The sequence below is a fragment of the Nocardiopsis potens DSM 45234 genome (genome assembly GCF_000341105.1).
GTDB lineage: Bacteria > Actinomycetota > Actinomycetes > Streptosporangiales > Streptosporangiaceae > Nocardiopsis_A > Nocardiopsis_A potens.
Genome location: NZ_ANBB01000033.1, coordinates 171,501 through 227,888 on the forward strand (window position 1 = coordinate 171,501; position 56,388 = coordinate 227,888).

General features: G+C 73.8%; 54 protein-coding genes (2 of these 54 running past the window's edge). 46 read left to right on the forward strand and 8 right to left on the reverse strand.

Annotated features, from left to right (window positions below; translation table 11 throughout):
• From rplN to truA, 21 genes are all read left to right on the forward strand, one after another.
• On the forward strand, positions 1-37 hold the 3' portion of the coding sequence (rplN, locus tag D459_RS0112555) for a 50S ribosomal protein L14 (RefSeq protein WP_017593360.1). It extends 332 nt beyond the left edge of the window; 37 of the gene's 369 nt are visible here — the last part of the coding sequence; its start codon lies beyond the left edge, outside the window; the stop codon is at positions 35-37.
• A gap of 3 nt (positions 38-40) precedes the next feature.
• On the forward strand, positions 41-346 hold the full coding sequence (gene rplX, locus D459_RS0112560; RefSeq protein WP_017593361.1) for a 50S ribosomal protein L24: 306 nt from the start codon (positions 41-43) through the stop codon (positions 344-346).
• Complete coding sequence (rplE, locus tag D459_RS0112565; protein ID WP_017593362.1) at positions 346-921, forward strand: 50S ribosomal protein L5; 576 nt, start codon at positions 346-348, stop codon at positions 919-921. Before rplX ends, rplE begins: the two co-directional genes overlap by 1 nt.
• Before the next feature lie 10 nt (positions 922-931).
• Positions 932-1,117, forward strand: a complete 186-nt coding sequence (locus D459_RS0112570; RefSeq protein ID WP_026120329.1) for a type Z 30S ribosomal protein S14 — start codon at positions 932-934, stop codon at positions 1,115-1,117.
• 253 nt (positions 1,118-1,370) lie between these two features.
• A complete protein-coding gene (gene rpsH, locus D459_RS0112575) occupies positions 1,371-1,769 on the forward strand; it encodes a 30S ribosomal protein S8 (protein WP_017593364.1) in 399 nt (132 codons plus the stop codon).
• Positions 1,770-1,785: 16 nt separating this feature from the next.
• On the forward strand, positions 1,786-2,325 hold the full coding sequence (gene rplF, locus D459_RS0112580) for a 50S ribosomal protein L6 (protein WP_017593365.1): 540 nt from the start codon (positions 1,786-1,788) through the stop codon (positions 2,323-2,325).
• Positions 2,326-2,327: 2 nt separating this feature from the next.
• The gene (gene rplR / locus D459_RS0112585; protein ID WP_017593366.1) at positions 2,328-2,714 is read left to right on the forward strand and encodes a 50S ribosomal protein L18; all 387 of its coding nucleotides are present in this window, start codon (positions 2,328-2,330) and stop codon (positions 2,712-2,714) included.
• A gap of 51 nt (positions 2,715-2,765) precedes the next feature.
• Positions 2,766-3,368 (forward strand): 30S ribosomal protein S5, encoded by a 603-nt coding sequence (gene rpsE, locus D459_RS0112590; protein WP_017593367.1) that lies wholly within the window; start codon positions 2,766-2,768, stop codon positions 3,366-3,368.
• Position 3,369: 1 nt separating this feature from the next.
• Entirely contained in the window at positions 3,370-3,555 is a 186-nt protein-coding gene (rpmD, locus tag D459_RS0112595; RefSeq protein WP_017593368.1) for a 50S ribosomal protein L30, read from the forward strand.
• Positions 3,552-4,016: a 50S ribosomal protein L15 gene (gene rplO, locus D459_RS0112600; RefSeq protein WP_017593369.1), complete on the forward strand. Its 465-nt coding sequence runs from the start codon at positions 3,552-3,554 to the stop codon at positions 4,014-4,016. The genes rpmD and rplO overlap by 4 nt, the downstream gene beginning before the upstream one ends.
• Positions 4,017-4,268: 252 nt before the next feature.
• Positions 4,269-5,582 carry a preprotein translocase subunit SecY gene (gene secY, locus D459_RS0112605; protein WP_017593370.1) on the forward strand — a complete coding sequence of 438 codons (1,314 nt, stop codon included), beginning with the start codon at positions 4,269-4,271 and terminating at the stop codon, positions 5,580-5,582.
• Positions 5,582-6,232, forward strand: coding sequence for an adenylate kinase (locus tag D459_RS0112610; RefSeq protein WP_026120330.1), 651 nt, complete (start codon positions 5,582-5,584; stop codon positions 6,230-6,232). Before secY ends, D459_RS0112610 begins: the two co-directional genes overlap by 1 nt.
• Positions 6,232-7,074, forward strand: a complete 843-nt coding sequence (map, locus tag D459_RS0112615; RefSeq protein WP_017593372.1) for a type I methionyl aminopeptidase — start codon at positions 6,232-6,234, stop codon at positions 7,072-7,074. The genes D459_RS0112610 and map overlap by 1 nt, the downstream gene beginning before the upstream one ends.
• A 96-nt stretch (positions 7,075-7,170) precedes the next feature.
• Positions 7,171-7,641, forward strand: coding sequence for a DUF1707 SHOCT-like domain-containing protein (locus D459_RS0112620; RefSeq protein WP_017593373.1), 471 nt, complete (start codon positions 7,171-7,173; stop codon positions 7,639-7,641).
• Positions 7,642-7,887: 246 nt separating this feature from the next.
• On the forward strand, positions 7,888-8,109 hold the full coding sequence (infA, locus tag D459_RS0112625; protein ID WP_017593374.1) for a translation initiation factor IF-1: 222 nt from the start codon (positions 7,888-7,890) through the stop codon (positions 8,107-8,109).
• 70 nt (positions 8,110-8,179) lie between these two features.
• A complete protein-coding gene (gene rpmJ, locus D459_RS0112630) occupies positions 8,180-8,293 on the forward strand; it encodes a 50S ribosomal protein L36 (RefSeq protein WP_017537997.1) in 114 nt (37 codons plus the stop codon).
• Positions 8,294-8,462: 169 nt separating this feature from the next.
• A complete protein-coding gene (gene rpsM / locus D459_RS0112635) occupies positions 8,463-8,843 on the forward strand; it encodes a 30S ribosomal protein S13 (protein ID WP_017593375.1) in 381 nt (126 codons plus the stop codon).
• A 61-nt stretch (positions 8,844-8,904) separates the two neighbouring features.
• Positions 8,905-9,312, forward strand: a complete 408-nt coding sequence (gene rpsK / locus D459_RS0112640) for a 30S ribosomal protein S11 (RefSeq protein ID WP_017593376.1) — start codon at positions 8,905-8,907, stop codon at positions 9,310-9,312.
• 146 nt (positions 9,313-9,458) lie between these two features.
• The gene (locus D459_RS0112645) at positions 9,459-10,469 is read left to right on the forward strand and encodes a DNA-directed RNA polymerase subunit alpha (protein ID WP_017593377.1); all 1,011 of its coding nucleotides are present in this window, start codon (positions 9,459-9,461) and stop codon (positions 10,467-10,469) included.
• Between the two features lie 69 nt (positions 10,470-10,538).
• On the forward strand, positions 10,539-11,039 hold the full coding sequence (rplQ, locus tag D459_RS0112650; RefSeq protein WP_026120331.1) for a 50S ribosomal protein L17: 501 nt from the start codon (positions 10,539-10,541) through the stop codon (positions 11,037-11,039).
• Between the two features lie 97 nt (positions 11,040-11,136).
• On the forward strand, positions 11,137-12,042 hold the full coding sequence (truA, locus tag D459_RS0112655) for a tRNA pseudouridine(38-40) synthase TruA (RefSeq protein ID WP_017593379.1): 906 nt from the start codon (positions 11,137-11,139) through the stop codon (positions 12,040-12,042).
• Between the two features lie 1,634 nt (positions 12,043-13,676).
• Here the strand turns inward: truA and D459_RS36920 are convergent.
• Entirely contained in the window at positions 13,677-14,600 is a 924-nt protein-coding gene (locus D459_RS36920) for a hypothetical protein (protein ID WP_017593380.1), read from the reverse strand.
• Between the two features lie 1,731 nt (positions 14,601-16,331).
• Between D459_RS36920 and rplM the strand changes: the two genes are divergently transcribed.
• The 3 genes from rplM (at position 16,332) to glmM (ending at position 18,839) form a co-directional block, all read left to right on the forward strand.
• Positions 16,332-16,781 (forward strand): 50S ribosomal protein L13, encoded by a 450-nt coding sequence (gene rplM / locus D459_RS0112665; RefSeq protein ID WP_026120332.1) that lies wholly within the window; start codon positions 16,332-16,334, stop codon positions 16,779-16,781.
• 37 nt (positions 16,782-16,818) lie between these two features.
• Entirely contained in the window at positions 16,819-17,325 is a 507-nt protein-coding gene (rpsI, locus tag D459_RS0112670) for a 30S ribosomal protein S9 (protein WP_017593382.1), read from the forward strand.
• A gap of 170 nt (positions 17,326-17,495) precedes the next feature.
• Positions 17,496-18,839 carry a phosphoglucosamine mutase gene (glmM, locus tag D459_RS0112675; RefSeq protein ID WP_026120333.1) on the forward strand — a complete coding sequence of 448 codons (1,344 nt, stop codon included), beginning with the start codon at positions 17,496-17,498 and terminating at the stop codon, positions 18,837-18,839.
• 227 nt (positions 18,840-19,066) lie between these two features.
• Here the strand turns inward: glmM and D459_RS0112680 are convergent, their stop codons facing one another.
• Together D459_RS0112680 and glmS are read right to left on the reverse strand one after the other, a co-directional pair.
• On the reverse strand, positions 19,067-20,572 hold the full coding sequence (locus tag D459_RS0112680) for a M1 family metallopeptidase (protein WP_017593384.1): 1,506 nt from the start codon (positions 20,570-20,572) through the stop codon (positions 19,067-19,069).
• Positions 20,573-20,789: 217 nt separating this feature from the next.
• On the reverse strand, positions 20,790-22,643 hold the full coding sequence (gene glmS, locus D459_RS0112685; RefSeq protein WP_081620548.1) for a glutamine--fructose-6-phosphate transaminase (isomerizing): 1,854 nt from the start codon (positions 22,641-22,643) through the stop codon (positions 20,790-20,792).
• Between the two features lie 268 nt (positions 22,644-22,911).
• Here glmS and coaA point away from each other — a divergent pair, with 268 nt between their 5' ends.
• The 3 genes from coaA to D459_RS0112700 all read left to right on the forward strand — a co-directional run bounded on the left by coaA (position 22,912) and on the right by D459_RS0112700 (position 25,574).
• Positions 22,912-23,856, forward strand: a complete 945-nt coding sequence (coaA, locus tag D459_RS0112690; protein ID WP_017593386.1) for a type I pantothenate kinase — start codon at positions 22,912-22,914, stop codon at positions 23,854-23,856.
• Between the two features lie 154 nt (positions 23,857-24,010).
• The gene (locus D459_RS0112695) at positions 24,011-24,397 is read left to right on the forward strand and encodes a hypothetical protein (protein ID WP_017593387.1); all 387 of its coding nucleotides are present in this window, start codon (positions 24,011-24,013) and stop codon (positions 24,395-24,397) included.
• 10 nt (positions 24,398-24,407) lie between these two features.
• Positions 24,408-25,574: a glutathionylspermidine synthase family protein gene (locus D459_RS0112700; RefSeq protein ID WP_017593388.1), complete on the forward strand. Its 1,167-nt coding sequence runs from the start codon at positions 24,408-24,410 to the stop codon at positions 25,572-25,574.
• 72 nt (positions 25,575-25,646) lie between these two features.
• On the opposite strand, the gene D459_RS0112705 is transcribed toward D459_RS0112700, so the two are convergent.
• A complete protein-coding gene (locus tag D459_RS0112705) occupies positions 25,647-26,177 on the reverse strand; it encodes a DUF4913 domain-containing protein (RefSeq protein WP_017593389.1) in 531 nt (176 codons plus the stop codon).
• A gap of 218 nt (positions 26,178-26,395) precedes the next feature.
• Here D459_RS0112705 and D459_RS0112710 point away from each other — a divergent pair, with 218 nt between their 5' ends.
• On the forward strand, positions 26,396-27,025 hold the full coding sequence (locus tag D459_RS0112710) for a Uma2 family endonuclease (RefSeq protein WP_017593390.1): 630 nt from the start codon (positions 26,396-26,398) through the stop codon (positions 27,023-27,025).
• 4 nt (positions 27,026-27,029) lie between these two features.
• Complete coding sequence (locus D459_RS0112715; protein WP_017593391.1) at positions 27,030-28,529, forward strand: bifunctional ADP-dependent NAD(P)H-hydrate dehydratase/NAD(P)H-hydrate epimerase; 1,500 nt, start codon at positions 27,030-27,032, stop codon at positions 28,527-28,529.
• Here the strand turns inward: D459_RS0112715 and D459_RS0112720 are convergent.
• Positions 28,468-28,965, reverse strand: a complete 498-nt coding sequence (locus D459_RS0112720; protein WP_017593392.1) for an NUDIX hydrolase — start codon at positions 28,963-28,965, stop codon at positions 28,468-28,470. The two genes, D459_RS0112715 and D459_RS0112720, sit on opposite strands and share 62 nt — an antisense overlap.
• 250 nt (positions 28,966-29,215) lie before the next feature.
• Here D459_RS0112720 and D459_RS0112725 point away from each other — a divergent pair, with 250 nt between their 5' ends.
• The 7 genes from D459_RS0112725 to tsaD all read left to right on the forward strand — a co-directional run bounded on the left by D459_RS0112725 (position 29,216) and on the right by tsaD (position 36,745).
• Positions 29,216-30,199 carry an endonuclease/exonuclease/phosphatase family protein gene (locus tag D459_RS0112725; protein WP_020380148.1) on the forward strand — a complete coding sequence of 328 codons (984 nt, stop codon included), beginning with the start codon at positions 29,216-29,218 and terminating at the stop codon, positions 30,197-30,199.
• Between the two features lie 128 nt (positions 30,200-30,327).
• On the forward strand, positions 30,328-32,541 hold the full coding sequence (locus D459_RS0112730) for a protease PrsW (protein WP_017593394.1): 2,214 nt from the start codon (positions 30,328-30,330) through the stop codon (positions 32,539-32,541).
• A gap of 51 nt (positions 32,542-32,592) precedes the next feature.
• Positions 32,593-33,720, forward strand: coding sequence for an alanine racemase (gene alr / locus D459_RS0112735; protein ID WP_017593395.1), 1,128 nt, complete (start codon positions 32,593-32,595; stop codon positions 33,718-33,720).
• Between the two features lie 149 nt (positions 33,721-33,869).
• Positions 33,870-34,343, forward strand: a complete 474-nt coding sequence (tsaE, locus tag D459_RS0112740; protein WP_017593396.1) for a tRNA (adenosine(37)-N6)-threonylcarbamoyltransferase complex ATPase subunit type 1 TsaE — start codon at positions 33,870-33,872, stop codon at positions 34,341-34,343.
• A gap of 11 nt (positions 34,344-34,354) precedes the next feature.
• The gene (tsaB, locus tag D459_RS0112745; protein ID WP_017593397.1) at positions 34,355-35,041 is read left to right on the forward strand and encodes a tRNA (adenosine(37)-N6)-threonylcarbamoyltransferase complex dimerization subunit type 1 TsaB; all 687 of its coding nucleotides are present in this window, start codon (positions 34,355-34,357) and stop codon (positions 35,039-35,041) included.
• A 20-nt stretch (positions 35,042-35,061) separates the two neighbouring features.
• Positions 35,062-35,523 (forward strand): ribosomal protein S18-alanine N-acetyltransferase, encoded by a 462-nt coding sequence (rimI, locus tag D459_RS0112750; RefSeq protein ID WP_020380149.1) that lies wholly within the window; start codon positions 35,062-35,064, stop codon positions 35,521-35,523.
• Between the two features lie 181 nt (positions 35,524-35,704).
• Positions 35,705-36,745 carry a tRNA (adenosine(37)-N6)-threonylcarbamoyltransferase complex transferase subunit TsaD gene (tsaD, locus tag D459_RS0112760; RefSeq protein WP_017593400.1) on the forward strand — a complete coding sequence of 347 codons (1,041 nt, stop codon included), beginning with the start codon at positions 35,705-35,707 and terminating at the stop codon, positions 36,743-36,745.
• A gap of 212 nt (positions 36,746-36,957) precedes the next feature.
• Here the strand turns inward: tsaD and D459_RS0112765 are convergent, their stop codons facing one another.
• Together D459_RS0112765 and D459_RS0112770 are read right to left on the reverse strand one after the other, a co-directional pair.
• Positions 36,958-39,345, reverse strand: a complete 2,388-nt coding sequence (locus D459_RS0112765) for a coiled-coil domain-containing protein (protein WP_020380150.1) — start codon at positions 39,343-39,345, stop codon at positions 36,958-36,960.
• Positions 39,346-39,741: 396 nt separating this feature from the next.
• Positions 39,742-41,010: a THUMP-like domain-containing protein gene (locus tag D459_RS0112770; protein WP_017593401.1), complete on the reverse strand. Its 1,269-nt coding sequence runs from the start codon at positions 41,008-41,010 to the stop codon at positions 39,742-39,744.
• Positions 41,011-41,201: 191 nt separating this feature from the next.
• Between D459_RS0112770 and groES the strand changes: the two genes are divergently transcribed.
• From groES to D459_RS0112810, 8 genes are all read left to right on the forward strand, one after another.
• Entirely contained in the window at positions 41,202-41,513 is a 312-nt protein-coding gene (groES, locus tag D459_RS0112775) for a co-chaperone GroES (RefSeq protein ID WP_017593402.1), read from the forward strand.
• Between the two features lie 122 nt (positions 41,514-41,635).
• Positions 41,636-43,252 carry a chaperonin GroEL gene (gene groL / locus D459_RS0112780; RefSeq protein ID WP_017593403.1) on the forward strand — a complete coding sequence of 539 codons (1,617 nt, stop codon included), beginning with the start codon at positions 41,636-41,638 and terminating at the stop codon, positions 43,250-43,252.
• Positions 43,253-43,406: 154 nt separating this feature from the next.
• Entirely contained in the window at positions 43,407-44,027 is a 621-nt protein-coding gene (locus tag D459_RS0112785) for a sigma-70 family RNA polymerase sigma factor (protein ID WP_020380151.1), read from the forward strand.
• 212 nt (positions 44,028-44,239) lie between these two features.
• Positions 44,240-45,733, forward strand: a complete 1,494-nt coding sequence (gene guaB, locus D459_RS0112790) for an IMP dehydrogenase (RefSeq protein WP_017593405.1) — start codon at positions 44,240-44,242, stop codon at positions 45,731-45,733.
• 122 nt (positions 45,734-45,855) lie between these two features.
• Positions 45,856-46,962, forward strand: coding sequence for a GuaB3 family IMP dehydrogenase-related protein (locus D459_RS0112795; RefSeq protein ID WP_017593406.1), 1,107 nt, complete (start codon positions 45,856-45,858; stop codon positions 46,960-46,962).
• Positions 46,963-47,103: 141 nt separating this feature from the next.
• Positions 47,104-47,937, forward strand: a complete 834-nt coding sequence (locus D459_RS0112800; RefSeq protein ID WP_017593407.1) for a lytic transglycosylase domain-containing protein — start codon at positions 47,104-47,106, stop codon at positions 47,935-47,937.
• Between the two features lie 107 nt (positions 47,938-48,044).
• On the forward strand, positions 48,045-49,763 hold the full coding sequence (locus D459_RS0112805) for a glycerol-3-phosphate dehydrogenase/oxidase (protein WP_017593408.1): 1,719 nt from the start codon (positions 48,045-48,047) through the stop codon (positions 49,761-49,763).
• A gap of 303 nt (positions 49,764-50,066) precedes the next feature.
• Positions 50,067-52,268, forward strand: coding sequence for a glycosyltransferase (locus D459_RS0112810; protein WP_241485015.1), 2,202 nt, complete (start codon positions 50,067-50,069; stop codon positions 52,266-52,268).
• 99 nt (positions 52,269-52,367) lie between these two features.
• Here D459_RS0112810 and D459_RS0112815 read toward each other — a convergent pair whose 3' ends face one another.
• Positions 52,368-53,318 carry an NADP-dependent oxidoreductase gene (locus D459_RS0112815; RefSeq protein ID WP_020380152.1) on the reverse strand — a complete coding sequence of 317 codons (951 nt, stop codon included), beginning with the start codon at positions 53,316-53,318 and terminating at the stop codon, positions 52,368-52,370.
• Between the two features lie 121 nt (positions 53,319-53,439).
• Between D459_RS0112815 and D459_RS0112820 the strand changes: the two genes are divergently transcribed.
• Together D459_RS0112820 and D459_RS0112825 are read left to right on the forward strand one after the other, a co-directional pair.
• Positions 53,440-54,876 carry a 3' terminal RNA ribose 2'-O-methyltransferase Hen1 gene (locus tag D459_RS0112820; RefSeq protein WP_017593411.1) on the forward strand — a complete coding sequence of 479 codons (1,437 nt, stop codon included), beginning with the start codon at positions 53,440-53,442 and terminating at the stop codon, positions 54,874-54,876.
• A gap of 65 nt (positions 54,877-54,941) precedes the next feature.
• A protein-coding gene (locus tag D459_RS0112825) for a polynucleotide kinase-phosphatase (protein ID WP_051065416.1) crosses the window boundary here: on the forward strand, positions 54,942-56,388 show its 5' portion. The gene runs 1,094 nt beyond the window's last position; 1,447 of the gene's 2,541 nt are visible here — the first part of the coding sequence; its start codon is at positions 54,942-54,944; its stop codon lies off the right edge, out of view.

Consider the following 56,388-nt stretch of genomic DNA (forward strand, 5'->3'; position numbering starts at 1 on the left):
CATGCGCATCATCTCGCTAGCGCCGGAGGTGCTCTAGGCGATGAAGATCAAAAAGGACGACGAGGTCATCGTCATCGCCGGCAAGGACAAGGGTGCCACCGGGAAGGTCCTCAAGGCCCTTCCCAAGGAGCAGCGTGTCGTCGTCGAGGGCGTCAACCTCATCAAGAAGCACAAGAAGGCGAATCCGGCCGGCGGCCAGCAGGGTGAGGTCGTCACCAAGGAGGCCCCGATCCACGTGAGCAACGTGGCCATCGTGGAGGACGGCAAGGCCAGCCGCGTCGGCTACCGCTTCGAGGAAGACGGCACCAAGGTTCGGATCTCCCGCCGTACCGGTAAGGACATCTGATGACGGTCACCAACGACATCGAGGCTCCGGCACTGCCGCGGCTCAAGGCGAAGTACCGCGAGGAGATCGTCTCCGGGCTCCGCGAGGAGTTCGGCTACGCCAACATCATGCAGGTCCCCGGTCTGACCAAGATCGTGGTCAACATGGGTGTCGGCGAGGCCGCCCGGGACGCCAAGCTGATCCAGGGCGCCATCGCGGACATCACCGCGATCACCGGCCAGAAGCCCAAGATCAACCGGGCCAAGAAGTCCATCGCGCAGTTCAAGCTGCGCGAGGGGCAGCCGATCGGCGCCAGCGTGACGCTGCGCAACGACCGGATGTGGGAGTTCCTCGACCGGCTGCTCTCCCTGGCGCTGCCGCGGATCCGGGACTTCCGGGGCCTTTCCCCGAAGCAGTTCGACGGGAACGGCAACTACACCTTCGGCCTGACCGAGCAGGTCATGTTCCACGAGGTCGACCCGGACAAGGTCGACCGCCAGCGCGGGATGGACATCACGGTCGTCACGACCGCGACCACCGACGAGGAGGGGCGCAGCCTGCTCAAGCGGCTCGGCTTCCCCTTCAAGGAAGCCTGAGGGAGCGGGTATGGCTAAGAAGGCACTGATCGCCAAGGCGAACCGGAAGCCGAAGTTCGCTGTTCGCGGGTATACTCGTTGCTCGCGCTGCGGCCGTCCGCGCGCCGTGTTCCGGAAGTTCGGCCTGTGCCGCATCTGCTTCCGCGAGATGGCGCACAAGGGCGAGCTGCCGGGCATCGCCAAGTCCAGCTGGTAGCAGCCGGCCGGCACAGGGGTCGAACGGGGCCCCGGCCGCGCTCCGCGCGGCGGGCCCCGTCCCCTCTCCCCTCCCGGAGTCCGCTCCGGAAGTAATTCGACGCATACGACAGGGCACGGCACCGGCACGTCCGGAGCGGTGCCCACGACCGCGCCGTAGGTCCTAGAGGAACCTCCGCAGCACGCGGGGGAGCAGGCGGGAAATGGACCCGCCTGTCCTTGGGGAAACCACGGCGAGGAAGGGCCTATCGGCCATGACAATGACCGACCCGATCGCAGACATGCTGACGCGTCTGCGCAACGCGAATTCGGCTTACCACGACTCCGTGTCGATGCCGTATTCCAAGATCAAGGCGCACATCGCCGAGATCCTCCAGCAGGAGGGCTACGTCCAGAGCTGGCGCACCGAGGACGCCCCGGTGGGCAAGAACCTGGTGGTGGAGCTGAAGTACGGCCCCACCCGGGAGCGCTCCATCGCCGGCGTCCGCCGGGTCTCCAAGCCGGGCCTGCGGGTCTACGCGAAGAAGGAGAACCTGCCGCGCGTCCTGGGCGGCCTCGGCGTGGCGATCATTTCGACGTCCGGTGGCCTGATGACGGACAAGCAGGCCAAGAAGCGCGGCGTGGGCGGCGAAGTCCTCGCCTACGTCTGGTAGAGGGAGAGATTTCAGCATGTCGCGTATTGGTCGACTGCCGGTCTCGGCCCCCAAGGGCGTCGAAGTCACGATTGACGGGCAAGACGTCACTGTCAAGGGGCCGAAGGGCACGCTGCACCACACGGTGACCGAGCCGATCACGGTCGAGACCCAGGAGGACGGCCGCGTCGTCCTGGCCCGGCCGGACGACAAGCCGGAGACCCGTTCGCTGCACGGCCTCAACCGCGCGCTCATCGCCAACCTGGTCGAGGGCGTCTCCAAGGGCTTCACCAAGACCCTGGAGATCCACGGCGTCGGTTACCGCGTCCAGGCCAAGGGCTCCAACCTGGAGTTCTCCCTGGGCTACAGCCACCCCGTCGTGATCGAGCCCCCGGAGGGCATCACCTTCCGGGTGGAGAAGCCGACCCTGCTGCACGTCGAGGGCATCGACAAGCAGCTCGTCGGCCAGGTCGCCGCGAACATCCGCGGTCTGCGCAAGCCCGACCCGTACAAGAAGAAGGGCGTGCGGTACCAGGGCGAGCAGATCCGCTCCAAGGCGGGGAAGGCTGGTAAGTAAGCATGGCGAAGAGCTCGACCGCGGTCCGCAAGGGCACCGCCGCGCGCACGGCCTCCCGGGCCCGCCGGCACCTGCGGGTCCGCAAGAAGGTCTCCGGCACCGAGGCGCGTCCGCGCCTGGTGGTCACCCGCTCCTCCAAGCACATCGTCGCCCAGATCGTGGACGACACCAAGGGCCACACCCTGGTGTCCGCCTCCACCCTGGACGCCACGCTGCGCTCTGCGGAGGGCACCAAGACCGAGAAGTCGCAGAAGGTCGGCGAGCTGATCGCTCAGCGCGCCAAGGACGCCGGTGTCAGCACCGTCGTCTTCGACCGCGGCGGCAACCGGTACCACGGCCGTATCGCCGCCCTCGCCGAGGGTGCGCGCTCCGGCGGGCTGGAGTTCTAAGGTGACGAACTCGGTCCGAAGCATCGAAATCGACGGGAAGAGGAACCACTGATGGCTGCAGCTCCGCGGCGCGGCGCCGGTGGCGAGCGGCGTGACCGCCGTGACGATCGCCGCGGCGGCGCCGCAGACAAGGGTGTCTCCTACATCGAAAAGGTCGTGACCATCAACCGGGTCGCCAAGGTCGTCAAGGGCGGCCGGCGGTTCAGCTTCACCGCGCTGGTCGTCGTCGGCGACGGCAACGGCATGGTGGGCGTGGGTTACGGCAAGGCCAAGGAAGTTCCGGCCGCCATCGCCAAGGGTGTCGAGGAGGCGAAGAAGAACTTCTTCCGCGTCCCGCGCATCCAGGGCACCATCACGCACCAGGTGCAGGGTGAGGACGCCGCCGGCGTCGTCCTGCTGCGCCCGGCCGCCCCGGGTACCGGTGTGATCGCCGGCGGTCCGGTCCGCGCCGTGCTGGAGTGCGCCGGGATCCACGACGTGCTCAGCAAGTCGCTCGGCTCGTCCAACCCGCTGAACATCGTGCACGCCACCGTGGCGGCGCTGAAGGGCCTGAACCGCCCGGAGGAGATCGCGGCCCGCCGCGGCCTTCCGGTCGAGGACGTCGCCCCGGCCGCCATGCTGCGCGCTCGCGCGGAAGCGAAGGCGGGTGCCTGACATGGCGAAGCTGAAGATCACGCAGGTCCGCTCGAAGATCGGCGGCACCGCCAAGCAGCACGACAACCTGCGCTCGCTGGGCCTGGGCAAGATCGGGCGCTCGGTCGTCCGTGAGGACCGCCCCGAGGTCCGCGGCCAGATCACGATCGTTGCGCACCTCGTTTCCGTCGAGGAGGTCGGCGAATGAGCGAGAACAACACCGACGAGCTGCTCAAGCTCCACCACCTGCGTCCGGCCCCCGGCGCCAACAAGTCCAAGGTCCGCAAGGGCCGCGGCGAGGCGTCCAAGGGCAAGACGGCCGGTCGCGGCACCAAGGGCACCAAGGCCCGCTCCACCGTGCCGGTCGGCTTCGAGGGCGGCCAGATGCCCCTGATCCGGCGGCTGCCGAAGCTCAAGGGCTTCAGCAACGCGAAGTTCCGCAAGGAGTACCAGGTGGTCAACCTGGACAAACTCGCGGAGCTGTACCCGGAGGGCGGCGAGGTCACCGTCGCCGACCTGGTCGCCAAGGGCGCGGTTCGCAAGAACCAGCTCGTGAAGGTGCTGGGCACCGGGGAGATCTCCGTGGCCGTGCAGGTGAGCGCGGACGCGTTCTCCGCCTCGGCCAAGGAGAAGATCGCAGCGGCCGGTGGCACCGCCACCGAGCTGTAGAGGGATCCGATCCCGGGCAGTGAAGCGATGCGGGGGCGCTCGCCGGTAGAACCCATTAGGTTGGGTACCGGCGGGCGCCCCCGAGCGCTTCCGCGACCCGCCAGACGGGCGATTGGCTGTTACAGTGCCTTACTGCTTGACCGATGACTCCAGGGTTCCGGGCGCGCACCCGGTGCCGACGACCTACGACGATTCAGGATCGGCCGCGATGTCTCGAACCGGTTCCGCCGCCGAAGCCGCGCAGGAGGAGACGTGCTAGGTGCGTTCGTTCGTGCGTTCCGCACGCCCGACCTGCGTAACAAGCTGCTGTTCACCATTTTCATCCTGACCGTCTTCCGGTTGGGATCGGTCATCCCGGCGCCGGGGATCGACTCGGCGGCCATCCGCGACCAGCTGGAGGCCGTGCAGTCCGCCGACGACTCGGGGATCTACTCCCTGATCAACCTGTTCAGCGGCGGAGCCCTGCTGCAGCTGACGGTGTTCGCGCTGGGCATCATGCCCTACATCACCGCGAGCATCATCATCAACCTGCTGACCGTGGTGATCCCGCGGCTGGAGGCCCTCAAGAAGGAGGGCCAGGCCGGCCAGGCCAAGATCACCCAGTACACGCGCTATCTGACGCTGGCGCTGGCGGTCCTGCAGTCCACGAGCTTCATCGCGATGGCGCGCAGCGGGCAGCTGTTCCAGCAGCAGATCCCGGTGCAGACCTACATGCCCAACGACGACCTGCTGACCCTGATCACCATGGTGTTCACCATGACGGCGGGGACCGCGGTCATCATGTGGTTCGGTGAGCTGATCACCGAGCGCGGCGTCGGCAACGGCATGTCGCTGCTGATCTTCACCCAGGTCGTGGCGATGTTCCCGTCCTCGATCGGGACCATCTGGCAGGAGCAGGACACCTGGGTCTTCGCGCTCATCTGCGTGGCCGGCATCGTGCTGATCGCCGGGGTCGTCTTCATCGAGCAGGCGCAGCGCCGGATCCCGGTGCACTACGCCAAGCGGATGGTGGGCCGGCGGATGTTCGGCGGCAGCTCCACCTACATCCCGCTCAAGGTGAACCAGGCCGGCATCATCCCGGTCATCTTCGCCTCCTCGCTGCTCTACCTCCCGCAGCTGGCCATCGGCCTGTTCGGGCAGAACTCCGACAACGCGGTTGTGAAGTTTCTCAACGAGTACTTCGTCGGGGGCACGCATCCGGTCTACATGGCCACGTTCTTCGTACTGATCATCGGGTTCGCCTTCTTCTACGTGGCCATCACCTTCAACCCCGCTGAAGTCGCCGACAACATGAAGAAGTACGGTGGGTTCATCCCGGGTATCCGGCCCGGGCGTCCGACCGCGGAGTACCTGGACTACGTCCTGACCCGGCTGACGACCCCCGGATCCCTGTACCTCGGGGTCATCGCTCTGCTGCCGATGGTGGCTCTGGGCGCGTCCGGCGCGTCGCAGAACTTCCCGTTCGGCGGTACGAGCATCCTGATCATGGTCGGTGTCGGGCTGGACACGGTGAAACAGATCGAGTCTCACCTCCAGCAGCGGAACTACGAAGGTTTTCTGCGATAGTGCGTGCCGTACTTGTGGGTCCCCCGGGTGCCGGGAAAGGCACCCAGGCTCAGATCCTGGCGTCAGAACTGTCCATCCCCAAGGTGTCCACCGGTGACATCTTCCGGGCCAACGTGAGTGGCGGTACCGAGCTCGGCAAGCGTGCCAAGAGCTACATGGACCGCGGCGACCTCGTCCCCGACGAGGTCACCAACGAGATGGTGCGCGCCCGGCTCGGCGAGCCGGACGCCCGCGAGGGCTTCCTGCTCGACGGGTTCCCGCGCAACGTCGCCCAGGCGGAGACGCTGGACGGCATGCTCAAGGAGATGGGCACCGGGCTCGACGCGGTCCTGGAGCTCAAGGTCGACGAGGACGAGGTGGTCAAGCGCCTCTCCGGGCGCCGCTCCTGCCGCGAGTGCGGCCGGGTGTACCACCTCGACTACGACCCGCCGGCGAAGGAGGGCGTCTGCGACGCCTGCGGCGGCGAGCTCTACCAGCGCGACGACGACCGCGAGGACGTCATCCGGCACCGGCTCCAGGTGTACCGGGAGCAGACCGAGCCGCTGGTCGCCTTCTACGAGGAGCAGGGCGTCCTGGTGACCATCGAGGCGATCGGTGAGGTCACCGAGGTCACCGGCAGAGCGCTGAGCGCGCTCGGAACCGGGTCCTGATGTTCCGCAAGGCCCAGCCGGACATCCAGGTCAAGACGGCCGAGCAGATCGCGAAGATGCGGGAGGCCGGCAAGGTGGTGGCGCGCGCCCTGAACGCGGTGCGCGCCGCCGCGGCCCCCGGTGTCTCGACGCTCGACCTGGACGCGGTCGCCGAGCGGGTGATCCGGGACGCCGGCGCGATCCCCTCGTTCAAGGGCTACGGGGGCGGCGGCGGTGTCCCGGCCTTCCCCGGCTCCATCTGCGCCTCGGTCAACGAGGAGGTCGTGCACGGCATCCCGCGGGCCGAGCGGGTGCTGCGCGAGGGCGACACGGTCTCGGTGGACTGCGGCGCGATCCTGGACGGCTGGCACGGCGACTCGGCGATCACGGTCGCGGTCGGCGAGGTCTCCGCGGCCGACCGGAAGATGATGGACGTCTGCCGGGAGTCGATGTGGCGCGGGATCGACCAGCTGCGCCCCGGGCGGCGGCTCGGCGACATCGGCCACGCCATCGACTCCTACATGCGCTCCCAGGGGCGCTACGGCAACGTCCAGGAGTACGGCGGGCACGGCATCGGCACCGAGATGCACATGGAGCCGCACGTGCTCAACTACGGGCGGCCCGGCAAGGGCATCGAGCTGGTGGAGGGCATGGTCCTCGCGATCGAGCCGATGACCAACCAGGGCACCCGGCACGTGGCGGTGCTGGAGGACGACTGGACCGTGGTCACCCGGGACGGGGCCCGCTCCGCGCACTTCGAGCACACCGTCGCGGTCACCGCCGAGGGGCCGCTGGTGCTCACCGCCCGGGAGGACGACCGGGACGACATCGCCCGCCGGGGCTTCCCCGACCCGGGCCTGTAGAACCGGCCATCGGACCGGAATCCGCCGGCGGGCCCCTCCCTATAGGATGGGCCCGTCAGCGTAAGGGCGGGCTTTTCGGGCGAGGGCGGTGGATCCGTGGTCGATGACCCCCTCGACCTGCGGGCCGGAGACGCCGAGCGGGACCGGGTCGCCAAGTTCCTCCAGGAGAGCTTCGCGCAGGGGCGGCTGGACAGCGGGGAGTTCAGCTCCCGGCTGGAGTCGGCCTACCGGGCGCGCACCCGGCGCGAGCTGGAGGCGGTGACCGCGGACCTCCCGGACGGGGAGGCGGCCGCGCCGGAGCCGGCCGCGGTCCGGGCCGAGCCGGCCGCGCTGCCGCCGGAGCGGGGGGTGCTCCGCGATCCCGCGCTGCTCATCCCGTGGGGGCTGTGGGCCGGGGTGAACACCCTGTGCTTCGTCATCTGGCTGATCCTCTTCCTCACCGGGGAGGTCGGCTACCCGTGGTTCCTCTGGGTGCTCTTCCCGTGGGGGATCGTGATGCTCTTCATCACCATCACCCTGGCCCTGCTGCAGCGCGGCGGCGGTGAGGCCGAGGAGGCGGGGGAGTGAGCCCCCGCCCTGCGCGCCGCGGGTGACCGGGCAGTGGCGCGGGCAGGATAGACTGGCCATGCCCACACTCGGGTTGTTGGGTCCGGCTGCCTTCTTTCGCATCCGCTGGGATCAGTGCGTATGCTGTCGCAGTTGACCTGATTGTCAATGTTCGATTCAGCAGTGTGCCCCGTCGGCCCGATCCGGGCCGGCCGGTCTTATGCTTCCCCGGCCTGCGCCGGGGGCGATTCCTGAAGCGTGGAGGATATGGCTAAGAAAGACGGCGCCATCGAGATCGAGGGCTCCGTTATCGAGTCCCTACCCAACGCGATGTTCCGAGTGGAGCTCGACAACGGGCACAAGGTCCTTGCCCACATCAGCGGCAAGATGCGGATGCACTACATCCGCATCCTCCCCGACGACCGCGTCGTCGTGGAGCTGAGCCCGTACGACCTCACCCGCGGGCGCATCGTTTACCGCTACAAGTAGCCACCCAAGGCCGCCTGCCGCCGCCCCGGTCCACCCGGGACGGCCAGGGCGGCCCGAGTTCGGAGACACCATGAAGGTCAAGCCGAGCGTCAAGAAGATCTGCGCGAAGTGCCGAGTGATCCGCCGCCACGGCCGGATCATGGTCATCTGCTCGGACCCGCGCCACAAGCAGCGCCAGGGCTAGATCCCCGGCGCCGGCTCTTCCCGGCGCAACGCGTTTGAAGAAGGCCTGTTCCGGTTCCCGCGGTGCGCGGGGACAACCCCCGGTCGGAGGCCGGGGCCTCGTCGAAAGGGCGACGAGAGGGCAGTGGAACGGGTAAGACCTCCGCACAGCACGAAGGAGCTTCGCCCACATGGCACGCCTTTCCGGCGTCGACCTCCCGCGCGACAAGCGCGTGGAGATCGCTCTCACCTATGTTTTCGGGATCGGCCGCACCCGCGCGATCGAGACCCTCAAGAACACCGGGGTCAGCCCCGACACCCGCGTGCACCAGCTCACCGAGGACGAGCTCGGCCGCCTGCGCGACTGGATCGACGCGAACTACCAGGTCGAGGGCGACCTGCGGCGCGAGGTCCAGGCCGACATCCGCCGCAAGATGGAGATCGCCTGCTACCAGGGCATCCGTCACCGCCGCGGCCTTCCGGTCCACGGTCAGCGCACGCAGACCAACGCCCGCACCCGCAAGGGCAAGAAGAAGACCGTGGCCGGCAAGAAGAAGGCCGGCAAGAAGTAGTCCGCCCGGCCCCCGCACGCACGCGGGCCGTACGGATCGATGATCTTGGGAGAGTGAAGGAATGCCGCCTAAGGGCCGCCAGCAGGGCGCCGCGCGCAAGGTGCGCCGCAAGGAAAAGAAGAACATCGCCCACGGGCATGCTCACATCAAGAGCACGTTCAACAACACCATCGTGAGCATCACCGACCCGACCGGTGCGGTGATCTCGTGGGCGAGCTCCGGGCAGGTCGGCTTCAAGGGGTCGCGCAAGTCCACCCCGTTCGCCGCCCAGATGGCCGCCGAGGCCGCCGCCCGCCGCGCCCAGGAGCACGGGGTGCGCAAGGTCGACGTCTTCGTCAAGGGTCCGGGCTCCGGCCGCGAGACCGCGATCCGCTCGCTCCAGGCCACCGGCCTGGAGGTGGGCTCCATCCAGGACGTCACGCCGGTGCCGCACAACGGCTGCCGTCCGCCGAAGCGCCGCCGGGTCTGACCCGCGCAGCGCAGCAGCGCCGCGCCGCCCGCGGGGTCCGCATCGGGCCCCCGCGGAGCGGGTAGGCAGTTGAAGAGGCTCCGCGACCGCGGGGCCGTCCAGTGGCCGTCATATAGCGGGCGGCCGTGGGAAAGGAAAACCGTCACATGCTGATCGCTCAGCGTCCGACCCTCTCCGAGGAGAGCCTGTCGGAGCTCCGGTCCAAGTTCGTCATCGAGCCGCTGGAGCCGGGCTTCGGCTACACCATCGGCAACTCGCTCCGGCGGACCCTGCTCTCCTCCATCCCCGGTGCGGCCGTCACCAGCATCCGCATCGAGGGCGTCGAGCACGAGTTCACCACCGTGCCCGGCGTCAAGGAGGACGTCACCGAGATCATCCTGAACCTCAAGGGCCTCGTCGTCTCCTCGGAGCACGACGAGCCGGTTCTGATGTACCTGCGCAAGCAGGGCCCCGGTGTCGTCACCGCAGCGGACATCGCCCCGCCGGCGGGGGTCGAGGTGCACAACCCCGACCTGCACATCGCCACCCTCAACGGCAAGGGCAAGCTGGAGATGGAGCTGACGGTCGAGCGCGGCCGCGGCTACGTCTCGGCGACCCAGAACAAGCAGCCCGGCCAGGAGATCGGCCGCATCCCGATCGACTCCATCTACTCGCCGGTCCTGCGGGTCACCTACAAGGTCGAGGCCACCCGTGTCGAGCAGCGCACCGACTTCGACCGGCTGATCCTGGACATCGAGACCAAGCCGTGCATCCGGCCGCGCGACGCCGTCGCGAGCGCCGGCAAGACGCTGGTCGAGCTGTTCGGGCTGGCGCGGGAGCTCAACGTCGACGCCGAGGGCATCGACATGGGCCCGTCCCCCACGGACGCCGCGCTCGCCGCCGACCTGGCGCTGCCGATCGAGGACCTCAACCTGACGGTTCGCTCCTACAACTGCCTCAAGCGGGAGGGGATCCACAGCGTGGGCGAGCTGGTCGCCCGCTCCGAGCAGGACCTCCTGGACATCCGCAACTTCGGTGCCAAGTCCATCGAGGAGGTCAAGCAGAAGCTCATCGACATGGGCCTCTCGCTGAAGGACTCCCCGCCCGGATTCGACCCGAGCAGCGCGGCGGACTCCTACGGTTCCGACGACGACTACGTCGAGACCGAGCAGTACTAGAAGACGTCGCCCATGGTCTGCGGCGGCCGTGTGCCGGGCTGCGGACCGCATCACTAGGAGAACCACACCATGCCCACGCCAACGAAGGGGGCCCGCCTGGGCTCCGGGCCGGCTCATGAGCGGCTCATGCTGGCGAACCTGGCGACCTCGCTGTTCCAGCACGGCCGCATCAAGACCACGGAGGCCAAGGCCAAGCGCCTGCGTCCGTACGCGGAGAAGCTCATCACCCTGGGCAAGCGCGGCGACCTGCACGCCCGCCGCCAGGTGCTGCGCACGATCACCGACAAGTCGGTCGTGCACGAGCTGTTCACCGTGATCGGCCCGCGGTTCGAGAACCGCGAGGGCGGCTACACCCGGATCACGAAGATCGGGCCGCGCAAGGGCGACAACGCCCCGATGGCCGTCATCGAGCTGGTCGAGGCGCTGAACCGCCCGGCCGCCAAGACGGTCAAGGCGGAGGAGGCCCCCAAGGCCGAGGAGGCTCCGAAGGCGGAGGAGACCGCCGCCGAGGAGACCCCCGCGGAGGAGGCTCCCGAGGAGCAGGCCGAGGCGAAGGCCGACGAGAAGTAGGCTCCGCGCACTGCGGGCCGCCGGTGCCCGGTCCCCGTCTGGGGGCCGGGCACCGCTGCTTTCCACCGTTCTTTCGACGCCGCACGGAGGGGAACCGATGCCCACGGAAGACGCCGCCGGGGAAGACGCCGTCGGGGGAGAAGCCGCCGGGGGAGGTCCGGAGGAGGTCCGGATCCGGCTGGACATCGCCTACGACGGATCCGGCTTCTCCGGGTGGGCGGTGCAGCCGGGCCGCCGCACCGTCCAGGGGGTGCTGCAGGAGGCCCTGGCCCGGGTGCTGCGGGTGCCGGAGGTGCAGCTGACCGTCGCCGGGCGGACCGACGCGGGGGTGCACGCCCGCGGCCAGGCGGCCCACGCCGACGTGCCCGCGGCGGTCTGGGCCGCGGAGGGGGAGCGGGTGCCGCGCCGGCTGGCCGGGGTGCTGCCGCCGGACGTGCGGGTCACCGCGGTCCGGCCCGCCCCGGACGGTTTCGACGCCCGGTTCTCCCCGCTGTACCGGCGCTACGTGTACCGGGTGGACGACACCCCGAGCGGGGTCGACCCGCTCCGCCGGCACGATGTGCTCTGGCACAAGCGCCCGCTGGACGCCGACCGGATGAACCGCGCCGCGGCGCTGCTCCTCGGCGAGCACGACTTCGCGGCGTTCTGCAAGCGCCGGGAGGGTGCCACCACCGTCCGCGAGCTGCAGCGGCTGGAGTGGGTGCGGGAGGAGGGCCGCCGCTGCGCGGCCACCGTGCAGGCGGACGCCTTCTGCCACAACATGGTCCGCGCGCTGATCGGCGCGATGCTCGCGGTCGGCGACGGCCGCCGCCCGGAGGAGTGGCCGGCCGAGGTGCTGGCCGCCGGGGTCCGCGACCCCGCGGTGCACGTCGTCGCCCCGCACGGCCTGAGCCTGGAGGAGGTCGCCTACCCCCTCGACACCGACCTCGCCGCCCGCGCCCGCCTCACCCGCCGCGTCCGCACCCTCCCGCCCGCAGCCCCGCAGCAGCCCTTCGGCCCCTGACGGGGCTCCCCGACGGCTTCCCAGCGGCTTCCCGACGGCAGAGGCAGGGCCGGGGCCAAGCCCCCACCCGGGTGCGGCTCCTCACGGGGCGGGGGTTCAAACGGGCGGCGACGGCAGGGAGGGGGACTGGCCGGTCGGTCGGGTGCGGCGCTTCGCGGAGCGGGGGTTCAAGCGGGCAGTGAAGGCGGGAGGGGGACCGGCCGGTCGGTCGGGTGCGGCGCCTCACGGGGCTGAGGTTCAAGCAGGCAGTGAAGGCGGAAGGGGCACCGGCCGGTCGGTCGGGCGTGCCGTCTCGCGGAGTGACGGTTCAAGCGGCGGCAAGGGTAGGGGCGGGGCCGGCCACTCCAGCCGGGTGCGGCGCCCCACGGGGCCGAGGTTCAAGCGGGCAGCGAAGGCGGGGAAGGGCACCGGCCGGTCGGTCCGGCGCGGCGTCCTGCGGAGCGAAGGTTCAACCAGGCGGCGACGGCAAGGGTAAGGGCGGGGCGCAGGCCTCACCCGGGTGCAGCGTCTCACGGGGCCGAGGCTCAAGCAGGCAGCGAAGGCGGGAAGCGGGACCGGCTGGTCGGTTGGGTGCGGCGCCTCGCGGAGTGACGGTTCAGGCAGGCGGCGACGGCGGCGGTAGGCGCGGTGCCGGGCATCTCAGCCGGGTGCGGCGCCTCGCGGGGGCGGGGGCGCCCCGGCGGCGCGGGCCGGCCCGCCTGCCCGCGCCCGCCAGGGGCCTTATCCCTGTATGCCTGGTTCGCAGCGGGGATCGGGCGGGGGCGGGGGCGCCCTGCGCACCTCCGCAGCACCCCGAGTACATCTACCAGCGAGTAGTAAGCCCCGAAGCCCCCGCGACCCCCTCGCTGGTTACCCAGAGTGGCCAAGCAGGGCTCCCCGGAAGAACAAAAGCGGCATTCCGCCCCCACTCTCGCTCTTCCCTTGTTTCGGCCCTCTGTGTTGCGGCCTTGCGGGTGGCCCGACCCCTCCATTGCCGACCTGATCGGCCCCGTTCGGGCCCCTCTGGGGCCGATCCGGGCCGGGATGCGCGCCCGGGAATCACCGGGGTGCTCTCGCGGTGCGCAGGGCGCCCCTCCCCGCGATCACCGTGCGTATTCACTCAGGTCAGGGAGGGGTGGCGGTTTCAGAGGTGGCCGGCCCCGGCGCCGGGGCGACGCGAACCCGCCGCTCCGGCTCACCCCGACCGGCCCCACCCGCTCTGCCGCGCCCGACCGACCAGCCGGTTCCCACTGCCGCCGTCGCCGCGGGCCTGAACCCTCGCCCCGTGAGGCACCGCGCCCGACCGACTGGCCGGTCCCCCTACCGCTCTCGGTGCCTGCTTGAACCTTCGCTCCGCGAGGCGCTGTACTCGGGCGACCGCCTTCGCCCTGCCCCCACCGCTGCCGTTGTCGCTCGTCTTGACCTTCGCTCTGTGGGGTGCCGCGCCCGACCGACTGGCCGGTTGTCCCCCTCCCGCCGTCGCTGCCGCTTGGACCTTCGCTCTGTGGGGTGCCGCACCTGACCGACCGGCCGGTGCCCCTCCCCGCCGTCGCCGCAGGTGTGAACCTTCACCCCGTGAGGTGCCCGTACAGAGAAGAGAGGGCGGCCGCCGGGGTGGCGGGCGCCCTCTCTCTGTGGCCGGGGTGCGTCGGGGGCTACTCTGCGGCCTGCTCGGCCAGGGAGTTCAGGGTGGTGTCGACGAAGCCGCCGCCGACCTTCTCCAGGTCGGCTCCGCCCTCGCCGGGGGCGCTGCCGTCGGAGTTGGCGGCCAGGCTGAACAGCAGGTAGGGGCCCCACTGGCCGCCGCTGCCCTGGCCGGCGGAGCGGTCCAGCTGCTCGGCGCCGCTGCCCTCCTTGCCCTTCAGGCCGGCGAACCACTGGTTGGCGCCCAGGTCCTGGGCCTCCAGGGCCGCGGTGGCCTGCTCGGCCGAGTCCATGGCGGCGACGCCCGCGGTGACCGCGACCGCCCCGTCGGCGTCCACGTAGGTCGCGCGGATCACCTGGCGGCAGCCGTTCTCCTCGAGCACCCCGCCGTAGGAGCCCTGGCCCACGGTGGCGCAGTCCTCGGTGTCGTCGACCAGGGCCAGCTCGTACTCGGTTCCCTCGACGGTGAGGCTCTCCGGGAACAGCCCGCCGGACTCCAGCGCCGCCGGGGTCTCCGGGGGCGTGGACGTCCCGCCGGAGGAGAGCCCGGCCTCGTCCTCCCCGCCGCCGTTGGCGAGCAGGAACGCCCCGCCCCCGCCGGCCGCGAGCAGGGCGACGAAGCCCACACCGATCAGCACCTTGGTGCCGGTTCCGGTGCGGCTCCCCGACCCGGCGCGGCGGCGCGGCGGCTCGTCGTCGTAGTCGTCGAGCCCGGACAGGTCGATCTCCGCGGTGGCGTTGGCTCCGGAGGGCGGCGCCTCGTCGCGGAACATCGGACGGCCGCCGAACTCCTCGGAGACCCGGGGCACGGCCTGGGTCGCGTCGTCGGAGCCGACCGCGGCCATGTTCTGGGTGGCCCCGCCGGCGTCATCGGGGAAGTACGGCTCCTCCTCCACCGGGACGGCGCCGTCGGGGACGTCGGTCGGGCCGATCACCCGGCCGCGCAGCGGCTGATCCGGCGGGGTCTCCCGGGGGGCGCCGGGGTGCGGTCCGGGAGGCGGCTGCGGTGCGCCCGGGGGCGGCCCCTGCGGGGCGCCGGAGGGCGGCTGCGGCCCGCCGTTCGGCGGGGCCTGGGGAGTGCCCGGAGCAGGTGCGCCCGGTGCGGGCGCGCCCGGCGCCGGGGCGGCCGGCCCGAGGGCGGCGGGGAGGCCCTGCGGGGCGTGCGGCGCGGCCGGAGCGCCCTGCTGCGGCCCCTGCGCCGCGTCCGCAGGGGTGCCGGGGAGGGCGGCGCGGGGCGTACCCGAGGCGTTCGGCGCGGCCGGGTGGCCGGGCGCACTCGGAGCGGGGGCACCCGCGGCGGTCGGGGCGGCCGGGTGGGCGGGTGCGCCCGGACCGGGGGCCAGCGGGCCGTCCTGCGGCGGTCCGGGCGGCGGCTGCGGTCCACCGGGCGGGGGGCCCTGCGGCGGTCCCGCGAGGGGGCGCTGCCCGTCGGTGGGAGCGCTCATCGGGGGGCGCTGCCCGCCGGTCGGCGCGTTCACGGGGGGCTGCTGACCGCCGGTGGGGGCGCTCATGGGAGGGCGCTGGCCGCCGGTCGGCTGGTTCATCGGCGGGCGCTGGCCGCCGGTCGGGGCGCCCATCGGGGGGCGCTGTCCAGCGGTGGGGGAGCCCATCGGGGGGCGCTGTCCACCGGTGGGGGCGCTCATGGGAGGGCGCTGGCCGCCGGTCGGCTGGTTCATCGGCGGGCGCTGGCCGCCGGTCGGGGCGCCCATGGGCGGGGACGCCGGCGGGCGGCCGGGGCCGGGGGGAGGGCCCTGCGGTGGGCTCTGTGGCGGACCCGGCGGCGGGCCCATCGGGGGGCGCGGGCCGCCGGCGGGGGCGCCGGTCTGCGGGGCCGGGGCGGGGCCGGGCCGTCCGTGCCGGGGCCCCTGGGGAGCGCCCGGCGGCGGCCCCTGGGGGGCGCCCTGCGGGGGGTAGGGCGGCACCGGGGGTGCCTGAGGGGGCCGGGGGGCGCCGTGCGGCGGGCCGGCCTCGGGACGCCCGGTCGGCCGCTCGTCGGGGCCGGGGCGACCTGCGCTGGGGTCGTTCGGATGCGGTGTGATGGGACTACTCCGTTGCCTGTCCTGAGGCGCGGCGCGGACGCGGGGGGCGTGCGCCGGGCGGAAAACGGGGCCTCGGGTCGGGTTCAGGGGACCGAGCGGTCCCGCGGGGGGCGCCTCGGTGCGCCGGAGCGCGGGAGGGACGCGCTATGCTCACTGCCGACTCTAGCGTCCGGTTCGCGCCTATGAGGTGACGGTATGACGGTAATCTCCCGGAAGACCCGGTGAGGCCGCTCCCCAGGACGCGAAAAGCCCGGCGGAGCGGGCATCGGGCGCCGTCCCCCTCCGAGCGACACGCCGAAGACCGGACGAAGCACTCCCCGCTCGGGGCATAATGAGATGTAGGAGTAGTCACCTGTCGCGGCGCGACCGCGGGTCGGCCCCCGCTTCGGCGCGGGCCGCTTTGACCTGCGGTGCACTGCAGCGATATGATGCTCCGTCGTTGTGCGTTGAGTTGCCGTGGGCTCCCTTGACATCCCGTTGGGCGCCGACCACGCATCATCGTCTGCGCACTCAACACCGGATCACCCCCTGCAGGCAGTACACCGGGGACCCGGGCAAGGAATACGAGTCCTCCATTCCTCCTCGCGGAGGGGTGGACCACGCCGACTGAGACGAAGGCTTACGATCGTGCGCACATACAGCCCCAAGCCCAGCGATGTCCAGCGTCAGTGGCACGTCATCGACGCCAGCGATGTCGTGCTCGGCCGGCTGGCCAGCCACGTCGCAACGCTGCTCCGAGGCAAGCACAAGACCTACTACGCGCCCCACATCGACACGGGCGACTTCGTGATCGTCGTGAACGCCGAGAAGGTCGCGCTGACCGGTCGCAAGCGGGAGCAGAAGCGGGCCTACCGGCACTCCGGCTACCCGGGCGGTCTCCGCTCCGTCGCCTACAGCGACCTGCTCGAGAAGCACCCCGAGCGGGCCATCGAGAAGGCCGTCAAGGGCATGCTCCCCAAGGGTTCTCTCGGTCGCCAGATGGCCAAGAAGCTGAAGGTCTACGCCGGGTCGGAGCACCCGCACCAGGCCCAGAAGCCGGTGCCGTTCGAAATCACCAAGATCGACCAGCCCGCCTAGGCGTTCGCGAGAGCTACAGGAAGTTACGAGGAGAACCGTGGTCGAGCCCACCGGCATCGAAGACGTCCAGGAATTCGACGGGAGCGAGGAGTTCCCGGCCGAGTACACCAGCGAGTCCGCCCCGGAGACCGGTGCGGCCTATGTCCCCACCGCCTCCGGCCCCGGCGCCGGCACCGGCCGCCGCAAGAAGGCCGTGGCCCGCGTCCGGATCACCCCGGGCGCCGGTGAGTGGAAGATCAACGGCAAGCCGCTGGAGACCTACTTCCCGGACAAGGTCCACCAGCAGGAGATCAAGGAGCCGCTGGTCGCGCTGGGCTTCGAGGACGCCTACGACGTCTTCGCCCGGCTGCACGGCGGCGGCCCCAGCGGCCAGGCCGGTGCGCTGCGGCACGGCATCGCCCGCGCCCTCGCCGGCCTGGACCCGGAGAACAACCGGCCGACCCTGAAGAAGGCCGGGTTCCTCACCCGCGACTCCCGCGAGGTGGAGCGGAAGAAGGCCGGTCTCAAGAAGGCCCGCAAGGCTCCGCAGTTCTCCAAGCGCTGACCCGCTTCCAGGGAACGCCCGCCGGTTCGCCCGGCACATGCTACGGCCCGCCGGTCCCCCGTCCCAGGGGTGGCCAGTGCGGGCCATAGCTGTTTTCCGGGGTCTCCGCACCGGGGACCCCTACCCCTCACAGACAAGTATCCGCTTCCCAACGAAGGGGCGAATGCCACGTGGCTCGGTTGTTCGGTACTGACGGGGTGCGGGGGGTCGCCGGGCGCGACCTCACCGCCCGCCTGGCCCTGGACCTCTCCATCGCCGCCGCACGGGTGCTCACCGAGGACGGCACCGCGGGCCCGCGCCCGCTGGCGGTCGTCGGCAGGGACCCCCGGGCCTCCGGGGAGTTCCTGGAAGCGGCGATGGTGGCCGGGCTGGCCAGCGCCGGCGTCGACGTGGTCCGCCTCGGCGTGCTGCCCACCCCGGCGGTCGCGCACCTCACCGACGAGCTCAAGGCCGACTTCGGCGTGATGCTCTCGGCGAGCCACAACCCCGCGCCGGACAACGGGGTGAAGTTCTTCGGTCGCGGCGGGCAGAAGCTCCCGGACGAGGTGGAGGACCGGATCGAGGCGGCCCTGGCCGAGCCGGCCGAGGGCGCGGTGAACGGCGCGGTGGGCAGGGTGACCGAGGCCGCGGACGGGGCGGAGCGCTACGTCCGGCACGTGCTGGAGTCGCTGCCGAACCGCCTGGACGGGCTGAAGGTCGTGGTGGACTGCGCGCACGGGGCCGCCTCCGGGGTAGCGCCCGAGGCGCTGCGCCGGGCCGGCGCCGAGGTGATCGCGATCGGCACCGAGCCGGACGGCCTCAACATCAACGAGGGCTGCGGCTCCACCCACCTGGAGGCGCTGCAGGCCGCGGTGCGCGAGCACGGCGCCGACGCCGGGATCGCGCACGACGGCGACGCCGACCGCTGCCTGGCGGTCGCCGCGGACGGGTCGGTCGTCGACGGCGACCAGATCCTCGCGGTGCTCGCGCTGGAACTGCAGGAGGCCGGCCTGCTCGCCGACTCCACCCTGGTCGTCACCGTGATGAGCAACCTGGGGCTCAAACTGGCGATGGCCGAGGCCGGCGTCACCGTGGTGGAGACCCCGGTCGGCGACCGGTACGTGCTGGAGGCGATGCGCGAGGGCGGGTTCTCGCTCGGCGGCGAGCAGTCCGGGCACGTCGTGCTGCTGGACCACGCCACCACCGGCGACGGCCTGCTCACCGGGCTGCGGCTGCTGGCGGCGGTCTCCCGCCGCGGGCTGGCCCTGGGCGAGCTGGCCAAGGTGATGACCCGGCTGCCGCAGGTGCTGGTCAACGTGCGCGGGGTGGACAAGTCCCGGGCGTCGACCGACGCGAAGGTCGCGGCCGCGGTGGCGGTGGCCGAGTCCGAGCTGGGCGAGTCCGGCCGGGTCCTGCTCCGGCCCAGCGGCACCGAGCCGATGGTCCGGGTCATGGTCGAGGCCGCGGAGGAGGCCCAGGCCCGCGCGATCGCCGAGCGCCTGGCCGCCGTGGTCGAGACGGAACTCGCGGTCTGAACCCGCAGGCCCGCGGACACGTCGCGGCCCCCGCCCGGAGCATCCGGACGGGGGCCGCTTCCGTTCCCGGGCGCTCTCCCCGGTGGCCTCGGCGCTGCGGCCCCGCCGGAGCGTTCGGACAGGGCCGGAACGCCGAGAGCACCGCCTCGGGGCGCGCCCCGGTGTCCCCGCGGGCCGGCCGGGAGGCCGGCCGCGGCGGGGCACCGGGGCCCACCGCCGGGGCCGGGTCAGTGCCGGTGCAGCAGCTCCCGGTTGCGCTCGATGGCCTCCCAGGAGTCCGGCTCCTCCGGCGCGGACTTCAGGCTCGCCGCGGTGCCCTCGGTCCCGGGCGGGGCCGGCGGGCGGCCCTGGGAGTAGAGCCAGGTGTCGTAGACCTCGCCGAGGTCCTTGCCGGAGACCTGCTCCGACATCTCGATGAACTCCTCGACGGTCCCGTTGCCGTGCGCGTTCTTCTCCTGCCAGGAGCGGAGCAGCTCGCCGAAGGCGTCGTCGCCGATCTCGGTGCGCAGCGCGTGCACCGCCAGCGCGCCGCGGTCGTACACGGCCGAGTGGAACACGTTCTCCGCGCCGGGGTCGCCCGGGGTCACGTCCCAGAACGGGTCGTCGGCCGGGTAGGAGTGGTAGGTGTACTCGGCCAGCTCCTGGGCGGTCCCCTCGCCCTCGTGCTCGGACCACATCCACTCGGAGTAGCTGGCGAAGCCCTCGTTCAGCCAGATGTCGTCCCAGCCCTCGACCGAGACGTGGTCGCCCCACCACTGGTGCGCCAGCTCGTGCGCGACCACGTAGGTGTTGGAGCCGCGGAGGAAGAACGCGTGGCTGTAGACCGGCCGGGTCTGGGTCTCCAGCGCGAAGCCGAGGTCGGCGTCGGGGCCGGCCACCACCCCGCCCAGGGCGTTGTACGGGTAGGGCCCGAAGGACTCCTCCTGGAACTCCAGGATCTCCGGCCCGCGCTCGATGCTGGCCTTGGCCGGGCCGGCCAGCGAGCCGAGGCTCTCCGCGTAGGCGTCGTAAACCGGCAGGCCGGAGTCGGTCTCGCCCTCGTGCGCCTCGTACTCGCCGACCGCGAGGGTGGCCAGGTAGGTGGCGGACGGTCGGTCCTGGCGCCAGGTGTAGGTGGTCTTGCCGCCGAGCGTCCGCTCACCGGTGAGCACGCCGTTGCTGATCGCCTCGTACCCCTCGGGGACCGAGACGCGGACGTCGAAGGTGGCCTTGTCCAGCGGGTGGTCGTTGGAGGGGAACCACCACCACGCCGCCTCGGGCTGGCCGAGCGCGATCGCGCCGTCCGGGGTCCGGGTCCACCCGGTCACCGAGCCGTCCCCCCACTTCACCGAGGAGGGGACGTCGGAGTACTTGACCACCGCGGTGAGCCGGTCGCCCTCGGCGACCGGGGAGCGCGGGACGACCTCCACCTTGTGCTCGCCGGCTGCGGAGAAGTCGGCCTTCCGCCCGTTCACCCGGACCGAGTCCACGTCGAGCAGGAAGTCCAGGGTGAAGGAGTCCAGGTCCTCGGTGGCGGTGGCGACCAGGGTGGCGGTGCCCTTGAGCCGGTCGGTGTCCGGGGCGTAGTCCAGCCGCAGGTCGTAGTGGCCGACGTCGTAGCCGGGGTTCCCGTAGTCGGGGAAGTAGGGGTCGCCGATGCCTCCGGCCGGATCGGCCGAGGCGACCGGCGCCGCGGCGAGCAGCAGCGCCGCCGCGGCGGCACCGGCGCCGCCGCGCAGCAGAGTGCGTCGCATGGGGGGATACCTTCCTGGGAGGGACGGCGTGACCGGGGGCGGTCACGTTTCGCACTGCGGTAACCGCTTTACCCCGGGTCCATGATCGGCGAACCGGCCACATCCGGCCCATCCGCCACGCCGTCCCGACCAGGCCGGAAAGGGGCCGGAACGGCACGAGGGGGACGGCCCCGCACCGGGCCGCCCCCCTCGCCGGATCCGCTCCGCGGACCGGGCCCTACTCCACGGTCACGCTCTTGGCGAGGTTCCGCGGCTGGTCCACGTCGTTCCCCTTGGCCAGGGCCAGCTCGCAGGCGAACACCTGGAGCGGGACGGTGGCCACGACCGGCTGCAGCAGGGTGGGCACCGCCGGGATCTCGATCAGCTCGTCGGCGAACGGCCGCACCGCCTCGTCGCCCTCCTCGGCGATGACGATGGTGCGGGCGCCGCGGGCCCGGATCTCCTGGATGTTGCTGACGATCTTGTCGTGCAGCACGCTGCGGCCCTTGGGGGAGGGCACCACCACGACGACCGGCAGGCCGTCCTCGATGAGCGCGATCGGGCCGTGCTTCAGCTCGCCGGCGGCGAACGCCTCGGCGTGCATGTAGGCCAGTTCCTTGAGCTTGAGCGCGCCCTCCAGCGCCACCGGGTAGCCCACGTGCCGGCCGAGGAAGAGCACGGTCTCGGCGCCGCTGAGCGAGCGGGCCAGCTCGCGCACCGGGCCGACGGTGTCCAGCACCCGCTCCACCTGCTCGGCCATGGTGGCGAGCTGGGAGATGACCGCGTTCACCTCGTCGCCGAACTTGAGGTTGCGCACCTGGGCCAGGTAGAGGCCGATCAGGTAGCAGGCGACCAGCTGGGTGAGGAAGGTCTTGGTGGCGGCCACCCCGACCTCCGGGCCGGCGTGGGTGTAGAGCACGCCGTCGGACTCGCGCGGGATGGTGGAGCCGTTGACGTTGCAGATCGCCAGCACCCGGGCCTGCTGCTCGCGGGCGTGCCGGACCGCCATCAGGGTGTCCATGCTCTCGCCGGACTGGGAGATCGCGATGACCATGGTCTGCCGGTCCAGGATCGGGTCGCGGTAGCGGAACTCGCTGGCGACCTCCACCTCGCACGGGATCCGGCACCAGTGCTCGATCGCGTACTTGGCGATCAGGCCCGCGTGGTAGGAGGTGCCGCAGGCGATGATCACGATCTTGCGGATCTCGCGCAGCTCCTCGGGGGCGATCCGCATCTCGTCCAGGGAGAGCGTGCCGTCCGCGCCGACCCGGCCGAGCAGGGTGTCGGCGACCGCCTTCGGCTGCTCGACGATCTCCTTGAGCATGAAGTAGTCGTAGCCGGCCTTCTCCGCGGCGGAGGCGTCCCAGTCGACGTGGTACTCGCGCACCTCGGCGGGGCGGCCGTCGTAGTCGGTCACGGTGACCGAGTCCCGGCGCAGCTCGACCACCTGGTCCTGGCCCAGCTCGATGGCGTCGCGGGTGTGCGCGATGAACGCGGCCACGTCGCTGGCGAGGAAGTTCTCCCCGTCGCCGCGGCCCACCACCAGCGGCGAGTTGCGGCGCGCGGCCACCACCAGGTCGGGGGCGCCGACGTACGTGGCGACCAGGGTGAACGCGCCCTCCAGGCGGCGGCAGACCGAGCGCATCGCGGCGGCCAGGTCGTCGTCGCCGCGCTCCTTGAGCTCCTCGGCGAGCAGGTGCGCCGCGACCTCGGTGTCGGTCTCGGAGGCGAACTTGCAGCCGCGCTCCTCCAGCTCGGCGCGGAGTGCGACGAAGTTCTCGATGATCCCGTTGTGGATCACGGCGACCCGGCCGTCGTTGTCCACGTGCGGGTGGGCGTTGAGGTCGGTGGGGGCGCCGTGGGTGGCCCACCGGGTGTGCCCGATCCCGATCCCGTCCGCGGTGCGCGGCGTCTCCTCCAGCGCGCGGCGCAGGTTCTCCAGCTTCCCGGCGCGCTTCTCGGTCTCCAGCCGGCCGCCGGAGAGGACGGCGACGCCCGCGGAGTCGTATCCGCGGTACTCCAACCTTGCCAGGCCGTCAACGACGACTTCGAGCGCCGGTTGCGGCCCGACGTAGCCAACGATTCCGCACATGGGCGCAAGCGTAGTTCACGGAGGGGCCCATCGCCGCCTTCCGTGGTGTGGACCAATCGTCGTTTTCGCAGGTAGCGGTATAGACCAGTTGGCGGCCCCGGCGGTGGAGCCCCAGGTGGGGAGGGGGGTCGGCGGCCGCCGGAGGCGACGGAAACGGGCGAAGCCGGGAAAAAGAAGAGACTGGCCACAATCGGCGCGCCGCCGCCGGAGCCCTCCCGGCGGGGGCGGTGCCCGAAGCCCTGTTCACCCTCCCTTAAAGTGGGCAGACGTGTCACAAGCGACGAAGAACGGCTTCTCATCGCCCTACGTTGAACTGGACCGCCCGGCCTGGGCGGCCCTGCGCGACGCGACCCCCCTCTCCCTGACCGAAGCCGAGCTCGACGTGCTGCGGGGCATCGCGGACCCCACGTCGCTGGAGGACGTCCGCGACATCTACCTGCCGCTGTCCCGGCTGCTCAACCTGTACGTGAAGGCGACCCGGCAGCGGCACGGCGCGGTCCGCGCCTTCCTCGGCGAGGACGACCGCCCGGCCCCGTTCGTGATCGGCGTCGCCGGCAGCGTCGCCGTCGGCAAGTCCACCACCGCCCGGCTGCTGCGCACCCTGCTCGCCCAGTGGCCGGACCACCCCGACGTCGAACTGGTCAGCACCGACAACTTCCTCTACCCCAACCGGGTGCTGCAGGAGCGCGGCATCATGAACCGGAAGGGGTTCCCGGAGAGCTACGACCGGCGCGCGCTGGTCCGGTTCGTCTCGGAGATGAAGGCCGGGGCGGCGCAGATGGACATCCCCATCTACTCCCACCTCGCCTACGACATCCTCCAGGGCAGCGTGCAGACCGTGCACCGGCCGGACATCCTCATCGTCGAGGGCATCAACGTGCTCCAGCCGCCGCTCGCCGGGCACCTGGCCGTCTCCGACTTCTTCGACTTCTCCATCTACGTCGACGCCAAGGTGGAGCACGTCCGCCGCTGGTACCTGGACCGGTTCCTGGAGCTGCGCCGCACCGCCTTCTCCGACCCGCGCTCCTACTTCCACGCGATGGCCACCACGGTGGAGGAGGAGCGGGCCAAGGAGTTCGCGATGAACACCTGGCGCAGCATCAACGAGGTCAACCTGGTGGAGAACATCCAGCCCACCCGGGCCCGCGCCACCCTGGTGCTGCACAAGGGCGAGGACCACCGGGTGCGCCGGGTGCGGCTGCGGAAGACCTGACCGCCCTCAACGCCTCCGGTCCGCCCGGGGTTCCCCGGCGCGCGGCCGGATCCGGCCGCGCCGCCCGCGGAGCGGAACGGCTCCGGGCCGGGCCGCGTCCCACTCCGAGACGAGAACCGCCGCCGCGCAGGCGGTACAGGAGGACGGAGGGGCCATGGCATCGGAGTTCAAGGTGGCCGGAAGAAAGAGCTCGAGGACGGTGGTGGCCGGGGCCATCGGGGCGCTGTCCCTGGTGGTGGCGGCCGGATGCAGCAGTCCGGACACGGTGACCGCGCGCTGCGTGGACAAGGACCGGCTCAACGACGGCTCCTACCGGGTGGTCGACGAGGACCGCTGCGACGACGACTCCTCCTCTTCCTCCTCCTCGCACTACGGCTCGGGCGGGGGCGGCTACTTCTACTACTACGGCGGCAGCGCCAGCGGGTCGCGGGTGAGCGGCGGCACCACCAGCCGCCCCTCGGGCTCCAAGATCGTCACCGAGCGGGGCAACGTCATCCAGCGCGGCGGCATGGGCGGCCGCGGCGGCAGCGGCGGAAGCTGAGGGGGCGGCGTTGATCAGGAGCAGCGGGAACCCGGTCCGGCCCGGCTGGCCGGACATCGTCGAGAGCCAGGGCCTCGGCTTCCACGTCTCGGTCCACCCCGAGCACCTCACCCGGCCCTACTGGGACGAGTCGGTGCACTACGAGTTCACCATGGCCGAGGTGCTGGCCCTGGAGGGGACCGTCGAGGAACTGCACCGGATGTGCCTGGCCGCGGTGGAGCACGTGGTGGCCGAGGAGCGCTACGCCGACTTCGGCGTGCCGGAGTGGGCGGCCCCCTTCATCCGCGACTCGTGGAAGCGCGCCGACCCCTACCTCTACGGCCGCTTCGACCTGCACTACGACGGCAGCGGGCCGGCGCGGATGCTGGAGTACAACGCGGACACCCCCACCTGCCTGGTGGAGGCCGCGGTCGCGCAGTGGCACTGGATGCAGGACGTCCACCCCGGCCTGGACCAGTGGAACTCGGTGCACGAGCGGCTGGTCGACCGGTGGGCCGAGATCGGCCCGCGGCTGGGCGGCGGGCTGGTCCACTTCGCCTGGACCAACGAGGACGAGACCGGCGAAGAGGCGCTGACCACCGCCTACATCCAGGAGACCGCGGCCCAGGCGGGCCTGCCGGTGCGCGAGGTCGCACTGGAGGACGTCGGCTGGGACCAGGGCCGCCAGGCCTTCGTCGACCTGCAGGAGACGCCGGTGGCCGCGGCGTTCAAGCTGTACCCGTGGGAGTGGCTGGTCAAGGACCGGTTCGGCCCGCTGGTGCTGCAGAACCTCGACCGCGTCCCCTGGGTCGAGCCGATCTGGAAGATGCTGCTGTCCAACAAGGCGCTGCTGGCGGTGCTCTGGGAGCTCTACCCCGGGCACCCCAACCTGCTCCCCGCCTACCTCGGCGCCCCCGGGCCGCTCGACTCCTACATCGCCAAGCCGCTGCTGGGCCGGGAGGGCGCCAGCATGAGCATCGTCACCCCCCGCGGCGAACTGGAGCGGCGCCCCGGCGGGTACGGCGCGGAGGGCTACGTCTACCAGGAGTTCCTGGAGCTGCCGGACTTCGACGGGCAGCGCCCGGTGCTGGGCACCTGGGTGGTCGGCGACGGCTCGGCCGGCCTGGGCATCCGGGAGACGTCCAACCTGATCACCGACGACACCTCCTCGTTCGTGCCGCACGTGATCCGCGGCTGACCCCGAGCGCGGCGGCCCGCGATCCCGGCGCCCCGCTCCGCACCGCCTCCGGGCGGGGCCGGGGCGCCGGGATCAGCGCGTCAGCGGGCGGTCCGCGGCGGGCTCGGGGCGGCGGCGCTCGATGTGCCCGGCCCCGCCGAGGCAGCGGGCGAACGGCCCCTGCCCGGAGCGGAGCCGGTCCAGCGCCGGGTCCAGGTGGTCGCGGTGCCACCGGGCCGGCCCGGACGCCCCGGCCGAGGCGGTGTCGGAGAGCTCGGTGTAGGAGAGCCGCAGCGCGTGCAGCCGGCCGACCGCCTCGTGGTGCTCCCACCACACCGGGCACCAGTCGGCGTCCTCGCCGACGTAGACCGGCACCAGGAAGTCGTCCACCCACTTCACCAGGGCGGCCAGTTCGGCCTTGTAGTCCTCGCGGGACATGTTGAAGATGAACGGGGGCGGGGCGTCGCCCGGTTCCTCCTCTTCCGCGGGGGCCGCGGCGAACTCGGTCAGCTGCGTCTGCAGCCTGATCACGTCCGCCCCGAGCTTGTGCATGGCGTTCTGCAGGTGCGCCACCCGCTTGGTGAGGGCGTCGTCCGACGCGAGGCGCTCGTCAATCGAGGTCATGCCGTAGGTCCTGTGCTGATCGTCCCGTGATGCTCTGCGTTGCGGGGGATTCATCGCCGTTCGAGCCAGTAAACCAGTGGCGCCCGCGCGGCGGTGCACCGGCGGCGTGTCCGGGCCGGGAGGCCCACCGGGTGCGAGAATGCAGGAAACCCCGTCACAGGAGGGCAGGGATGGCTACTCTCGGCGACGATCGCGATTCGACTGCTGGAGGCGATGACATGAGTGCTCCCCCTGCGACCGAGGAGCGTCCGGCGACGGGGGAGCACCCCCCGGCGGAGATCTCCGCGGAGAACTGGCCGATCCCTCCCGAGAGGGGTTGGACCTCGGACGACCTCGACCGGATCGCGGACCTTCCCCCGCACACCGAGCTCATCGACGGGAGCCTGGTCCTGGTGAGTCCGCAGATGTACTTCCACATGGTGATGCTCCGCCTCCTGGAGCGCACGCTGGAGGCGGCGAGTCCCGAGCACCTGAAGGTGTGCCGGGAGATGACCGTGACCTTGGGGCCGAAGAACCGTCCCGAGCCGGACACCATGGTGATCAGAGCGGACGCCGTCACCGAGATGGACCAGACTTCGTTCCCGCCGGAGGCCGTGGTGCTGGCGGTGGAGATCGTCTCGCCCGACTCCGAGGAGCGGGACCGGGTCCGCAAACCGCAGCTCTACGCCGAGGCCGGGATCAAGCACTTCTGGCGGGTGGAGAAGGAGGACGGCGCCGCCGTCGTCTACGTCTACGAACTCGACCCCGCCACCAAGGCCTACGTGGCCAACGGCGTCCACCGGGAGCGGCTCAAGCTGCCCGTCCCCTTCGACATCGACATCGACCTGACCGAGATCGACAGGATGTGAGCCCATGCGCCGCGCGCACACCGTGGAGGCGGTCCGAGCCGCCGAGGCCGAGCTGATGGCCCGGCTGCCCGAAGGGGCGCTGATGCAGCGCGCCGCGGCCGGGCTGGCGGTGGTGGGCGCGCGGATGCTCGGCCGGGCCTACGGCGCCCGGGTGGTGCTGCTGGTCGGCGGGGGCGACAACGGGGGCGACGCGCTGTACGCGGGGGCGCGGCTGGCCCGGCGCGGGGCCGCGGTGCGGGCGGTCGCGGCCGGGTCCCGGATCCACCCCGGCGGGCTGGCGGCGCTGCGGGCCGCCGGCGGGCGGACGCTGGCCCCCGGCGAGGCGGCGGCCGCCGAGATCGCCGCCGCCGACCTCATCGTGGACGGGCTGGTCGGCATCGGCGGCCGGGGCGGGCTGCGCGAACCGCACGCCGGCCTGGCCGCGCTGGCCACCGCCGCGCCCGGCCCGGTGCTCGCGGTCGACCTGCCCAGCGGGATCGACGCGGACACCGGCGAGGCGGCCGGCGCCGCGGTCACCGCCGACGCCACGGTCTGCTTCGGCACCGGCAAGCCCGGCCTCTTCGTCGACCCCGGCGCGGAGCGCGCGGGCGCGGTGCACCTGGTCGACATCGGCTTGGGGCCGGAGCTGCCCGCGCCCCGGCTGGAGTGCCTGCAGAGCGCGGACGTCGCCGCGCTGCTGCCGCACCCGGCCCGGGAGTCGGACAAGTACCGGCGCGGCGTGCTCGGCATCGCCGCCGGGTCCGACGCCTACCCCGGCGCGGCGGTGCTGGCCGTCGGCGGCGCGCTCCGCACCGGGGTGGGCATGGTCCGCTACGCCGGGCCGAGCGGGGTCTGCTCCCGGGTGCTCGACCGCTGGCCGGAGGCGGTGGTCTCGGCCTCCGACCCGGGGCTGCGGGTGGCGGCGTGGGCGGTCGGCCCCGGCCGGGGCACCGGCGAGCAGTCCCGCGAGGAGCTGGAGGAGGTCCTGGAGACCGGCCTCCCGGTGCTGGTCGACGCGGACGCGATCACCCTGCTCGCCGAGGACCCGCGCGCCCTCCAGGAGCGCTCGGCGCCCACCCTGCTCACCCCGCACGCCGGGGAGCTGGCCCGGCTGCTGCCCGGCACCGACAGGGCCGCCGTCGAGGAGCGCCGCCTGGAGCACGTCGAGCGCGCCGCCGAGGAGTACGGCTGCACCGTGCTGCTGAAGGGCTCCACCACCGTGGTCGCCCACCCCGGCCGCCCGGCCGCGGCCAACCTGACCGGGACCCCGCTGCTGGCCGCGGCGGGCAGCGGCGACGTGCTCTCCGGGATGGCCGGGGCGCTGCTCGCCTCCGGGCTGCGGCCGCGCGAGGCGGCGCTGGTCGCCGCGCACCTGCACGGGCTGGCGGCGCGGCTGGCCCGGGGCGGCGCCCCGGTCTCCGCCGGCGATCTGGTGGAGGCGGTGCCGCGGGCGGTGGCCCTGGTCAGCGCGCCCGCGGACGGTTCCGGGCCGCCTGCAGGCCGAGCCGGACGATATCGGCGATGAAGTACTCGCCCGGGTCGCGGTGGTCGCGGAGCAGGTCCAGCCGGTCCTCCCCGACCCAGGCGAACTCGGTGTGCTTGCCCGGCTCCAGCCGGGGCGCGGACAGGTCGCCCTCCACCCGGACCAGGTAGTCCACCTCGTGCCGGGGCACCCCGTCGCCGGGCGTCCACACCAGGCGGAACAGCTCCGCCTCGATCGCGGTCAGCCGCCAGCCGGTCTCCTCTTCGACCTCCCGGGCCAGCGCCTCGGGCACCGACTCGCCCTCCTCGACGTGCCCGCCGACCACGTCCCAGCAGTGCGGGAAGACCTTCCGGTCGGGGGAGCGGCGCTGGGCGAAGGCGCGGCCCCGGTCGTCCACCACGACCGCGCCGACCACCCAGCACCGGCCGTCGCCGGTGTCGGGCAGGGCGATGTCCTCGGCGATCTCGATTCCGGTCATCGGTCTCCTTCCGTTCCCGCCTCTCGATGATCTTGACGTTGCGGCCCTATCAGGGCGCCCCGATAGGGCCGCAACGTCAAGATCACCGTCCTGGGCGGGGTTCCGGCACGGCCCCTTCCGGACTGGGCCTTCCCCGGGGCTGCTCCCGACCGTACCGTGCTGACCAGGAGCATGTTTCGGACCGCCGAACGCGGTTACCTTCAACCCGCGCGCATGCGGCTGGACGGCGGTACAGGGGGAGTTGAGCACCGTGGGGGACCGCGCCGCGGGCCCGAGGGCCCGCCGGCGGCGCTGGGCGGCCTGGGCCGCCCTCGCCCTGGCACTGCCCTGGGCCCTGTGGGCGGCCGTCCGCTGCTTCGGGCTGGAGGCGGGCTTCCCGCTGATCCCGCTGATGAGCTACACCCCCTACGCGGCCGGGACCGCGGTGCTGCCGGTGGTGGTGGCGGTGCTGCTGCGCGAGCGGTGGGCCGGGCTGCTCGCGGCCGCCGCCGCGGTCGCCCTCGCCGCCTGCGTACTGCCGCGGATCGTCGGCGCCGCCGCCCCGGAAGGGGACGGCCCGCGGCTCCGGGTGCTCAGCGTCAACTCGGCGTTCGGCCAGGCCGACGCGGACGCGGTGGCCGCCCTGGTCCGCCGGTACGACGTGGACGTGCTCGGGGTGCAGGAGGCCACCCCGCAGGGCGTCGACGCGCTGATCCGGTCCGGGCTGCGCACCGCCGCGCCCAACCTGCTCTCCTACGCCGCCCCCGGGCCGGTCGGCGGCGCCCTGTTCTCCGCCCACCCGCTGAAGCGGGTCGAGGACGACCGGGTCAGCGGCCGGTTCTTCGCGATGCCCTGGGCCGCGCTGGAGGTGCCCGGTGCCGCCCCGGTGGAGGTCGCCGTGCCGCACCCGGTGCCGCCGGTCTCCGCGGACGCGATCGCGGACTGGCGGGCCTCGCTGGCCGAGGTGCCGCCGGCCGACCCGGGCGGCCCGGCGCGGATCCTCGCCGGGGACTTCAACGCCACCCTGGACCACGCCGAACTGCGGTCGCTGCTGTCCACCGGGTACGTGGACGCCGCCGCCGAGGTCGGCGCCGGACTGGAGGCGACCTGGCCGGCCGGCGGCGGGCTGCCCGGGGTGGCCATCGACCACGTGCTGGCCGACCGGCGGATCGGGGTGCGCGAGGTGACCGTGCACGAGGTGCCCGGAACCGACCACCGGGCGGTCCTCGCCGAACTGGTGCTCCCCGAGGCATGAATCCGGAAATCCGGTACCGGAAGGGCGCTCGCCCATTCTTTCCGGGCAATGGACGCGATAGCGTAAGCCATTCCTCGGGCGTGACCGCCGCGGCGCCGTGAACCCCCGGAAAGCGCACAAGGGAGCCTATGGACGTCCAGCCCATGCTCACACGCGATCTCGTGCTGCGCGTGTGCGCCAACTCCACCGAGTTCGACGAAGGGTGGACGGCGGCCGAGAGCAAGGCCGTGGTCCCCTTCCTCGCACCCCGCGACACCGCGCTGATCGACGCGGTGGTGGCCGCGGCCGCGGACGTCGGGGTGAACCGACTGCTGATCTGCCGCACCCGGGCCGAATTCGCCTATGAACCGGTGACCGACGCGCCGGCGAACACCGCCGGGATCGTCGACGTCATCCGCGGCTGGGGCGATGAGCCGACCGATGTGCTGATCGTGGTCGAGGACCTTTCCGCGGCGGTGATCATCACCGCCGAAGAACTCACCGTCGCCGCCGGACCCGACGATTTCGTCCGCGCCTTCGCCGGCGCCGACATCCCCGAGGCGCGCGCGGAATTCGGCGAGCAGGCGCGCCTCGGCCGCGACCCCGAGCTGCTCCGCGCGGCGCAGCGCTACGGCTGCCTGGAGATCGGCGGGCGGCACGCGCGCGGCAGCCGCGGCCCCGGGCCGGACCTCGCCGAGCGGCTGGCCGAGCGGGCGCACGCCCTCCGGGAGGGCTCCCCCGGGGCGGTCCGGGCGCTGCGCGCGGCGCGCGGCGCGGCCGGCTGGCTGGCGGTGGCCGTGCTGGCCGCCGCCGCGGTGGCCCTCCCCGGCGTGGGCGCGGTGGTCCCGGTCGCGCTGGGCATGCTCTGGCTGCTGATCCAGCTCGCGCTGCCGGCCCGCTCGCGCACCGTCGGCTTCGCCACCCTGCTCCGGGTGGCGGCGCTCGGCGCGATCGCGGTCTGGCCGGTCGCCTTCGCCGAGCAGACCGTCCTCGGCCTGCTCGGCCCCGGCGCCCCGGACTGGACCGGCCCCACCTACGTCGCGGTGCCGCTGGAGGAGGCGGGCAAGCTCGCCCCGCTGCTGCTGGTCTGGCTGTTCGCGCGGCGCCGGGTGAAGCGGATGTCCGCCGCCGACCACCTGCTGCTCGGCGCCGCCGCCGGGGCCGGGTTCCACCTGGCCGAGCGCGGGCTGCTCGCCGCGGCCTCCGGCGCGGTGCCCGGCACGACCCACTACGGCCTGTTCACCCTGCTGCCCGGCTGGTCCGCGGTCCCGGCGACCGGCACGGTCTTCGCCGGGCACGCCGTCACCACCGCGCTGATCGCCGGGGCGTTCGGCGTGGTCGCGGTGGGCCGCCGGCACCACGGGCTCTGGGTGTGGGCGCTGCCGCCGCTCGCGGTGGCCGTCGCCGCCGTCGACCACATGCACTACAACGCCGACCTGGCCGACGTGGACCTGGCCCCGGCCACCGCGTTCTTCGCCGCGCTCACCGGGAACGGGTCGCTCACCCGCTGGCTGCTGCTCCTGCTGCTGGCCGGCGCGGTGCTGATGGACCACCGGCTGGCCCGGCTCACCGCGGAGACCACCCCGCCGCTGCCCGGCGCCGAACCGCTGGCCGGGCTGCGCCGGGCGGCGCTCGGCCGCGCGGTGCGCGCCCGGGTCCGGGTCCCCGGCGACATCGCCCCGGTCTTCCGCCGCGCCGCCCTGGCCTGGATCCGCCTCCCGGTCACCCTGGCCTGCGGGCTGTCCGCGATGGTGCACGAGCTCGCGGTGCAGGTCGCCGCGGCCCGGCGCGGCCCGGCGGCGCTCTTCGCCGCCTGGCGGCTGCTGCGCTGGCGCCGCGCGCACGCGATGGGGGCGGTGCGCGCGAACGGCCGGCCGTGGCGGCGCCACCCGGCGCGGGAGCGGCTGGAGGCCACCCGGCTGCTGCTGGAACCGGCCCGGCCGGGGACGGTGGCGGGCGCGGTGGGCACCGCCGCCGCGCTGGTCGCCGCGGCCCCGCTCGCCGACCCCGGCCGGCTCCCCGGCCTGCCGGGCGAGCCCGGCTACGCGCTGGCCGCGCTGCAGACCGGCATGGCCTGGTTCGGCGGGCTCCCGGCCGGCTCCCAGGCGTGGGCGGCGGCGGCCGGCGCCGCCCTGCTCGTCCTGGCCACCACCGGATGGTCGGTGCCCTGGTCGCCGCCGGACGTCCGCGCGCTGCTCCGCCGCCCCGGCGCGGAGGCGGTGGTGCTGCTCGGCGCGGCCGCCCCGGGGCAGCTGGGCTACGGCGCGCTGGCGCTGATCGGGACGGTGCTGCCCGCGTCGGCCGGGCGGGTGCTCAAGCCGTCCCCCGCCGGCCGGGTGCGGAGCCCGTCGGGCGCCGCGTGACCTCGGCGACAACCGCACTCACCGGCCCCGGGCGCGTGCCAGACTGAAGCCATGCCACCGACATTCGCCGAGGCCCGCGTCGATCTGGGCGCGATCGCCGAGAACATCGCGCTGCTCGCGGAGCGGGCCCCGGGCGCGGAGACCATGGCCGTGGTCAAGGCCGACGGGTACGGCCACGGCGCGGTCCCCGCGGCCCGCGCCATGCTCGCCGGCGGGGCCGCCTGGCTGGGCACCGCCTTCATCGAGGAGGCGCTGGAGCTGCGCGCGGCCGGGATCACCGCGCCCGCGGTCTCCTGGATCCTGCCGCCCGGCGCACCGCTGGCCGCGGCGGTCTCCGCCGACATCGACCTCGGGGTGAGCGACCCGGAGGTGCTCCGGCGGGTGGCCGAGGCGGCCCGGGAGGCCGGCCGCCCGGCGTCGGTGCACCTCAAGGCCGACACCGGGCTGAACCGGGGCGGCGTCACCCGGGCCGACTGGCCGGAGACCGTCGCCGCCGCCGCGGCGGCCGAGGCGGGCGGGGAGATCCGGGTCACCGGCGTCTTCTCCCACTTCGCCTGCGCGGACGAGCCGGGCCACCCGTCGATCCGGGCCCAGCTCGCCTGCTACGCCGAGGCGCTGGAGGTCGCGGAGAAGGCCGGGCTGCGCCCGCGGGTGCGGCACCTGGCCAACTCCGCGGCCACGCTCACCCTCCCGGAGAGCCACTACGACCTGGTCCGGCCCGGCCTGGCGAGCTACGGGCTGAGCCCGATCCCCGGCCTGAAGGTCCCCGGGCTGCGCCCGGCGATGACGCTGCGCTCCCGGATCGCGCTGGTCAAGCGGGTTCCGGCGGGAGAGGGCGTCTCCTACGGGCACCGGTACCGGACCGAGAAGGACACCCGGCTGGCCCTGGTCCCGCTGGGCTACGGCGACGGGGTGCCGCGCGCCGCCACCAACCGGGGCCCGGTGCTGGCGGCCGGCCGGATCCGCACCGTCTCCGGCACCGTCTGCATGGACCAGTTCATGGTGGACGTCGGCGAGGACCCGGTCGAGGCCGGGGAGTACGCGGTGCTGTTCGGCGGCGCGGAGGGCGAGCCGAGCGCCGAGGACTGGGCCGAGGTGCTGGACACCATCCCCTACGAGATCGTGACCCGGATCGGCGCCCGGGTGCCGCGGGTCTACACCGGCCCCGGCGCCCCCTGACCCCTCCTCCGGTGATCTCGGCGTTGCGGGGGCCTCAGAGCGCTCTGATACCCCAGCGACGCCGAGATCACCGCGCTGACCTCGGACGGTCCGGACTCCGACTACCCTGGGGCACGTCCCTCCTGGACCCTGCCCGATCTGAGAAGGCGATGACCGACACAGTGCGAACCACCACGGTGCGCGCCGAGGCCGCCACCGACGGGGCGATGCGCGCCCTCGGGGCCCGCCTCGCCGCACTGCTCGCCCCCGGCGACCTGCTCATCCTGTCCGGGCCGCTGGGCGCGGGGAAGACCACCCTCACCCAGGGGATCGCCGAAGGACTCAAGGTGCGCGGCCCGATCACCTCGCCGACCTTCGTGATCTCCCGGATCCACCCCCCGCTGGGCGACGGCCCGGCGCTGGTGCACGTGGACGCCTACCGGCTCGGCGACGCCGCCGAGCTGGACGACATCGACCTGGACGCGACCCTCGCCGACTCGGTCACCGTCGTGGAGTGGGGCGAGGGCCTGGCCGAGGAGCTCTCCGAGGAGCGCCTCGAGATCACCCTGGAGCGGCGCCCCGACGACACCCGCGCGCTGCTCTTCACCGGATTCGGCCCCCGCTGGGCCGACCTGCGGCTGTAGGCTGGACGACCGTGCTTCTCCTGGCTTTCGACACCGCGACCCCGGCCGTGACCGCCGCGGTCTGCACCGCCCCCGACGCGGGGGCCCCCGATTCCGTCGCCGTCGCCGCGAGCACCGCCTCGGTGGACGCCCGGCGCCACGGCGAACTGCTCGCCCCCGGCATCGCCGACGTCGTCGAGCGGGCCGGAGCGGCCCTCTCCGACCTCACCCACATCGCGGTGGGCATCGGCCCCGGCCCCTACACCGGCCTGCGGGTGGGCCTGACCACCGGGCTCTCCCTGGCCGACGCGCTGGGCATCGAGTGCGTGGGCGTGGCCACCCTGGACGCGCTGGCCTTCGCCTCCGGGCGGACCGGCCCGTTCATCGCGGCCACCGACGCCCGCCGCAAGGAGGTGTTCTGGGCCCGCTACGCCGACGCCCGGACCCGGGTCGGCGACATCGCGGTGGACCGCCCGGCCGAGCTGGACACCGGCGGCCTGCCGGTGATCGGCCACGGCGCCGCGCTCTACGGGGAGGTGCTCGGCGCCGACGAGGAGTCGGCCGCCCCGCTGCACCCCACCGCCGCCGCCCTCGGCGAGCTCGCCGCCCGCCGGCTGCTGGCCGGCGAGGAGCTCCCCGCGCCCCGGCCGATGTACCTGCGCCGCCCGGACGCGGTGGAGCCCGGCGCCCCGAAGAAGGTGCGGCAGTGGAAGGCGTGAGACCCGCCCGGATCCGCCCGATGGCCGAGGACGACGTCGCCCCGGTGATGGAGCTGGAGCGGGCGCTGTTCCCCAAGGACGCCTGGAGCGAGCAGATGCTCCGCTCCGAACTGGCCGAGCCGACCCGCCGGTACTACGTCGCGGTCGAGCCCGACGCCCCGGAGACCGTCATCGGCTACGCCGGGCTCCGCTCCGTCCCGCCCGAGGGCGACGTGCAGACCATCGCGGTGCGCACCGACGCCCAGGGCCGCGGCATCGGCGCCGCGCTGCTCACCCGGCTGCTCGGCGAGGCCCTGGACCGCGGCGCCACCGAGGTGTTCCTGGAGGTCCGCTCGGACAACCCGCGCGCCCGGGAGCTGTACCGCCGGTTCGGCTTCGAGGAGATCGGGGTGCGCCGCCGGTACTACCGGGACGCCGACGCGATCGTGATGCGCCGCTCCGCCACCGTGGCCGAGCGCGCGGGGGAGGAGCGGTTCCGGTGACCGCCGCCCCCGCCCGGACCACCGGGCGCCGCGCCCCGCGCGGCGGCGCCCCCGCCTCCCGGCCGGCCGCCCGCGCGGCGGCGCCGGAGGCCCGCCCACCGCTCCCCGGCGGCCGGGCCGGCACGACCCCCGCCCCGGCGGGGACGGCCGGCGCCGCCGGGCCCCTTTCCGGAGGAACACGATGAGCCGTACCGACCTCCCCCTGATCATGGGCATCGAGACCTCGTGCGACGAGACCGGCGTCGGCCTGGTCCGCGGCTGCGAGCTGCTCGGCGAGGACGTGGCGTCCAGTGTGGCCGAGCACGCCCGGTTCGGCGGCGTCGTCCCGGAGGTCGCCAGCCGGGCGCACCTGGAGGCGATGGTCCCCACGGTGCGCCGCGCGCTGGACGCCGCCGGGGTGAAGGCCTCCGACGTGGACGCGATCGCGGTCACCGCCGGCCCCGGCCTGGCCGGCGCGCTGCTGGTGGGCGTCTCCGCGGCCAAGGCCTACGCGATGGCGCTGGGCGTCCCGCTCTACGGGGTCAACCACCTGGTCGGGCACGTCGCGGTGGACCAGCTGGAGCACGGCCCGCTGCCCAAGCCCGCGGTCGCGCTGCTGGTCTCCGGCGGCCACACCTCGCTGCTGCTCGTCAACGACCTGGCCACCGACGTGCGGTCGCTGGGCGACACGGTGGACGACGCCGCCGGCGAGGCCTACGACAAGGTCGCCCGGCTGCTGGACCTGCCCTACCCGGGCGGCCCGCCGATCGACCGGGCCGCGCGCGAGGGCGACCCGAAGGCGATCCGCTTCCCGCGCGGCAAGTGGGGGGACGGCACCTTCGACTTCTCCTTCTCCGGGCTGAAGACGGCGGTGGCCCGCTGGGTCGAGAACGCCGGCCGCGCGGGGGAGGCGATCCCGGTCGCCGACATCGCCGCGGGCTTCCAGGAGTCGGTGGTGGACGTGCTCACCCGCAAGGCGGTGGACGCCTGCCGCGAGCACGGCGTCGAGCACCTGGTGATCAGCGGCGGCGTGGCGGCCAACTCCCGGCTGCGCGCGCTGGCCGAGGAGCGCTGCGCCGCGGCCGGCATCACCCTGCGGGTGCCCCGGCCCAAGCTGTGCACCGACAACGGCGCGATGATCGCGGCCCTCGGCGCCGAGGTGGTCGCCGCCGGCCTCCCGCCGTCCCGGCTGGACCTGGCCACCGACACCTCCCTCCCGGTGAGCGTCCCGCTGGCCCCGTAGCACGCCGGAAGTCCTCGGGGCGGGCCCGGCCGGTGGAGGAGCGGTCCGCGCCCCCCCCTGCGGCTCGGCGAGTACGGCGCGGTCCCCGTGTGCGGTGCCCGTGGTTCCCCGGCCCGCGCCGGCGGCGGGCCGGGGCCCGGCACGGCGAGGGCCGCCCCCGAGGGAGGGGGCGGCCCTTCGTTCCGGTGCCGGCGGTGTGCGGGGACTACCGACTACTCGTCGTCCTCGTCGTCGTCGCGGCGGCGCTTCTTCTTGCCGTCCCGGTTCGGCCGGAGCAGCGCCTCGGCCAGGGCGAGCATCGTCTCCTCCAGCGAGGCGAGGCGCTTGGTGATGTCGTCGTGGGAGGTCTCCACCGCCTCGGTGAGCGCCTCCTCCAGCTCGTGCCGGTCCGGGCGGCTCTGGATCTCCTTGGCGATCTCCTTGGTGCGCGGGTCCATCTCGGCCAGCGGCTTGAGCGCCCCGCCGAGCCGCTCCTCCAGCGCCTCCAGCCTGCCGCCGTGGTCCTCGACGACCGGGCGCTCGACCAGCTCGGTGAGGCGCCGGTGCAGCTCGGCGACCTCCAGCGAGGCGGGCAGCTGGGCGAGGCGCTGGTTGACCGCCTCCAGCCGGTCGTCCACCGCCTCCAGGCGGCCGTCGACCCCGTCGAGCTGGCCGTCGACGCCGTCCAGCTGGCCGTGCACGCCCTCGAACTTGCCCTCGACGCCGGTGAGCCGGCCGTCCAGGCCGTCCAGGCGGCCGGTGAGGCCGTCGAAGCCGCCGTCGAAGTGGCCCTCGAAGCCGTCGAAGCGGTCGCTGAGCCGGCCCAGGCCGTGCTCGAACCGGCCGGTGACGGCGGTCAGGTGCGCCTCGATGCGCTCCTCCACCGACGCGCGGTGCTCCTCGTAGAGCGCGCCCAGCGCGGTGTGCCGGGCCTCGCCCTTCTCCTCCAGCTCGGCGACGGCCTTCTCCAGGGCGGTGCGCAGGGCGGCCAGGTCCGCGGCGGCCGCGGCCCGGTCCTCGTCGGCGGCGGAGCGCAGCGCGGCGGCGGTCTCCTCCAGCCGGGCGGCGAGGTCCTCGCGCTGCCGGTCGTCCCGCTCGCGCAGCTCGGAGCGGCTCAGTTCGAGCTGCTCGTGCAGTTCGGCGAGGCGGTCGCGCAGGTGCCCGCGGAGGTCGCCCAGGCGGGTCTCGGTGTCCCCGGAGAGCTTGGCGACGGCGGCGGTGGCGTCGGCGACCGCGGCGGCGGCCTCGGCGTGGTTCTCGTCGGCCTGGGTGGTCAGCCGGGTCAGCGCGCGGCCGAGCTCGGCGACGAGGGCCTCGCGGTCCTCGGCGGCCCGCGCCGCGGCCGCGGCGTGCCGCTCCTCCTCGGCGGTGCCCAGCGCGGCCAGCGCCTCCTGCTGCTCGCGCAGGGTCTCGGCCAGCGAGCCGCGGCCGTCGGCGACGGCCTGCTCCAGGGCGGCCCGGCCCTCGGCGACCGCGGCGCTGAGCGCGGCGTGCCGCTCCTCTTCCGCGGTGCCGAGGCCGGCGATGGCCTCCTGCTGCTCGCGCCGCTGCTCGCCGAGGGCCTCGGCCAGGGCGGTGCGGCCGTCGGCGACGGCCTGCTCCAGCGCGGCCCGGTCCTCGGCGGCGGCGCCGGTGAGGGCGGTGTGCCGCTCCTCTTCGGCGGCGGCCAGCGCGGCCAGCGCCTCCTGCTGCTCCTGCAGGGTTCCGGTGAGTGCGGTGTGCCGCTCCTCCTCGGCGGTGCCGAGGCCGGCGATGGCCTCCTGCTGCTCGCGCCGCTGCTCGCCGAGGGCCTCGGCCAGGGCGGTGCGGCCGTCGGCGACGGCCTGCTCCAGCGCGGCCCGGCCGTCGGTGACGGTGCCGGTGAGGGCGGTGTGCCGCTCCTCTTCGGCGGCGGCCAGCGCGGCCAGCGCCTCCTGCTGCTCGCGGAGGGTCTCGGCGAGCGCGGTGCGGCCGTCGGCGACGGCCTGCTCCAGGGCGGCCCGGCCCTCGGTGACGGCGGTGCTGAGCGCCTCGTGCCGCTCGGCGTCGACCGCGGAGGCCTCGCCGTCCCGGCGCTCCAGCGCCTCGGTCAGCCCGGCCAGCGTCTCCTGGACGGCGGACTCCAGGGTGTCCAGGCGGGCGCCGAGGGCCTCGAAGCGCTCCTCGGAGGAGGTGGAGAGGCGCTCCAGGTGGCCGGCGACGCCCTCCAGGCGGGAGTGGGTGCGGGTGCCGGCCTCGGTGAGCGCCCGGATCCGGTCCAGGGCGGTGGTCACGTGGTCGGAGACGCCGCGGACGTCGGAGCGGAGCGCGGGGATCTCGGAGAGCGGCTTGACCCGCTGGCCGACCATCTCGATGTGCTCGGCGAGGGTCTCGGCCCACTCCGGGGCCCGCGAGGTGAGGTCGTCGACGCGGCCCTGCACCGCGGCGACCGACTCGGAGAGCGCGGTGAACTCGCGCTCGCGCATCTCGCGCAGGAGCCACTCCATGCCCTCCAGGCGCTGGCGCATCTCCTCGGTCACTGCGCCCTGGGATTTCTGCTCGGAGACCTGCTCCTGGGCGGCTCTGGAGAGCAGGTCGCGCATGCGGTCGGAGATCCCGGTCTGACCTCCTCCGTTGAGGAAGTCGTTAGCGGTCTTGTCCACCGAGGTGCTCCTTATGCTCGGGCGCCCCCGCGCGGACGGGTGCGCGGGGGATTCGGAGGGAAGTCGGAAAATCCGGCGGCAGGTGCGGGAGGGCTGTGCCGGCGTCGGAGGCCCATGAGCCCCTCACGGTCCGACAGGGGGTGTGCGCGTCGAGTGAGGGTAGTGGATAGGGGAGGGCCCCGGTTCGTCCGGCGCCGCGGGACGGCAGCCCCGATGTCGCCGCAGGGCGAATCCGCGGAAAGGGAGCGGTATTCAGCGGGGCCAGTTTAACGACAAGATCAACGGCGACTTCGGGCGAGTCCGGAAGATCGCTTTCCGGTAACGGGCCCCGCGCGGCCGAAGCCCGTTCGGAAAACGCGCCGGCGGCCCTCCCCGGGAAAACCGGCGAAATGTTCTTTATGTTCTTTGGGCGGCGCTGACCTCGGAACACAGTAGGCAGAACGGGCGATCGCCGATCCGGGTGAGTACCACGACCACCGATTCCGGGCCCGAGGGGCGCAGATCGCGGCGGAGCCGTTCGACGTCGACGGCCGAGCCGCGTTTCTTAATCGTTACCGTCCCGGCCCTCCGCGCGCGCACCGCGGCGCGCAGCCGCTTGAGCGAGAACGGCATCGCCTCGTGCACCTCGTAGGCGGAGCAGAACGGGGTGTCCACCAGCCGGTCGGAGGCGATGTAGGCGATCCGGGGGTCCAGCAGCACCCCGTCGAGCGGCTCGGCCGCCTCGGCGACCAGGTGCGACCGGACCACGGCGCCGTCCGGCTCGTAGAGGTAGCGCCGGACCCCGCCGACCGGGGCGGTCCGCTCCTCGGCCCCGCCGTCCAGCACCGCCGGCGGCCCCGCGGAGCCGGAGCGGAGCAGCACGGCCCGGCGCGGCGGCCCGCCGGCCAGCGCCCCGAACCACAGCGCCGCCTCCTTCACCTCGCCGTCCACCGACACCCACTCGGCGCGGGCGCCGCCGATCCGCTCGTGCGGGATGCCCGGCGCGGCCTTCACGCAGGCGGCCGGGGCGGCCCGGGCCAGCTCCTCGACCACCCCCCAGGGCGGGGAGTAGGCGTCCGGGTCGAACACCCGGCCGCGCGCGCCGCGCCGGGCCGGGTCGCAGAAGACCGCGCCGTACCGGCCGGGCGGGACCGAGTCCGGTCCGGTGGTGCCGGTCTCCGCCCGGGCCCGGCCGGACAGCCCCAGCGCCCCGATGTTGGCCGCGGCGACCGCGGCGGTGAGCGGGTCGGCGTCCACCGCGTGCACCCGCAGGCCGGCCTCGGCCAGGGCCAGGGTGTCGGCGCCGATGCCGCAGCAGAGGTCGGCGACCTCGGTGCCGGCCGGCAGCGCGGCGGCGAACTCCGCGGCCCGGTACCGGGCCGCCTCGATGCGGGTCGCCTGCTCCAGCCCGTCCGGGGTGAAGAACATCCGGTCGGCGCGCCCGCCGAACTTGGCCCGGGCCCGGGCGCGCAGCCGGGCCTGGGAGAGCGCGGCGGCGGCCGCGTCGGCGGGCGGGGCCCCCAGCCCGCCGGGCTCGGCCGCGGCGATCTCCTCGGCGGCGGCGCGGGCCCGGGTCGCCGCGGCGAGCGGATCGCCCTCCGGCAGTGCGCAGACCCGCTCCAGCAGCCTTGCGCCGGCCGGTGTGAGCAGGCTCGAAAAGGCCGTGACCGGTTCGCTTTCCGGCAAGTCTTCCCCCTGTGACCTGTTGTTTGACGCACCCGGAGAGCCGGGCTAGTGTTCGGTACTGGCACTCTCGAAGGTAGAGTGCTAACCGCGACGAGGCCGGTCTGGCACCCGCGACGGCAGGCCGCCGTGGTCGCCCCTTTTGACAAGAATGCCGTTCTGCATCATCGAACCTGAAGGGGGAGGTCACAACCGTGTCGACCGCCACCAAGACCGTCCTGAAGCCGCTTGAGGACCGCGTCGTCGTCAAGACGCTCGAGGCCGAGCAGACCACCGCCTCCGGCCTGGTCATCCCGGACACCGCCAAGGAGAAGCCGCAGGAGGGCGAGGTCCTGGCCGTGGGCCCGGGCCGCTGGGACGAGGACGGCGAGAAGCGCATCCCGCTGGATGTCAAGGTCGGCGACGTCGTTCTGTACAGCAAGTACGGCGGCACCGAGGTCAAGTACGACAACGAGGAGTACCTCGTGCTCTCCGCCCGCGACCTGCTCGCGGTCGTCGAGAAGTAGGACTCCCGTCCTGTCCGTCACCCCGTGACACCGCCCCGGCCGGCTCGATGCCGGCCGGGGCGTTCCTCTTCACCGGCCGACCGCCGGTCACGTACTTGCACTGATTGGGGAGACCCGAAGCCATGGCGAAGATCCTGGAGTTCGAGGACGACGCGCGCCGTTCGCTGGAGCGCGGCGTCGACCGCCTCGCCGACGCGGTGAAGGTGACGCTCGGCCCGCGCGGCCGCAACGTCGTCATCGACAAGAAGTTCGGCGCCCCGACCATCACCAACGACGGCGTCACCGTGGCCCGCGAGGTGGAGCTGGAGGACCCCTACGAGGACCTCGGCGCCCAGCTGGTCAAGGAGGTCGCCACCAAGACCAACGACGCCGCCGGCGACGGCACCACCACCGCCACCGTGCTGGCCCAGGCGCTGGTCCGCGAGGGGCTGCGCAGCGTCGCCGCGGGCGCCTCCCCGATGTCGCTGAAGAAGGGCATCGACGCGGCCGCGGAGAAGGTCTCCGAGGTGCTGCTGGACCGCGCCCGCGAGGTCGGCGAGCGCGCCGACATCGCCTACGTCGCCACCAACTCCGCCCAGGACGCCCAGATCGGCGACCTGATCGCGGAGGCCTTCGACAAGGTCGGCAAGGACGGCGTGATCACCGTCGAGGAGTCCCCCACCATGGGGCTCGCCCTCGAGTTCACCGAGGGCATGCAGTTCGACAAGGGCTACGTCTCGCCGTACTTCGTCACCGACGGCGACCGCCAGGAGGCCGTCCTGGAGGACGCCCTCATCCTGATCAACCAGGGCAAGATCTCCAGCCTGAACGAGCTCCTCCCGCTGCTGGAGAAGATCGTCCAGCAGAAGAAGCCGCTGCTGATCATCGCCGAGGACATCGAGGGCGACGCCCTCGGCGCCCTGGTGCTGAACAAGATCCGCGGCGCGCTCAACGTCGCCGCGGTCAAGGCGCCCGGCTTCGGCGAGCGCCGCAAGGCCATGCTGCAGGACATCGCGACCCTCACCGGCGGCCAGGTCATCGCCGAGGAGGTCGGCCTCAGCCTGGAGAACGCCGAGATCGACGTGCTCGGCTCGGCCCGCCGGGTCACCATCACCAAGGACGACACCACCGTCGTCGACGGCGTCGGCGAGCAGGCCGAGGTCGAGGACCGGATCCGCCAGATCCGCAAGGAGATCGAGGCCAGCGACTCCGACTGGGACCGGGAGAAGCTCCAGGAGCGCCTGGCCAAGCTGGCCGGCGGCGTCTCGGTGCTGCGCGTCGGCGCGGCCACCGAGGTCGAGCTCAAGGAGAAGAAGCACCGCCTGGAGGACGCGATCTCGGCCACCCGCGCCGCGATCGAGGAGGGCATCATCGCGGGCGGCGGCGCCTCGCTGGTGCACGCCGCGGCGGCCCTGGACGACCTGGGCCTCTCCGGCGACGAGGCGACCGGCGTCTCCATCGTGCGCAACGCCCTGGTCGAGCCGGCCCGCTGGATCGCGGTGAACGCCGGAGCCGAGGGCTACGTGGTCACCTACAAGACCGCCGAGCTGGAGCTCGGGCACGGCTTCAACGCCGCCACCGGCGAGTACGGCGACCTGATGGCGCAGGGCATCATCGACCCGGTCAAGGTCACCCGCTCCGCGGTGCAGAACGCCGCCTCCATCGCCGGCATGCTGCTCACGACCGAGGCCCTGGTCGTGGACAAGCCGGAGGAGGAGGAAGGCGCCGAGGCCGGCCACGGCCACGGCCACGGGCACTGATCCCGGCGGATTCCGCGCCGACGTGCATTACCATGCGTGCCCCGGGTTCCGGCCCGGGGCACGCATGCTTTACCCGGCATTTCCGTCGAATGTGATCATTCTGTAGCCGGGGTACGTGACGTACAGGTGCCGGGGGCGGGGCATGATTCGAGGCGTGACGGATCAACGCGCCGCCGGGGGGACGCTGGTCAGAGAGGCGGCGGACGACGCGGAACTGCATCAGCTGACCTCTCTGGCGGTCCAGGGCGACCACGGCGCGGCGGACTCGCTCATCCGCGAGGTCCGCCCGATGGTCGTCCGCTACTGCAGGGCCAGGCTCTCCCGCGCCTCCTCCTACGGCCAGTACTACGGCCAGTACTCCGACGACGTCGCCCAAGAGGTGTGCATCGCGCTGCTCGCCGCCCTGCCGCGCTACGAGGACCTGGGCCGCCCCTTCGCCGCCTTCGTGTTCGGCATCGCCGCGCACAAGGTCGCCGACGCGCTGCGCGCGTGCACCCGGGCGGACCTGCCGACCGATACGGTGCCGGACCGGCCCGACGACGGGCCCGGACCGGAGGAGGCCGCCGTCCGCAGCGTCGAGGCGGAGCGGGCGCGCGCCCTGCTCACCGAACTTCCGGAGCAGCAGCGGAGGCTGCTCGTGATGCGCGTGATCGCAGGACTCTCAGCAGATGAAACGGGACATGTACTTGGAATGTCGGCCGGTGCGGTACGGGTTGCCCAGCACCGAGCTCTTGCTCGGCTTCGGCGTGTGGCCGTGGCGAACCGGCTCTTCTGAGCGCCGCCCCGGCCACGCCCCCCGCAGGCCCGGCCCGCGCGGCTGCCGCCGCCCCTCCCGGATCCGCACCCGGCGGCACTGCGCGCTGTGACCGGCCGCGCCGCCCCCGCCACCGCCGTGTGATCCTCGTCCGCCGTCCTCCCGAGCGGGGCGTGTACCCGGTGGTCAGGCACCTAGGATGGGGGGACACGCGCGAGTGGATCGGGATTGTTATGACGCAGCTTTACACGGGGGAGGGCGGCAAGGTCCTGCCGCCCGGCCTGACCTACGACGATGTCCTGCTCGTACCGGCCTATTCGGATCTGCAGCCGGGGGAGGCGGACACCGGGACGCGGCTCTCCCGCAACATCGAGCTGCGCATCCCGCTGCTCTCGGCCGCGATGGACACCGTGACCGAGGCGCGCACCGCCGTCGCCATGGCCCGCCAGGGCGGCGCCGGCGTACTGCACCGCAACCTCTCCGCCGAGGACCAGGCCGCCCAGGTCGACCTGGTCAAGCGGTCCGAGGCGGGCATGGTGACCGACCCGGTCACCTGCGGCCCCGACGACACCCTGGCCGACGTCGAGCGGCTCAGCGCCCACTACCGGATCTCCGGCGCCCCGGTCACCGACGCCGACGGCCGCCTGGTCGGCATCGTCACCAACCGCGACATGCGGTTCGAGCTGGACCACAGCCGCCGGGTGCGCGATGTGATGACGCCGATGCCGCTGGTCACCGCGCCGGTCGGGGTCGCCCGCGAGGAGGCCCTGCGCCTGCTGCGGGAGAACAAGGTGGAGAAGCTCCCGCTGGTCGACGCGGACGGCCGGCTCCGCGGCCTGATCACGGTCAAGGACTTCATCAAGAGCGAGCAGTTCCCCGACGCCACCAAGGACGCCGACGGGCGGCTGATCGTCGGCGCCGCGGTCGGCGTCGGCGCCGACTCCGAGGAGCGGGCCAAGCTGCTGGTCGAGGCCGGGGTGGACTTCCTGGTGGTGGACACCGCGCACGGCCACTCGGCCGGCGTGCTGGAGATGATCGCCAAGCTCCGGTCCAACACCAAGGTCGACATCGTCGGCGGCAACATCGCCACCCGGGACGGCGCCCAGGCGCTGATCGACGCCGGCGCGGACGCGGTCAAGGTCGGCGTCGGCCCGGGCTCCATCTGCACCACCCGGGTGGTGGCCGGGGTGGGGGCCCCACAGCTCACCGCGGTGATGGAGGCCTCCAAGGCGGCCGGCCCGGCCGGCGTCCCGGTCATCGCCGACGGCGGCCTGCAGTACTCCGGCGACATCGCCAAGGCCGTGGTGGCCGGCGCCAGCGCGGTGATGCTCGGCAGTCTGCTGGCCGGCGTCGAGGAGAGCCCCGGCGAGCTCATCTTCATCAACGGCAAGCAGTACAAGAGCTACCGCGGCATGGGCTCGCTCGGCGCGATGCGCGGCCGCTCGTTCTCCAAGGACCGCTACTCCCAGGCCGAGGTCACCACCGAGGAGAAGCTCATCCCGGAGGGCATCGAGGGCCAGGTCCCCTACCGCGGCCCGCTGCAGGCCGTCGCCCACCAGCTGGTCGGCGGGCTGCGCCAGTCGATGTGGTACGCCGGCGCGCGCACCGTCGACGAGCTGCGGGAGAAGGGCCGGCTGATGCAGATCACCTCGGCCGGCCTGAAGGAGAGCCACCCGCACGACATCCAGATGACCGTCGAGGCGCCGAACTACAGCGGCCGCAAGTAGCCGCGGCGCGCCGCGCGGCCCGGGACGGCCGCGCGGCGCCGCCGGTACCGGCGGATACACTCGCCGCGGGCGGCGCCCGCCGCCCGCAATGCACGCAAGAGGGGATCGAAGCGTTGGCTCAGGTGGAGATCGGGCTGGGCAAGAACGGGCGCCGGGCCTACGAGCTCGACGAGATCGGGATCGTGCCGGCCCGGCGCACCCGCGACCCCGAGGAGGTGTCGCTCGCCTGGCAGATCGACGCCTACCGGTTCGAGACGCCGCTGGTCTCCAGCCCCATGGACAGCGTCGCCTCGCCGGAGACGGTGGTCGCCATCGGCCGCCAGGGCGGGCTGGGCGTGCTCGACCTCGAAGGGCTGTGGACCCGCTACGAGGACCCGGAGCCGCTGCTCGCCGAGATCCGCGAGCTGGGCGACTCCGCGGCCACCGCGCGGCTGCAGGAGATCTACGCCGCGCCGATCAAGGAGGAGCTGATCGGCCGCCGGATCGAGGAGATCCGCGAGGCAGGCGTGGTCACCGCGGCCCGGCTGTCGCCGCAGCGCACCGCCCAGTACCACAAGGCGGTGCTCGACGCCGGGGTGGACATCTTCGTGATCCGCGGCACCACCGTCTCCGCCGAGCACGTCTCCGGCCGGGCCGAGCCGCTCAACCTCAAGCAGTTCATCTACGACCTGGACGTCCCGGTCGTGGTCGGCGGCTGCGCCACCTACACCGCCGCCCTGCACCTGATGCGCACCGGCGCGGCCGGCGTGCTGGTCGGCTTCGGCGGCGGCTCGGGGCACACCACCCGCTCCGTGCTGGGCGTCGCGGTGCCGATGGCCAGCGCCATCGGCGACGTCGCCGCGGCCCGCCGGGACTACCTGGACGAGTCCGGCGGCCGGTACGTGCACGTCATCGCGGACGGCGGGATGACCGGCAGCGGCGACATCGCCAAGGCCCTGGCCTGCGGCGCCGACGCGGTCATGGTCGGCTCCCCGCTGGCCCGCGCCACCGAGGCGCCCGGCGGCGGCCACCACTGGGGCAGCGAGGCGCACCACGGCGAGCTGCCCCGCGGCGAGCGGGTGGAGGTCGGCACCATCGGCGACCTCAGCGCGATCCTGCACGGCCCCGCCTCCTCCAGCGACGGCTCGATGAACCTGATGGGCGCGCTGCGCCGGACCATGGCCACCGCCGGCTACTCCGACCTCAAGGAGTTCCAGCGGGTGGAGGTCGTGGTCAACCCGCACCGCTGACCCGCACCGCCCCGGAGGGCGCCCCGCACACCGCGGGGCGCCCTCCGCCGTTTCCAGGGGACCCCTGGCAGCGGCCGCCGGCCTTCCAGTAGGTTTGCCCCGCGTTTGCCGACGGATGGGCCGAGGAAAGGGTGCACAGGGGTGAAACCGGTGGTCGCGGCTGGGGTCGCGCTCGTGTCGGTGGTCGGCGCGGCGACGGGCCTGGGCGCCGCGGCGGTGCTGCTGGCCGGGCACGGGGCCGGCGGGGCGGGCGGCGAGCCCGCGGTCGTCCCGCCGGGCGCGGCCGACGTCCCGATCGACACCGCGCCCGGGGAGTCCGCCCCGGAGTCCTCCGCCGGGCCGGAGGGGTCCGCGGAGCCCGGGGAGTCCGCCGACGACCGGCCCGGACCGGCCCGGGAGGAGCCCACCGGCGACTGGCTGGCCCGGACCGCCGAGGCGGCCGCCCTCCCCGAGCGGGCCCTGCTCTCCTACGCCGCCGCGCAGCTCGCGCTCACCGAGGAGCTCCCGGAGTGCGGCGTCTCCTGGCCCACCCTGGCCGGCATCGGCGCGGTGGAGTCCCGGCACGGCACCCTGGACGGCGGCGAGGTCGGCCCGGACGGCCGCACCACCGGCGACATCATCGGCATCCCGCTGGACGGGACCAACGGCACCGCGGCCATCGCCGACACCGACGGCGGCGAGCACGACGGGGACGACCGGTGGGACCGCGCCGTCGGCCCGATGCAGTTCATCCCGTCCACCTGGGAGCAGTGGGGCGCCGACGGCAACGGCGACGGCGCCGCCGACCCGCACAGCCTGGACGACGCGGCCCTGGCCGCCGCCCGCTACCTGTGCGCCGACGGCCGCGACCTGACCGACCCCGCGGACTGGCGGGAGGCGGTGCTCTCCTACAACCGCTCCGACGCCTACGTCGCCGATGTGATGGACAACGCGCACGCCTACGCCGCCGGCAGCCGGACGACCGTCACACCCTGAACGCGCCGTGTCACTCCGGCTGTCCGGAATGAGAGCGTTAGCCTGGTGGTCCGGGCGTGGAAAGAACCGCCTGCCGGGAGAGAGGCGTGAGGATGACGGCAGCACGGATGGGACCTGAGGAGCGGGCCGGCGCGCTCGACCAGATGAAGGACGGTGAATTCGACGTCCTGGTCGTCGGGGGCGGGATCGTCGGGGCCGGCGTCGCGCTGGACGCGGTGTCGCGCGGGCTCTCGGTCGGCCTGATCGAGGCCCGGGACTTCGCCTCGGGCACCTCCAGCAGATCCAGCAAGCTGATCCACGGCGGTCTGCGCTACCTGGAGCAGCTCGACTTCGAACTGGTCCGCGAGGCGCTCACCGAGCGCGGGCTGCTGCTCCAGCGGATCGCCCCGCACCTGGTGCGGCCGGTGCCCTTCCTCTTCCCCTTCACCAAGCACTGGGAGCGCCCCTACATCGGCGCCGGGGTGGCCCTGTACGACACCCTGTCGGTCACCATGGGCACCTCGCGCGGGCTGCCCAACCACCGGCACCTGACCCGGACCGGCGCGCTGCGGGTCTTCCCCGCGCTGCGCCGGGACGCCTTCGTCGGGGCCGTGCAGTACTGGGACGCCCAGGTCGACGACGCCCGCTACGTGCTGACCGTGCTGCGCACCGCCGCCTCCTACGGCGCGAAGATCGCCTCCCGGGTGCGGGCGGACGGCTTCCTGCGCGAGGGCGAGCACGTCACCGGGGTGCGCGCGGTCGACCTGGAGTCCGGCGAGGAGCTGGAGATCCGGGCCAAGCAGGTGGTCAACGCCGCCGGGGTGTGGACCGACGACATCCAGGAGATGGTCGGCGGCCGCGGCCAGATCCACGTCCGCGCCTCCAAGGGCATCCACCTGGTCGTCCCGCGCGACCGGATCCAGGCCTCCTCGGGCATGATCCTGCGCACCGAGAAGAGCGTGCTGTTCGTCATCCCGTGGGGCCGGCACTGGATCATCGGCACCACCGACACCTCCTGGGACCTGGACAAGGCGCACCCCGCCGCCAGCCGCAGCGACATCGACTACATCCTCGACCACGTCAACCGGGTGCTGCGGGTCCCGCTCACCCGGGACGACGTCGAGGGCGTCTACGCCGGCCTGCGCCCGCTGCTGTCCGGCGAGTCCGACGAGACCTCCAAGCTCTCCCGCGAGCACACCGTGGCGCACCCGGTCCCCGGCCTGGTGCTGATCGCCGGCGGCAAGTACACCACCTACCGCGTCATGGCCAAGGACGCGGTGGACGCGGTGGTGCACGGGCTGGACGGCCGGGTCCCGCCGTCGGTCACCGACCGGCTCCCGCTGGTCGGCGCGGACGGCTACGCCGCGCTGTGGAACCAGCGGCGCGGCATCGCCCGCAAGGCCGACCTGCACCCCTCCCGGGTGGCGCACCTGCTGCGCCGGTACGGCTCGCTGATCACCGAGGTGCTCGCGCTGATGGAGGAGGACCCCGGCCTCAAGGAGCCGCTCGCCGGCGCCGACGACTACCTGCGCGCCGAGGTGGTCTACGCGGCCCGCTACGAGGGCGCCCGGCACCTGGACGACGTGCTGACCCGCCGCACCCGGGTGTTCATGGAGACCTGGGACCGCGGCATCGCCGCCGCCGAGGAGGCCGCCCGCCTGATGGCCGGCCCGCTCGGCTGGGACGACGCGCAGGTGCAGCGGGAGGTCGAGTACTACCGCAAGCGGATGGAGGCCGAGCGGGCCGCCCAGGAGCAGGACACCGACCAGGAGGCCGACGCCGTCCAGCACGGCGCCCCGGAGATCGTCCCCGAGGACGGCGGCGCCCGGGTGGCCGCCTCCTCCTGACGCCCCGCGCCCGGGCGGTCCGCGCCCGGGCGATGATCCGGGCGCCGCGGCCCCGTCGGAGCGCTCCGACGGGGCCGCGGCGCCGGGGCCGCCGGGAAGGGGGCCGCCCGCCCGGCCCGGCGGGCCGGAGCCGGCCGGTACGTCCGGGACCAACGCGGAACAGGTGCGGTTTTTGTCGGCATTTTGCCGTGTGTCGAGGTAAGACCCGCATGCCCCCGTCCTAGCCTGGTCCCGACGTTCAGCGGCGCGGTCCTGCCGCGCACCGGGGTCGGGGGTCGATCGGTGGTCGTAGTCAGCGCAGTGGTGTCCGCGGGCGAAGGCGAACGGGACCGGCGGCTCAAGGAGTGCCTGGCCTCGATCGAGGCGCAGACCCTGGGCGGGGTGGAGGCCGTCGTGGCGGACTCCTCGGCCGGGGTCGGCGCCGCGCGGAACGAGGGCGCCCGCCGCGCCGTCGGCGAGTTCCTGGTCTTCCTGGACGCCGGGGAGCGGGTGCCGCCCTACGCCTTCGGCGCGATGGCCGAAGGGCTGCGCGCCTCCGGATCGGACTTCGCCACCGCCGCCCCGCCCGGCTCCACCGCCGGCCCGGTGCGCGGCACCCACGTCACCGAGCGCCCGGCGCTGCTGGCCGACCGCTCCGCCGCCGGCCGGATGTGGCGCCGCTCCTTCTGGGAGACGGCCGGCCTCTCCTTCCCCGAGGGGGTCGCCCACGGCGACATGCGGGTGGTGGTGCCCGCGCACTTCCTCGCCTCCGCGGTCGACGTGCTGGACGAGCCGCTGCTGCTCGGCCCCGACCCCGCCGCGGCCGGCTCCGCCGCCCCCGAAGAGCTGTTCGCCCTGGTCCGGGCGACCGCGTCGGCGGTCGCCGAGATCGCCGGCGCGGAGGCGCGCGCCGCCTGGGACGCCGAGGCGCTCTCCGCCGACCTGGCCGACGCGCTGCGCCGCACCGAGGAGGCCGACGAGGCCTCCCGGCGCGCCTTCACCGAGATCGCCAACTCCTACATCGACACCGTCGACCCCCGGGTCTTCCAGCGGCTCCCGGTGATCGACCGGCTCAAGTGGTACCTGGTCCGCCGGCACATGCACGACGAGCTGCTCCGGGTGCTCGCCTTCGAGCGGGAGGCCGGGCCGGAGGGGCTGCACGCCGACGCGCTGGCGGTGCGGCACGGCACCCGCTGGTACGTCGACTACCCGTTCCTGGACGACCCGCTGGCCGAGGTCCCGCAGGCGATCTACCGGCTCACCGGCGAGATCGACGTGCAGCAGCGGGCGGAGTCGGCGCGCTGGGAGGACGGGCGGCTGGTGGTCTCCGGCCGGCTGCACATGGGCTTCCTTCCGCCGGACAGCCGGTTCCGCCAGTACCTGAGGGCGCGCGCGGTCAACCCCGGCACCGGCGCCAAGGCGCGGGTGCGGATCCGGCCGCGCAAGGCCAACGCCTTCGAGCTGCCCCGCGGCGCGGTGACCACCCGCCGCGACTGGGGCGGCTACGAGCTCAGCATCGACCCCCGCGATCTGCGGGCCAACGACGTGTGGCGGCCGGGGGAGTGGACCGTGGAGCTGTGGGCGGTCAACCGGAGCACCACCCGCCGGGCCACCCTGGCCTGGCCGGACCCGGGGGCCGCGTCCCGGCCCGGGCCGCACGAGGCCGAGCCGGGGGTGTGGATCCGCCCGGAGTGGCGCGGCGAGGACGGGCTGCGCCTGGTGGTGGACACGCCCCGGGTGCGGATCACCGGCAGCGGGTTCACCGGCGAGGGCGCCGGGACCGTGCTGGAGCTGACCGGGACCGCCGCCCCGGACGTGCCGGGGAGCGCCGTGCTCCGCCTCACCCGCCGCCCCGGCGACGTGTTCCACGAGGTCGAGATGGAGCGGGACCTGGCCCCGGGCCTGTTCACCGCGCGGGTCCCGGCCGAGCTGCTGCTGGACGGGTTCGCCGCCCGCCGCGCCGCACCGGGCGGCCCGGCCGCCTCCGAGCTGTGGGACGTGCACGTGGCGGACGGCGCCCGGGTGGAGTACCGGGTGGCGGTGGAGGGCGAGGGCGTCGGCGGGCGGGCCAGGGTCGCCGAGGACCGCACCGTCGGCCTGGAGCCGGACGGGCCCGGCTGGGCGCTGCTCCGCGCCGGGGTGGAGCGCCCGCTCATCTCCGGGGCCGAGTGGAAGGAGGGCGAGCTCCGCGTCTCCGGGCCGTTCGCCGCCCCGGAGAGGGCCGCCGAGCTGGTGCTCACCGACACCGCCACCGGCGAGCGCGGCACCGTCCCGGTGGCCGTCGACGGCGACGGGTTCTCCGCGGTGCTGCCCACCGCGCCGGACGAGGCGCCCGCCGACGGGCGGTACGCGCTCTCGATGGTCCTGGCCGTGGACGGGGCCTCGGAGGAGCGCCCGGTCGACGTCGACCCGGCGCTGCTGGAGTCGCTGCCGTTCGCCGGCACCACCTCCGGGCGCCCGTTCGCGCTGGACGCCGGCGGCCCGGCCGAACCGCTGTTCACCGCCGGCCCGGAGGCGCTGCCCTGACCCCAGGGCGATGATCTTGACGTTGCGGGGGCATCAGAGCGCTCTGATGCCCCCGCAACGTCAAGATCATCGGGAAGAGCACCCGCCGGGCGGGCCCGGTCAGATGAGCAGGACCGTCTTGCCCCGGGCGCGGCCGGCGCGGAGCCGCTCCAGCGCGGACGGGGCGTCCGCCAGGTCGGCCTCGTGGTCGATGTGCACGTGCAGCCGGTCCGCGGCGAGCAGGTCGGCCAGGGTGCGCAGCAGCGCGGCGCTGCCGCGGCTGCGGAAGTTGATCCCGGTGATCCCGCGCCGGGCCAGGTCGGCGACGTCCAGCACGCCCTGGGTGCTGGCGACCGTGCCGCCGGGCCGGTGCACCGCGGGCAGGATCCGCGCCACCCCCGCGGCGTCGTCCACCAGGTCGAGCACGGTGTGCACGCCCTCCGGACGCCCCTCCAGCAGGAGCTCGGCCAGCGGCCCCGCGGTGTGGTCGACCACGTCCTCGGCGCCCAGCCGGCGCATCCACGCCTGGTCCCGCGGGTCGGCGGCGGTCGCGATCACCCGGGCGCCCCGGTCCGCGGCGAACTGCACCGCGGACTGGCCCACCCCGCCGGTGGCGCCCACCACCAGCACGCACTGGCCGGCGTCCACCTTGGCCGCCTCGACCAGGCCGAACGCGGCCATGGTCGCGGTGGGCACCGCCGCGGCGCCGGTGAACAGCATCCCCTCCGGCATCGGCGCGACCGCGTCCTCCGCGGTGGCCAGCGCGTACTCGGAGTAGCTGCCCAGGCCCAGCGGCAGCCGCATGAACTGGCCGTAGACCTTCTGCCCCGGGTGGAACCCGGTGACGCCCTCCCCGACCGAGTGCACCGTGCCGGCGCCGTCGTTGCCGAGGATGAGCGGGAACCCGTGCTGGACCACGCCGCCGAGGATGCCCTCGGCGACCTTCCAGTCGAACGGGTTGACCCCGGCCGCCCGCAGATGCACCAGGAACTCTCCGGGGCCGGGCTCGGGAACGGGTAGATCCATGAGTTCGGGCGGTGCGCCGAACTCGGCGACGGCGATGGCACGCATCGGACGGTCCCCCCACCTGATCACGCATCCGACGTGGGGTTTCTCCCCCGGCGCAGGGGGCGGCAATCCGAAAACCCGTCGCGGTCCGGACGGCGGGTACGGGACACTCGGCGGTGTGCTGATGACCATCACCTCCCGACACCGGCCGGCGACGGACCTCGGATTCCTGCTGCACAAGCACCCGGACAAGGTGCAGAGCTTCGGCCAGTCCTTCGGCACGGCGCACGTCTTCTACCCGGAGGCCGAAGAGGGCCGCTGCACCGCCGCGCTGCTGCTGGAGACCGACCCGCAGGCCCTGCTGCGCGCCCGCGGCACCGTCGACAGCCCGGACTTCGCCCTGGCCTCCTACGTCAACGACCGCCCCTACGCGGCGGCGTCGCTCTTCGCGGTGGCCGTCGGCGACGTGTTCCGCACCGCCCTCAAGGGGCGCTGCGCGGCCCGGCCCGAGCTGCCCGGCACCGCGCTGCCGCTGGAGCTGCACCTGCCCGCGGTGCCCTGCCGGCGCGGCCCCGAGGAGGCCCGCGCCCTGTTCGAGCCGCTGGGCTGGACGGTCCGCGCCGAACCGGTGCCGCTCGACCCCGCGCTGCCCGACTGGGGGGACTCCCGCTACCTGGACCTCACCCTCACCGGCGAGATGCGGCTGGCCGACGCGCTGAGCCACGTCTACGTGCTGCTGCCGGTGATGGACGGCGCCAAGCACTACTGGGTCGCCGCCGACGAGGTGGACAAGCTGCTGCGCGCCGCCGAGGGGTGGCTCCCCTCGCACCCGCTGCGCAACCGGATCACCGGCCGCTACCTGGCCCGCCGCCGCACCCTGGTGCGGGAGGCCACCGCGCGGCTGGCCGCCGCCGAGGAGGCCGCGGAGCCGGAGGAGGCCGACGACCCGGCCAACGAGGAGCAGGCGCCCGCCCGGACCGGAACCGGCGGCGGGACCGCGGAGGGCAGGGCCGACCGGGAGCCGCCGCTGGCCGCGCAGCGCGCCGCCGCCGTGCTGGACGTGCTCAAGGCCGAGGGCGCCCGCCGCGTGCTCGACCTGGGCTGCGGCACCGGCACCCTGGTCGCCCGGATGCTCGGCGACGCGTTCTTCGAGCGGATCACCGGCGCCGACGCCTCGGCGGTCAACGTGCAGCGGGCCCGGCGCCGGCTCCGCACCGACCGGCTGCCCGAGGCCGACCGGCGCCGCCTGGAGCTGTTCGCCGGCTCCGCGGTCTACCGGGACGAGCGGTTCGCCGGCCACGACGCGGCGGTGCTGATGGAGGTGGTCGAGCACGTCGACCCGGGCCGGCTGGGCGCGCTGGAGCGGGTGGTGTTCGGCTCCGCCGCCCCGGCGGCCGTGGTCGTCACCACGCCCAACGCCGAGTACAACGTGCACTACGAAGGGCTGGAGGAGGGCGCGATGCGCCACTCCGACCACCGGTTCGAATGGACCCGGGCCGAGTTCGCCGCGTGGGCGGACCGGGTCGCCGGGGAGTACGGCTACCGGGTCCGGTACCTGCCGGTGGGCCGCGAGGACGCGCGGACCGGCGCACCGACCCAGATGGGGGTGTTCACCAAGTGACCGCAGCGGACTCCGCGGCGAAGGAACCCGCCGCGAGCGGCGCGCCCGTGATCGCGGTGCCGGAGATGGCCCTGGTGCTGCTGGTCGGGGTCTCCGGCTCGGGCAAGTCCACCTTCGCCGCCCGGCACTTCCGCCCCACCCAGGTGGTCTCCTCCGACTACTGCCGGGCGGCCGTCGGCGACGACGAGAACGACCAGTCGGCCACCGCCGACGCCTTCGACCTGCTCCACTACATCGCGGGCAAGCGGCTCAAGCGCGGCCTGCTCACCGTGGTCGACGCGACCAACGTGCAGCCCTCGGCGCGGGCCGGTCTGATCCGGCTGGCCAAGGAGAACGACGTGCCGTGCGTCGCCGTCGTGCTGGACGTGCCGGAGGGGGTCGCGCAGTCCCGCAACGCCGCGCGGGACGACCGGTCGCTGCCGCCGCACGTCGTCTCCCGGCAGCGCCGCGAACTCCGCCGGCACCTCAAGCGGATGGCCAAGGAGGGCCTCCGCAAGGTGCACGTGCTGCGCACCGCCGAGGAGATCGACGCGGCCGCCGTGGTCCGGGAGAAGTCCTGGAACGACAAGAAGGAGCTGACCGGCCCGTTCGACGTCATCGGCGACGTGCACGGCTGCCGCGCCGAGCTGGAGGAGCTCCTCGCCGAGCTGGGCTACCGGGTCCGGCGGGACGGCGAAGGGCGGGCCGTCGGCGCGCACCACCCGGAGGGGCGCACCGCCGTGTTCGTCGGCGACCTGGTCGACCGCGGCCCGGACACCCCCGGCGTGCTCCGGCTGGCGATGGGCATGGTCGGCGACGGCGACGCGCTGTGCGTCTCCGGCAACCACGAGAGCAAGCTGGTCCGCGCGCTCAGGGGCGGCAAGGTGCGGGTCGCGCACGGCCTGGCCGAGTCGCTGGAGCAGCTGGAGGAGGCGGGCGAGGAGTTCACCGCCCGCGCCCTGGAGTTCTGCGACGGGCTGGTCGCGCACTACGTGCTGGACGGCGGCCGGCTGGTCGTGGCGCACGCGGGCCTCAAGGAGGAGTACCACGGCCGCGCCTCCGGGCGGGTCCGCTCCTTCGCGCTGTACGGGGAGACCACCGGTGAGACCGACGAGTACGGGCTGCCGGTCCGGCTGCCCTGGGCGCAGGAGTACCGGGGCCGGGCCGCGGTGGTCTACGGGCACGTGCCCACGCTCAAGGCCGAGTGGGTCAACAACACCATCTGCCTGGACACCGGGTGCGTGTTCGGCGGGCGGCTCACCGCGCTGCGCTACCCCGAGCGCGAGCTGGTCGACGTCGCCGCGCACCGCACCTGGTACGAGCCGACCCGGCCGCTGGACGCCGACGCCCCGGCCGAGCGCGAGCCCGGGGTGGTCGACGCCGCGGACGTCGGCGCGGTCGAGACCCGCGCCGGGGAGCTGCCCGGCGGCATCGTGGACACCGGGCACGGCCCGGTCAAGGTGCCCGGGGAGAACACCCTGGCGGCGCTGGAGGCGATGAGCCGGTTCGCGGTCGACCCGCGCTGGCTGCTCT

Bases quoted from the DNA above. Each gene is read 5' to 3' on its own strand.
- D459_RS0112815 (WP_020380152.1), bottom strand. From the start codon at position 53,318: ATGCGTGCCATCGCCGTCGCCGAGTTCGGCGCACCGCCCGAACTCATG.
- D459_RS0112805 (WP_017593408.1), top strand. From the start codon at position 48,045: ATGGGACCTGAGGAGCGGGCCGGCGCGCTCGACCAGATGAAGGACGGT.
- D459_RS0112680 (WP_017593384.1), bottom strand. From the start codon at position 20,572: ATGCGACGCACTCTGCTGCGCGGCGGCGCCGGTGCCGCCGCGGCGGCG.
- rplE (WP_017593362.1), top strand. From the start codon at position 346: ATGACGGTCACCAACGACATCGAGGCTCCGGCACTGCCGCGGCTCAAG.
- truA (WP_017593379.1), top strand. From the start codon at position 11,137: ATGCCCACGGAAGACGCCGCCGGGGAAGACGCCGTCGGGGGAGAAGCC.
- rplX (WP_017593361.1), top strand. From the start codon at position 41: ATGAAGATCAAAAAGGACGACGAGGTCATCGTCATCGCCGGCAAGGAC.
- D459_RS0112710 (WP_017593390.1), top strand. From the start codon at position 26,396: ATGAGTGCTCCCCCTGCGACCGAGGAGCGTCCGGCGACGGGGGAGCAC.
- rplF (WP_017593365.1), top strand. From the start codon at position 1,786: ATGTCGCGTATTGGTCGACTGCCGGTCTCGGCCCCCAAGGGCGTCGAA.
- rpsE (WP_017593367.1), top strand. From the start codon at position 2,766: ATGGCTGCAGCTCCGCGGCGCGGCGCCGGTGGCGAGCGGCGTGACCGC.
- rpsM (WP_017593375.1), top strand. From the start codon at position 8,463: ATGGCACGCCTTTCCGGCGTCGACCTCCCGCGCGACAAGCGCGTGGAG.
- tsaE (WP_017593396.1), top strand. From the start codon at position 33,870: ATGACCGACACAGTGCGAACCACCACGGTGCGCGCCGAGGCCGCCACC.
- glmS (WP_081620548.1), bottom strand. From the start codon at position 22,643: ATGTGCGGAATCGTTGGCTACGTCGGGCCGCAACCGGCGCTCGAAGTC.
- alr (WP_017593395.1), top strand. From the start codon at position 32,593: ATGCCACCGACATTCGCCGAGGCCCGCGTCGATCTGGGCGCGATCGCC.
- rpmJ (WP_017537997.1), top strand. From the start codon at position 8,180: ATGAAGGTCAAGCCGAGCGTCAAGAAGATCTGCGCGAAGTGCCGAGTG.
- tsaD (WP_017593400.1), top strand. From the start codon at position 35,705: ATGAGCCGTACCGACCTCCCCCTGATCATGGGCATCGAGACCTCGTGC.
- D459_RS0112715 (WP_017593391.1), top strand. From the start codon at position 27,030: ATGCGCCGCGCGCACACCGTGGAGGCGGTCCGAGCCGCCGAGGCCGAG.
- infA (WP_017593374.1), top strand. From the start codon at position 7,888: ATGGCTAAGAAAGACGGCGCCATCGAGATCGAGGGCTCCGTTATCGAG.
- D459_RS0112570 (WP_026120329.1), top strand. From the start codon at position 932: ATGGCTAAGAAGGCACTGATCGCCAAGGCGAACCGGAAGCCGAAGTTC.
- guaB (WP_017593405.1), top strand. From the start codon at position 44,240: ATGACGCAGCTTTACACGGGGGAGGGCGGCAAGGTCCTGCCGCCCGGC.
- D459_RS0112695 (WP_017593387.1), top strand. From the start codon at position 24,011: ATGGCATCGGAGTTCAAGGTGGCCGGAAGAAAGAGCTCGAGGACGGTG.
- rimI (WP_020380149.1), top strand. From the start codon at position 35,062: ATGGCCGAGGACGACGTCGCCCCGGTGATGGAGCTGGAGCGGGCGCTG.
- rplR (WP_017593366.1), top strand. From the start codon at position 2,328: ATGGCGAAGAGCTCGACCGCGGTCCGCAAGGGCACCGCCGCGCGCACG.
- map (WP_017593372.1), top strand. From the start codon at position 6,232: ATGTTCCGCAAGGCCCAGCCGGACATCCAGGTCAAGACGGCCGAGCAG.
- D459_RS0112705 (WP_017593389.1), bottom strand. From the start codon at position 26,177: ATGACCTCGATTGACGAGCGCCTCGCGTCGGACGACGCCCTCACCAAG.
- groL (WP_017593403.1), top strand. From the start codon at position 41,636: ATGGCGAAGATCCTGGAGTTCGAGGACGACGCGCGCCGTTCGCTGGAG.
- D459_RS0112645 (WP_017593377.1), top strand. From the start codon at position 9,459: ATGCTGATCGCTCAGCGTCCGACCCTCTCCGAGGAGAGCCTGTCGGAG.
- D459_RS0112730 (WP_017593394.1), top strand. From the start codon at position 30,328: ATGGACGTCCAGCCCATGCTCACACGCGATCTCGTGCTGCGCGTGTGC.
- rplQ (WP_026120331.1), top strand. From the start codon at position 10,539: ATGCCCACGCCAACGAAGGGGGCCCGCCTGGGCTCCGGGCCGGCTCAT.
- D459_RS0112720 (WP_017593392.1), bottom strand. From the start codon at position 28,965: ATGACCGGAATCGAGATCGCCGAGGACATCGCCCTGCCCGACACCGGC.
- D459_RS0112820 (WP_017593411.1), top strand. From the start codon at position 53,440: ATGACCATCACCTCCCGACACCGGCCGGCGACGGACCTCGGATTCCTG.
- rpsK (WP_017593376.1), top strand. From the start codon at position 8,905: ATGCCGCCTAAGGGCCGCCAGCAGGGCGCCGCGCGCAAGGTGCGCCGC.
- rpsH (WP_017593364.1), top strand. From the start codon at position 1,371: ATGACAATGACCGACCCGATCGCAGACATGCTGACGCGTCTGCGCAAC.
- rpmD (WP_017593368.1), top strand. From the start codon at position 3,370: ATGGCGAAGCTGAAGATCACGCAGGTCCGCTCGAAGATCGGCGGCACC.
- rplO (WP_017593369.1), top strand. From the start codon at position 3,552: ATGAGCGAGAACAACACCGACGAGCTGCTCAAGCTCCACCACCTGCGT.